This window comes from Acaryochloris marina MBIC11017 (assembly GCF_000018105.1).
Taxonomy (GTDB): Bacteria; Cyanobacteriota; Cyanobacteriia; order Thermosynechococcales; family Thermosynechococcaceae; genus Acaryochloris; species Acaryochloris marina.
In genome coordinates, this window is sequence record NC_009925.1 from 1,441,362 (window position 1) to 1,499,032 (window position 57,671).

The 57,671-nt window shown below is 47.0% G+C and carries 52 protein-coding genes, 2 tRNA genes and 1 pseudogene (2 of these 55 cut by a window edge); 31 read left to right on the forward strand and 24 right to left on the reverse strand.

The window, feature by feature from the left end:
- Positions 1-887, forward strand: partial view of a rod shape-determining protein RodA gene (gene rodA, locus AM1_RS06470; protein ID WP_012162008.1) — the 3' portion only. It extends 391 nt beyond the left edge of the window; 887 of the gene's 1,278 nt are visible here — the last part of the coding sequence; its start codon lies beyond the left edge, outside the window; its stop codon occupies positions 885-887.
- Positions 888-969: 82 nt separating this feature from the next.
- On the forward strand, positions 970-1,158 hold the full coding sequence (locus AM1_RS06475; RefSeq protein ID WP_010468488.1) for an NAD(P)H dehydrogenase subunit NdhS: 189 nt from the start codon (positions 970-972) through the stop codon (positions 1,156-1,158).
- A 12-nt stretch (positions 1,159-1,170) separates the two neighbouring features.
- On the opposite strand, the gene AM1_RS06480 is transcribed toward AM1_RS06475, so the two are convergent.
- The 3 genes from AM1_RS06480 to AM1_RS06490 all read right to left on the reverse strand — a co-directional run bounded on the left by AM1_RS06480 (position 1,171) and on the right by AM1_RS06490 (position 4,841).
- Complete coding sequence (locus tag AM1_RS06480; RefSeq protein ID WP_012162009.1) at positions 1,171-2,961, reverse strand: RDD family protein; 1,791 nt, start codon at positions 2,959-2,961, stop codon at positions 1,171-1,173.
- Positions 2,962-3,040: 79 nt separating this feature from the next.
- Entirely contained in the window at positions 3,041-3,910 is an 870-nt protein-coding gene (locus AM1_RS06485; protein WP_012162010.1) for a S1 RNA-binding domain-containing protein, read from the reverse strand.
- 256 nt (positions 3,911-4,166) lie between these two features.
- Positions 4,167-4,841 carry a fasciclin domain-containing protein gene (locus tag AM1_RS06490; RefSeq protein WP_012162011.1) on the reverse strand — a complete coding sequence of 225 codons (675 nt, stop codon included), beginning with the start codon at positions 4,839-4,841 and terminating at the stop codon, positions 4,167-4,169.
- A gap of 453 nt (positions 4,842-5,294) precedes the next feature.
- Here AM1_RS06490 and AM1_RS06495 point away from each other — a divergent pair, with 453 nt between their 5' ends.
- Positions 5,295-5,885 carry a hypothetical protein gene (locus tag AM1_RS06495; protein WP_012162012.1) on the forward strand — a complete coding sequence of 197 codons (591 nt, stop codon included), beginning with the start codon at positions 5,295-5,297 and terminating at the stop codon, positions 5,883-5,885.
- Positions 5,886-5,970: 85 nt separating this feature from the next.
- Positions 5,971-6,855: a hypothetical protein gene (locus AM1_RS06500; protein WP_012162013.1), complete on the forward strand. Its 885-nt coding sequence runs from the start codon at positions 5,971-5,973 to the stop codon at positions 6,853-6,855.
- A gap of 29 nt (positions 6,856-6,884) precedes the next feature.
- On the opposite strand, the gene AM1_RS06505 is transcribed toward AM1_RS06500, so the two are convergent.
- Together AM1_RS06505 and AM1_RS06510 are read right to left on the reverse strand one after the other, a co-directional pair.
- A complete protein-coding gene (locus AM1_RS06505; protein ID WP_041659281.1) occupies positions 6,885-7,163 on the reverse strand; it encodes a hypothetical protein in 279 nt (92 codons plus the stop codon).
- A complete protein-coding gene (locus AM1_RS06510; RefSeq protein WP_012162015.1) occupies positions 7,145-7,861 on the reverse strand; it encodes a sulfotransferase family protein in 717 nt (238 codons plus the stop codon). Before AM1_RS06510 ends, AM1_RS06505 begins: the two co-directional genes overlap by 19 nt.
- Positions 7,862-8,050: 189 nt before the next feature.
- On the opposite strand from AM1_RS06510, the gene AM1_RS06515 reads away from it, so the two are divergent.
- Genes AM1_RS06515 through AM1_RS06525 form a run of 3 tightly spaced genes read left to right on the forward strand, consistent with a single transcriptional unit; the run spans position 8,051 to position 10,508 of the window.
- On the forward strand, positions 8,051-8,755 hold the full coding sequence (locus tag AM1_RS06515; RefSeq protein WP_012162016.1) for a DUF1995 family protein: 705 nt from the start codon (positions 8,051-8,053) through the stop codon (positions 8,753-8,755).
- 8 nt (positions 8,756-8,763) lie between these two features.
- On the forward strand, positions 8,764-9,216 hold the full coding sequence (locus AM1_RS06520) for a hypothetical protein (RefSeq protein WP_012162017.1): 453 nt from the start codon (positions 8,764-8,766) through the stop codon (positions 9,214-9,216).
- Between the two features lie 29 nt (positions 9,217-9,245).
- Positions 9,246-10,508 (forward strand): acetylornithine transaminase, encoded by a 1,263-nt coding sequence (locus AM1_RS06525; protein ID WP_012162018.1) that lies wholly within the window; start codon positions 9,246-9,248, stop codon positions 10,506-10,508.
- 93 nt (positions 10,509-10,601) lie between these two features.
- Here AM1_RS06525 and AM1_RS06530 read toward each other — a convergent pair whose 3' ends face one another.
- From AM1_RS06530 to AM1_RS06545, 4 genes are all read right to left on the reverse strand, one after another.
- The gene (locus AM1_RS06530; RefSeq protein ID WP_012162019.1) at positions 10,602-11,432 is read right to left on the reverse strand and encodes a hypothetical protein; all 831 of its coding nucleotides are present in this window, start codon (positions 11,430-11,432) and stop codon (positions 10,602-10,604) included.
- A 142-nt stretch (positions 11,433-11,574) separates the two neighbouring features.
- Complete coding sequence (locus AM1_RS06535) at positions 11,575-12,528, reverse strand: thermonuclease family protein (protein WP_012162020.1); 954 nt, start codon at positions 12,526-12,528, stop codon at positions 11,575-11,577.
- A 213-nt stretch (positions 12,529-12,741) separates the two neighbouring features.
- Positions 12,742-13,209 carry an Hsp20/alpha crystallin family protein gene (locus tag AM1_RS06540; protein ID WP_041659284.1) on the reverse strand — a complete coding sequence of 156 codons (468 nt, stop codon included), beginning with the start codon at positions 13,207-13,209 and terminating at the stop codon, positions 12,742-12,744.
- Positions 13,210-13,553: 344 nt separating this feature from the next.
- Positions 13,554-14,261: a type 1 glutamine amidotransferase domain-containing protein gene (locus tag AM1_RS06545; RefSeq protein WP_148215686.1), complete on the reverse strand. Its 708-nt coding sequence runs from the start codon at positions 14,259-14,261 to the stop codon at positions 13,554-13,556.
- Between the two features lie 481 nt (positions 14,262-14,742).
- On the opposite strand from AM1_RS06545, the gene AM1_RS06550 reads away from it, so the two are divergent.
- The 6 genes from AM1_RS06550 (at position 14,743) to AM1_RS06575 (ending at position 19,794) form a co-directional block, all read left to right on the forward strand.
- Positions 14,743-16,233: an ATP-binding protein gene (locus AM1_RS06550; protein ID WP_012162025.1), complete on the forward strand. Its 1,491-nt coding sequence runs from the start codon at positions 14,743-14,745 to the stop codon at positions 16,231-16,233.
- A 15-nt stretch (positions 16,234-16,248) separates the two neighbouring features.
- Positions 16,249-16,917, forward strand: a complete 669-nt coding sequence (locus tag AM1_RS06555; RefSeq protein WP_012162026.1) for a response regulator — start codon at positions 16,249-16,251, stop codon at positions 16,915-16,917.
- A 152-nt stretch (positions 16,918-17,069) separates the two neighbouring features.
- A complete protein-coding gene (locus AM1_RS06560; RefSeq protein ID WP_012162027.1) occupies positions 17,070-17,645 on the forward strand; it encodes a hypothetical protein in 576 nt (191 codons plus the stop codon).
- A gap of 347 nt (positions 17,646-17,992) precedes the next feature.
- Positions 17,993-18,379 carry a hypothetical protein gene (locus AM1_RS06565; RefSeq protein ID WP_012162028.1) on the forward strand — a complete coding sequence of 129 codons (387 nt, stop codon included), beginning with the start codon at positions 17,993-17,995 and terminating at the stop codon, positions 18,377-18,379.
- A gap of 146 nt (positions 18,380-18,525) precedes the next feature.
- Positions 18,526-19,014, forward strand: coding sequence for a GNAT family N-acetyltransferase (locus AM1_RS06570; protein WP_012162029.1), 489 nt, complete (start codon positions 18,526-18,528; stop codon positions 19,012-19,014).
- A 63-nt stretch (positions 19,015-19,077) separates the two neighbouring features.
- Complete coding sequence (locus tag AM1_RS06575) at positions 19,078-19,794, forward strand: hypothetical protein (protein WP_012162030.1); 717 nt, start codon at positions 19,078-19,080, stop codon at positions 19,792-19,794.
- Between the two features lie 15 nt (positions 19,795-19,809).
- Here the strand turns inward: AM1_RS06575 and AM1_RS06580 are convergent, their stop codons facing one another.
- Together AM1_RS06580 and AM1_RS06585 are read right to left on the reverse strand one after the other, a co-directional pair.
- Positions 19,810-21,348 (reverse strand): phytoene desaturase family protein, encoded by a 1,539-nt coding sequence (locus AM1_RS06580; protein WP_012162031.1) that lies wholly within the window; start codon positions 21,346-21,348, stop codon positions 19,810-19,812.
- A gap of 52 nt (positions 21,349-21,400) precedes the next feature.
- Entirely contained in the window at positions 21,401-23,080 is a 1,680-nt protein-coding gene (locus tag AM1_RS06585; RefSeq protein ID WP_012162032.1) for an OmpA family protein, read from the reverse strand.
- A gap of 1,162 nt (positions 23,081-24,242) precedes the next feature.
- On the opposite strand from AM1_RS06585, the gene AM1_RS06590 reads away from it, so the two are divergent.
- A complete protein-coding gene (locus tag AM1_RS06590; RefSeq protein ID WP_041659288.1) occupies positions 24,243-25,511 on the forward strand; it encodes a hypothetical protein in 1,269 nt (422 codons plus the stop codon).
- Between the two features lie 216 nt (positions 25,512-25,727).
- A complete protein-coding gene (locus tag AM1_RS06595; RefSeq protein ID WP_012162034.1) occupies positions 25,728-26,735 on the forward strand; it encodes a lipase family protein in 1,008 nt (335 codons plus the stop codon).
- Positions 26,736-26,819: 84 nt separating this feature from the next.
- Here AM1_RS06595 and AM1_RS06600 read toward each other — a convergent pair whose 3' ends face one another.
- The 6 genes from AM1_RS06600 to AM1_RS42055 all read right to left on the reverse strand — a co-directional run bounded on the left by AM1_RS06600 (position 26,820) and on the right by AM1_RS42055 (position 31,564).
- Positions 26,820-27,884, reverse strand: coding sequence for an ABC transporter ATP-binding protein (locus AM1_RS06600; protein WP_012162035.1), 1,065 nt, complete (start codon positions 27,882-27,884; stop codon positions 26,820-26,822).
- A gap of 32 nt (positions 27,885-27,916) precedes the next feature.
- The gene (locus AM1_RS06605) at positions 27,917-28,432 is read right to left on the reverse strand and encodes a DUF937 domain-containing protein (protein WP_012162036.1); all 516 of its coding nucleotides are present in this window, start codon (positions 28,430-28,432) and stop codon (positions 27,917-27,919) included.
- Positions 28,433-28,588: 156 nt separating this feature from the next.
- Positions 28,589-29,263, reverse strand: coding sequence for a response regulator transcription factor (locus AM1_RS06610; RefSeq protein WP_010478060.1), 675 nt, complete (start codon positions 29,261-29,263; stop codon positions 28,589-28,591).
- On the reverse strand, positions 29,260-30,774 hold the full coding sequence (locus AM1_RS06615) for a sensor histidine kinase (RefSeq protein ID WP_012162037.1): 1,515 nt from the start codon (positions 30,772-30,774) through the stop codon (positions 29,260-29,262). Before AM1_RS06615 ends, AM1_RS06610 begins: the two co-directional genes overlap by 4 nt.
- 12 nt (positions 30,775-30,786) lie before the next feature.
- Positions 30,787-31,398, reverse strand: coding sequence for a cysteine dioxygenase family protein (locus tag AM1_RS06620; RefSeq protein ID WP_012162038.1), 612 nt, complete (start codon positions 31,396-31,398; stop codon positions 30,787-30,789).
- A 28-nt stretch (positions 31,399-31,426) separates the two neighbouring features.
- A complete protein-coding gene (locus tag AM1_RS42055; RefSeq protein ID WP_012162039.1) occupies positions 31,427-31,564 on the reverse strand; it encodes a hypothetical protein in 138 nt (45 codons plus the stop codon).
- Between the two features lie 634 nt (positions 31,565-32,198).
- Here AM1_RS42055 and AM1_RS06630 point away from each other — a divergent pair.
- From AM1_RS06630 to AM1_RS06640, 3 genes and pseudogenes are all read left to right on the forward strand, one after another.
- Positions 32,199-32,585 carry a hypothetical protein gene (locus AM1_RS06630; RefSeq protein WP_012162041.1) on the forward strand — a complete coding sequence of 129 codons (387 nt, stop codon included), beginning with the start codon at positions 32,199-32,201 and terminating at the stop codon, positions 32,583-32,585.
- A 191-nt stretch (positions 32,586-32,776) separates the two neighbouring features.
- Positions 32,777-33,238 carry a hypothetical protein gene (locus AM1_RS06635; RefSeq protein ID WP_012162042.1) on the forward strand — a complete coding sequence of 154 codons (462 nt, stop codon included), beginning with the start codon at positions 32,777-32,779 and terminating at the stop codon, positions 33,236-33,238.
- 162 nt (positions 33,239-33,400) lie between these two features.
- A pseudogene (locus tag AM1_RS06640) lies at positions 33,401-34,207 on the forward strand (IS5 family transposase).
- A gap of 85 nt (positions 34,208-34,292) precedes the next feature.
- Here AM1_RS06640 and AM1_RS06645 read toward each other — a convergent pair.
- Both AM1_RS06645 and upp read right to left on the reverse strand, forming a co-directional pair.
- Positions 34,293-34,568: a YggT family protein gene (locus AM1_RS06645; protein ID WP_012162044.1), complete on the reverse strand. Its 276-nt coding sequence runs from the start codon at positions 34,566-34,568 to the stop codon at positions 34,293-34,295.
- A 160-nt stretch (positions 34,569-34,728) separates the two neighbouring features.
- A complete protein-coding gene (gene upp, locus AM1_RS06650) occupies positions 34,729-35,382 on the reverse strand; it encodes a uracil phosphoribosyltransferase (protein WP_012162045.1) in 654 nt (217 codons plus the stop codon).
- A gap of 315 nt (positions 35,383-35,697) precedes the next feature.
- Between upp and crtH the strand changes: the two genes are divergently transcribed.
- The 4 genes from crtH (at position 35,698) to AM1_RS06670 (ending at position 38,748) form a co-directional block, all read left to right on the forward strand.
- Positions 35,698-37,218 carry a carotenoid isomerase gene (gene crtH / locus AM1_RS06655; protein ID WP_012162046.1) on the forward strand — a complete coding sequence of 507 codons (1,521 nt, stop codon included), beginning with the start codon at positions 35,698-35,700 and terminating at the stop codon, positions 37,216-37,218.
- A 98-nt stretch (positions 37,219-37,316) separates the two neighbouring features.
- Positions 37,317-37,400: transfer RNA gene (locus AM1_RS06660), tRNA-Leu, on the forward strand.
- Positions 37,401-37,413: 13 nt separating this feature from the next.
- Positions 37,414-38,199: a TrmH family RNA methyltransferase gene (locus AM1_RS06665; RefSeq protein WP_012162047.1), complete on the forward strand. Its 786-nt coding sequence runs from the start codon at positions 37,414-37,416 to the stop codon at positions 38,197-38,199.
- Positions 38,200-38,289: 90 nt separating this feature from the next.
- On the forward strand, positions 38,290-38,748 hold the full coding sequence (locus AM1_RS06670; RefSeq protein ID WP_010478080.1) for a hypothetical protein: 459 nt from the start codon (positions 38,290-38,292) through the stop codon (positions 38,746-38,748).
- Between the two features lie 231 nt (positions 38,749-38,979).
- Here the strand turns inward: AM1_RS06670 and AM1_RS06675 are convergent, their stop codons facing one another.
- Positions 38,980-40,191, reverse strand: coding sequence for a hypothetical protein (locus AM1_RS06675; protein ID WP_012162048.1), 1,212 nt, complete (start codon positions 40,189-40,191; stop codon positions 38,980-38,982).
- A gap of 662 nt (positions 40,192-40,853) precedes the next feature.
- Here AM1_RS06675 and glnA point away from each other — a divergent pair.
- The 7 genes from glnA to AM1_RS06710 all read left to right on the forward strand — a co-directional run bounded on the left by glnA (position 40,854) and on the right by AM1_RS06710 (position 50,719).
- Positions 40,854-42,275: a type I glutamate--ammonia ligase gene (gene glnA, locus AM1_RS06680; RefSeq protein WP_012162050.1), complete on the forward strand. Its 1,422-nt coding sequence runs from the start codon at positions 40,854-40,856 to the stop codon at positions 42,273-42,275.
- A gap of 520 nt (positions 42,276-42,795) precedes the next feature.
- Positions 42,796-43,674: a pentapeptide repeat-containing protein gene (locus AM1_RS06685; RefSeq protein ID WP_012162051.1), complete on the forward strand. Its 879-nt coding sequence runs from the start codon at positions 42,796-42,798 to the stop codon at positions 43,672-43,674.
- 273 nt (positions 43,675-43,947) lie between these two features.
- A complete protein-coding gene (locus AM1_RS06690) occupies positions 43,948-46,737 on the forward strand; it encodes a GAF domain-containing hybrid sensor histidine kinase/response regulator (protein ID WP_012162052.1) in 2,790 nt (929 codons plus the stop codon).
- 445 nt (positions 46,738-47,182) lie between these two features.
- A complete protein-coding gene (locus AM1_RS06695) occupies positions 47,183-48,823 on the forward strand; it encodes a response regulator (protein WP_012162053.1) in 1,641 nt (546 codons plus the stop codon).
- A gap of 20 nt (positions 48,824-48,843) precedes the next feature.
- Positions 48,844-49,521 carry a response regulator transcription factor gene (locus AM1_RS06700; protein WP_012162054.1) on the forward strand — a complete coding sequence of 226 codons (678 nt, stop codon included), beginning with the start codon at positions 48,844-48,846 and terminating at the stop codon, positions 49,519-49,521.
- A gap of 129 nt (positions 49,522-49,650) precedes the next feature.
- The gene (locus tag AM1_RS06705; protein WP_012162055.1) at positions 49,651-50,328 is read left to right on the forward strand and encodes a hypothetical protein; all 678 of its coding nucleotides are present in this window, start codon (positions 49,651-49,653) and stop codon (positions 50,326-50,328) included.
- A 22-nt stretch (positions 50,329-50,350) separates the two neighbouring features.
- The gene (locus AM1_RS06710; protein ID WP_012162056.1) at positions 50,351-50,719 is read left to right on the forward strand and encodes a hypothetical protein; all 369 of its coding nucleotides are present in this window, start codon (positions 50,351-50,353) and stop codon (positions 50,717-50,719) included.
- 16 nt (positions 50,720-50,735) lie between these two features.
- Here AM1_RS06710 and mgtE read toward each other — a convergent pair whose 3' ends face one another.
- Positions 50,736-52,178 (reverse strand): magnesium transporter, encoded by a 1,443-nt coding sequence (mgtE, locus tag AM1_RS06715; RefSeq protein WP_012162057.1) that lies wholly within the window; start codon positions 52,176-52,178, stop codon positions 50,736-50,738.
- Between the two features lie 280 nt (positions 52,179-52,458).
- Between mgtE and AM1_RS06720 the strand changes: the two genes are divergently transcribed.
- Positions 52,459-52,530, forward strand: a tRNA-Lys gene (locus AM1_RS06720).
- 140 nt (positions 52,531-52,670) lie between these two features.
- Positions 52,671-53,750, forward strand: coding sequence for a class II fructose-bisphosphate aldolase (fba, locus tag AM1_RS06725; RefSeq protein ID WP_010478097.1), 1,080 nt, complete (start codon positions 52,671-52,673; stop codon positions 53,748-53,750).
- Between the two features lie 206 nt (positions 53,751-53,956).
- On the opposite strand, the gene AM1_RS06730 is transcribed toward fba, so the two are convergent.
- The 3 genes from AM1_RS06730 to gshA all read right to left on the reverse strand — a co-directional run.
- A complete protein-coding gene (locus tag AM1_RS06730; protein WP_238549182.1) occupies positions 53,957-55,735 on the reverse strand; it encodes a LysM peptidoglycan-binding domain-containing M23 family metallopeptidase in 1,779 nt (592 codons plus the stop codon).
- Positions 55,736-56,383: 648 nt separating this feature from the next.
- A complete protein-coding gene (locus tag AM1_RS06735; RefSeq protein ID WP_012162060.1) occupies positions 56,384-56,845 on the reverse strand; it encodes a tRNA (cytidine(34)-2'-O)-methyltransferase in 462 nt (153 codons plus the stop codon).
- A 26-nt stretch (positions 56,846-56,871) separates the two neighbouring features.
- A protein-coding gene (gene gshA / locus AM1_RS06740) for a glutamate--cysteine ligase (protein ID WP_012162061.1) crosses the window boundary here: on the reverse strand, positions 56,872-57,671 show its 3' portion. 346 nt of this gene lie beyond the right edge of the window; only the last 800 of its 1,146 coding nucleotides appear in the window; its start codon lies beyond the right edge, outside the window; its stop codon occupies positions 56,872-56,874.

Sequence of the window (57,671 nt, forward strand, 5' to 3'; positions counted from 1 at the left end):
CCCTGGCAGCCCTACTTCACCATCGACCCGCCACTAAGCTATCGTCAGTACTTCAGATTCTAGCCATTACTTTTGTGCCTTGGGCGTTAGTGCTAGTACAGCCCGACTTAGGAACATCTCTAGTGTTTGCGGCCATTACCCTAGGCATGATGTATTGGGCCAATGCCAATTTGGGATGGATTGTGCTGCTCTTTTCTCCCTTAATTTCCGGCATTTTATTCAATATCCCCCCCACTTCCCATTGGTTATGGATTATTTGGGCGATTTGGTTGGTGACGATTGCGTTTATCGGTTGGCTCAGCATCCCTGTTCGGATGATCGGGGGACTTGGCGCTCTGTTGATTAATTTAGGCTCTGGTGTTTTGGGTAGAGTCGCTTGGGGATTTCTCCAGGATTATCAAAAAGCGCGGATTATCTTGTTTCTCGACCCTGAGCAAGATCCTTTGGGTGGCGGCTATCACCTCATTCAATCTCGGATTGCCATTGGCTCCGGGCAGTTGTGGGGTCGAGGGCTGGACCAAGGCACCCAAACTGGGTTGAGTTTTATCCCGGAACAGCATACGGATTTTATTTTTTCAGCTGCGGGTGAGCAATTTGGCTTTGTCGGCAGTTTGCTTTTGATTGTCGCCATTTGGCTATTATGCATGCGCCTAATCTTTGTGGCGTTGAATGCGGAAGACGATTTTGGCTCTTTAATCGCCATCGGTGTGCTGTCGATGGTTATTTTTCAGGTCTTTGTGAACATTAGTATGACCATCGGCCTGGCCCCTGTGACGGGAATTCCTTTGCCTTGGCTAAGCTATGGTCGTTCAGCCCTGTTGACGAACTTTATTGCCATAGGGCTGGTGGAATCCGTGGCCAACCATCGTAAAAAACGCAGATTTTAGCAGCTCCCCCGCGAAGGGGAATTAGTCCACTATGATAAAAAAGCTATTGTGATGCAGTTAAGGTCTAAAACGAATGAGCGCCATGATTTTGCCCGGTTCATCAGTTCGCGTTGTGAATACGGGTGATACCTATTTTGGATTTGAAGGCCAGGTCCAACGGGTTGCAGACGGTCAGGCCGCCGTTATTTTTGATGGGGGCAACTGGACCAAGATTGTCACGTTTCGCCTGCCCGAGTTAGAAATTGTCAAACGAGGCAAGGGCAAGAAGTAAGGCTAGCAAGGCCTAGGACTGGTTGGCTTGTTGACAGGCCAAGTAGGTTGCTTCGACTAATTCCAGATCATCTAAGCCTAATGCGAGGGGCTGGTTGTTTTGCCCCAGAAGGTTCCGAATTTGGTCGGCGAGTTTAGTGGTGATTTGCGATCGCATCCGTGATGCAAGCTGCGATCGATATCCAAGAAAATCTCGCAACGTCAGAAATTGATCTGGCGTAATCGTTCTGAGCTGAGGATTTGCCACCAACTCTGCAGCCAGATGAGATATGCCGGGCGAAACATCAAAAGGTTGTTGAGTCTCATCAGCCCCCTGTCGCTGATCCTGAACAACTAATGTGCCAGCCACCAAATCACCTAAACGTTTTTCTGATGAGGTGACCGCAATCCGGATGACACCGATAAAGAAGAAAAACACATCAATACTGCTGAGCAAACTGCGAATACTACTTTCCCTAAGCCCCACCGGCCGTCCTGTATCTCGAACCACTCGGATTTTAGCGATTCTTTTACCTGGCGTTTGACCTCGCCATAGTGTTTCAAAGGCGATGAAATAGCAGTTGGATAAGGCAAATGTCAAAAATGTGGCAATTGCTTCGATCCATTGATCGAGTTCACCTTGTTCGAAGGCCACACTAGCATTATTCAGAATGGGAACAAGGATAGTGAGATAAAGAATCGAACCAAAATACCAAAATAGAATGATACCAACCCACAGCAGTAGCTGATCAATGGCCCAGGCAAGGGCTCGACTCCCAATTCCACCGAGTGCTAGATCGAGTTCGATACTTTCTGGTGTTTGCAAAATAACCCGTCGTAAATGGTTTTGCGGATTGGTGGCCGTGATATCAAGATCAAACGTTAGCCCCTCGTTGCGACTGCGTAAATCGTAATAAATGACAGCTTTGATCGCTTGATAAATCGGGAAAGCTACAATCGCAATAAATAAAATTGCAAAAATACTAAAAATAGACAAAAACATACTCACCGAGAAGGGAGGGATTAATAGCAATCCACAAATCATGACAATGGCTAGAGATTGCCACCCCTGCCCTCGGGTCAGCTGCCAGCTCCGTCGAATCGCGTCTCGAGCCGAGACATCCTCAAAAGCAATAACAACATCAAATAACCACAATCGAGCAATAAAGTAGCTAAAGAATAAGAACAGTCCTAGATAGAACAATAAAACCAGAACAATAATCGTAATCAGAGTTAGCAGAGCAGAAGAAAAATCTTGCTCAGGCAACGAAAAGAAATCAACAAAATCTTGGTCGCGGATAGACAAGAAAAAGCCTCTCAGGATTAAACCCAGAATAAATGCCAAGCCAAAATATAGTCCGACCAGGGCCAACCAGAATAACACTTCTCCACGAAAGAACCGCCATACGCGTGGAAATAGTCGTTTTTGAATGTCTTCCTTCGTTTCACTGCGGCTGACAAGTTTATTGAAAATAAGCTGGGAGAGTACACCGCCAATGGCCGTCTTCCGCCCCCGGCCAAAGGCCAACATCGGTAGAGTAAATAGCAGCGCCAAGATCCCCAGTTCGGCCCAATTGGACAACCCAATCGTTTGGCCAATAACAGTCCCAACGCCTGCGCATAAAGATGCGCCCAACCCTGTTAAGAACAGCCAGAGATAGGACTGTAAGCTGGTTGTTATATAATCATCACTTTTTTCGCGAAAAAGCTGAATAGCGACGGTTACGATATTTCCAGCCGTCAGAGCAGAATGGATGCGATGACTGTTCGTGAAGCCCTGCCCATAGGCAGATCCTCCAGCATTATTCGGTATATTCTCAGCCATAGATATAGGCGGGCATCAATTGAAGACAATAGCTAGGATGCCCTAGTTTCAGCAAGACCGAGGAGAACAGACAGAAAATTTATTGCTGACGCATTTTTTCTAGATAGCGATTCGCTCGAATCTCGGCCTCTGCCATCACCTGCTCCATGCTATCTACAATTTCTCCTGGGCGATTCTCCAACACTTTGGTTGACAAAGACACTCGCCCCCGTCCAGGGTCTAGATCCAGCACAATCGCTTTGATGGGTTCTCCAATCTTCAGGACTGCACTGAGATTAGGGACAAAGTTTTGGCTCACTTCTTTAATATGCAGTAATCCAGTCAATCCATCTAATTTAATAAAAGCGCCAAAGGGCTTGAGGTCAGAGACGGTACCACTGACCAATTGCCCGATTTCCAATTCACCAATACGGCTGGATTGTTCAGCCATCCGGTTCGACAACACCAGCTTTTTGCGATCGGGATCGACTTCCAAAAAGGTGACCGTCAACTGACTGCCAATTTGTCCTTCTAAGTTATCTCGGTCTAACAGATGAGACCGAGGGATAAATCCCCGCAGGCCTTCAACATCAGCCGTTACACCACCTTTGTTAACCCCTGTTATGGTGACCTGAACACTTTGGCTTTGAGATTGCAACTCTAATAATTTTGTCCAAAGATGCTTCAATTCCAAACGGCGAATCGACAACGTTACTTGGCCATTAGCATCCTGACCTTTAATGATCAAAAACTCACGCTCTTCATCTAAAGGAACTATTTCTTCCAGAGAGAATTGTTTACGAAGAGAGGCTTCTTGGCTAGGGAGAAAAGCTGTGGCTTTACCCCCGATATCGATATAGGCACCATCACTGTCGTAATTAACAGTTTTTCCCTGCACTGTTTGTCCCACTTCAAAAGAATAATCATGTTGGGACAGTGCTTTAGCAAAATCGTCGGCTGAGAATGACAAGGTATCTTCCGGGCAGTCTAAAACATCTATGGCTACAATCTTATAGCAAGTACCAAAGATGCAAATACAAAATTATTGTGAGTTTTTGGAACTCAAATTTTAACCGCAAGAAATGTGAGAAATATTGTTGGGACGCTATTCACCCGTTCGACCTTGCAATCCAGAAAATTTCAACCAAAAAGGCCAGGATTAGATCCCAGCCTTTTTACAATTAACGATTTGATTCGAGGGTTAGATATTGAATCCAGGACTCACTTTAGAGATCGGGAGGGAGCAAAACCTTATCAATCACATGAATCACACCATTGCTTCCCATCACATCAGCCTGAACGACATTAGCATTGTTAACTGTGACTGCGCCGGATTCAACGGTCACTTTTACGGGTGCACCTGCAACGGTTGACACATCTCCAGACTCTAAATCGGTCGAGACAGCTTTTGCCGGTACAACATGATAAGTCAGAATTTTAACCAACTTATCTTTGTTCTCAGGCTTAAGCAGAGTATCCACTGTGCCAGCAGGTAGAGCAGCAAAGGCTTCTTCTGTAGGTGCAAAGACGGTAAAGGGTCCTTCGCCTGATAGGGTTTCTGCTAATTCTGCAGCTTTGATAGCTGCGACTAAGGTCTTAAAGGAGTCATTCGCACTGGCAACTTCAACAATGGTGCCTTCTGCACTAGCGTCAGAGGAGTCTTCCATTTCTGCACTAGGTGCTTCAGAATCCATTGCTTCAGCAGGGACAGTTTCCTCAGCGGCAGCGGAAGCAGCCTCACCGGTACACCGAGAGTTAAGGGGAAAGTGCTTACAGAGCACTTTCATGATTGCTGGGCTTAATTCAGCAGGAGCTTCAGAGCCACTGGTTTGAGCGGAAGCAATACTGGTAGTAGTAGCCAGGAGAAATAGGCTAATAATTGATAAACACTTGGTTTTCATTTGGACACACAAAACGCTACTGAACGAGAACAGCAATGATCATTAGAAGACCAAGCTGAAAAGTAAGGGATCACGATGATCCTCTACAAAACTTTATGAACTAACTTGTCTAAATATTAAAGCAAAATTAGCTTGAATAATTATTGTTGCATTTTTAGGGAGATTTGTTCCCCAAAAATGAGATTCAAAGGCAGGAAATAAGTAATAATTTTATTTCTACAAAACAATAATCACATCTACATCCTTAATGTGAAGCGCGAAGAACTAAAATCTCTATTTTTATCGCTTTTAAGCGAGAAATAGAGGAAAAAGATCGACTAAAAGCTGTCCAAAGCGAGGATTCGTAGCTGTTCACGGTATTAATTTTCGTAAGACCCCCTAGAAAGTTGTCGGCCTTCTCCTAGACAATGCAACAGATATCCTAACGACACTACTTTTTTATGGAGGTCTCTAATGCTCCCCACTCGGTGGTTGAGACGACTTGCTCCTATGCTTGTCGGCTTGATATTTCTAGTGACCGCTTGTTCATCTGCCCCCAATAAATATGACCAGGTACAAAAAGACACGACTGGTTTTGGAAAGCCTGCTGCTGTTAGTAAAGAGGCTCAAAAAGGTGGCACATTCAATCAATTTTTTCCCAAGAGTGAAGGAGACTTTGATGTTGTTCCATCCCAAGAAAAGAAGGGATTTGCTGCTTACAAACTCAATAAAGATGGGGCCACTTTAGCCACCCTCAGTATCAATGACACCATCAGCTTGCCAGCGGCAGTTACAAAATACAGCACTGCAACAGAGAACATTGCCGGTTATCCCAGTGTGAATCAGGGCACAACCGCTACTGGCTTACTCGTCAATGGTCGGTACCAAGTCAAAGTTTTATCGAAAAGCACCTCTTTTTCCCAAACCGATCGGGTGGACTGGTTACAGAAGTTTGATCTAAAAGGATTGGCTGAACTAGAAGTGGCAGACAACAAGAGTTCGGATGCAAAGCAGTCTCCGAACGCGCCCCCCGCACTTAACCCAGTTCTGCAGCCAGCGGCTTAAGTTGGCATTCAGAGTCATCTTGACTACATAAATGTAGGCCAAGTCCTTATCCAAAATAGTGTTGGCAGATATTGAGGAGCCAGTCATGAGTAAGAAAATTTATGAATTAGTGGATAAGCTGCCCAAAGGGGGCATCACAGTGATGGCCCTCAAGTCCTTAGATAAGTTTGTACCGGGGCAATGGGACAACCTAGTGGGCTTTGATCACACCATTAAAACTGTCACTGGGGAAACGGATCCGGCGATGGTTCAGGCCATTGGTGAACGGGCCATTACTTTGTTTAATGACAAGGGAGAGGGTTACCAGCGAGCCTTATGGTTGTACCAGTCGGTGGACTCCGCATCAGGCATGTTGGGAACGGCCGCCCTCGCCAATCGGTTGGGGCAAGATACGTTTTTAGGCTTTTTGAAGAATATTACCCCTAAGCCAGAAAAAGCCCAGACCATTGATTTGAGCGTCAAATTGGTCACTGAGGTTGTAGCGTTCTGCCATATCAACGGTATTCCTGGAGATAGTCTGGGGGATTTTCTCAAATCCTTGGGAGACTATAGTGGCGAATCGATTATGCGCATGGCTGCTTTAGTATCCTTCGATGGCGTCATTCCCTTGGGAGCGGAGTTTTCTTCAAAGGTGTTGTCCAGTATTAAAGGCATGAGCCCTTCAGACTTAGACAACAACCGCACCTTTAAGGGGGTCAAAGATGCCATTCCAGGGGATAACTCCAAGGGCAAGTTGGCTTTTATCACTGAGAGTTTTGAGTCTACCCAGGGATGGATGGATAAGTTTGTCGCTGAGAAAGGGATTACCCAGGGTGGAGTGGTAGATGGGCTATCCCGATTCATTGAGGGGTCCCAAAGCAAGCTCGATTACCTGGGAGCCTTTCTGGATATTTCCGCCAAGTACTACGAGCATACAGGCGTACAAACCCTAGCTCGAAGGTTAATTGAACGATCGTTCGCTGAGTTGTAGGTCCCAATGGCTGCAAGGTCAACTTCAACCTAGGGGGTCGACCTTGCAGCTGGATCTTTGCCAACAATGGTGAGAACTTTCTGGGGGGGAAAAATTCTTTTCCCCAGATTAGGTGACCCGTTCAGCCCGATGAGGGGGCCATGGCCTGGAATAATCTTGGTTTCGCTATTTGCGATCGCAAGGATGCACTCAATCGCCTCAATCAAACCGTACTGCCCTCGCGAAAAGACCCGCTTTAAATGAGTAGCCGGTTCCGCTAGCCCTAAGTTGAGAGGATTGAGCCGTTTGTTTAGGCAAAGGATCGGCAATGGGCAAGCAAGGTTCTATAGTCATCATCACACAGCTCAACAATGCTGGCAGCTTCTGCAGGATCGAGTTCTTGTTGCCAGCGATGTGCGCCTTTGATGGATAAATCGCTCTGATGCTTGTTTCGAGTCGGTCCTAATTGTTGCCTAGCAGCAGAGGCGATATCAGATGTACGGATCGGCAGACCCAGGTGTTGGCATAGCCCTTGCAAGGTTTGTTGAGGCGTTTGGTAGATCTCAACATAGTCAATTAGAGTCAGACGCTCTGGAACACCATTGATGGCCTGAAGTGCTTGTTGAGCATAGGTGCAAAAAGCTAAAGAGACCCCGTGCCAGAGAGACTCATGGGGACCAAAGCGTTGATTATCCGCCATCGTGGTCACTGTTGGATCGGAGGATTTTTGGGCTTCGGCTATAGAGCAATAGACATCCCTCGGATCGCGAACCAAATAGACAATTTGAGTTTGAGGGAAATCTTCAAGGATGCAATCTAAGCACTCCCCCATCCGGGGACATTTAACGATCTCGGCTTGTGCCAGTTCCTGATGATAGTCGCTAACCTGCCGATAGGCCTTCGCCATATTTGGATGAAAAATCGCCCATTGCGGATCGTCCAACAATTGAAGATGGGTCATGGTCGCTAGCAGCCTGGCCGTGGCGCTAGTGCCTGAACGATGAAGCCCCGTCACTAAAATTTGCACGAATAATTCGCCGATTCAGCCTGAACGATGATCACGATCTGAACATATCAAGAATCCGGCAATTGAACGAGACCTGAGCGTACCGATTTGGTTTGGGGGGACTTATAGGTCAAAATAGTGAGGGGCACCTTGTGGCCCTGAGGATTGACCTCAGTTCAACCTAGTCTATTGTTCCGGTGAGAAGTGCAGATGGTCTTTCCCGATTCTTTGGAAACGTCAATATCCCAAGCCGTTGAGGCAACGAAATCTGCGATCGCAGATCACAAAACCCTGCTACAGATTGAGATTGCCATCCCCGAACTTAAGCCCTTACCCGTCGCCCAGCAATATCTCAGCCAACTGCCCAATCTAGGTGAGAACGTTAAAGTCTTTTTCTCTGATACGGGGGCAGCCGCTTTAGCCCGTCATCAATGGAAAGATATTTCCTACGAGTTGCGAGGAATTGAAGAATTAATAGACCCAGTGCAGCCCGAAAATGATGCCTTTGTTTTTATTGCCCCCACCCCCGTAGAAGTGGGTAAGGTAGAGCAAATCTGTAGTCAGGCGGGTGATCGCGTCTGTATTTTGCTAAATCCCAAGCTAGAAGATGTTTCCATTGTCGGGATTGGCATGGCCGGACGGACCCTGCGAGAGCGATTCCTCAACAATATTGAATCTTGTTATTCTTTTCTGCCTTTAGAACGGGGAGCCGTGATTCGGTCCTACCCCAGCGAGTGGCAGATTTGGTGGGCCGAGGGGGAAGAAGATGAGCACCAGATTCTGGCCACAGAAGAAAGCCGTCCTTCAGGCGAACGGATCGGTCAGCTTTTGGCGTCATCGACGACAACGGAAGACAACCGTAAACCCGGTCTGTTGGACAATATGCAGCAATTTTGGAAAGCCCTTACTCAGTAATCCTCCCCATGATTTCTCCTCGACGACTCATGTACGAGCAGTCCGTGGTTTATCGCGGACATCTGATCATTCCCTATATCTATAGTGAGATTGCCCAAACCCCTATCTATGCCTATCGCTTGTTGTCTGAACTTAGTAGCCGCAGTGAATGGCATCGAGCCAATAACCCGGCAGGCCTGCACTCCAGTCGCATAGAAGGCATTTTGGATATTGCTCAGGAGCATTTAGAGGCGGAGGTGTCCGCTATTCCCACCATGGATTACTTTAAACAGCGCTATATCTACAAGCAGAACCTGGTGATTATTTCAGAGATTGCGGGCAAATTCTTTTACGATCACTATCCACCCACTCGGCTAAATAATATTGCCGCTCCCAAGATTTTTGCCAGTGAATTAGCCTGTATTAATTGGGTCAAAGCTGGATTGGATCGCAACTTACAAAAATCTGCCTCTACAATGTAAGTCAACCTTTCGTCCGTGCAGGAGTGCTTGTGAGCCCTACTGAACTTGCTCAAGATCCGTCTGCGGTATCCGCTCAATCCTTTAGTGCCACCAACTTTGATCAGGATGTAATGACCACTTACGGTCGTTTCCCCATCGCCCTAGAGCGAGGACAAGGTTGTCGCGTCTGGGACACAGATGGGCAAGAGTATCTAGATTTTGTCGCCGGGATTGCCACCTGCACCTTGGGCCATGCTCATCCTGCCCTAGTGGCAGCAGTTACGGCCCAAATTCAAACCCTCCACCATGTCTCTAATCTGTATTACATCCCCCCACAGGGTGATCTCGCCCATTGGCTGACCCAGCACTCCTGTGCCGATCGCGCCTTTTTCTGTAATTCAGGGGCGGAGGCCAACGAAGGGGCAATCAAACTAGCCCGGAAGTATGCCCATACAGTTTTGAATATTGAGCAGCCGATCATCTTGACGGCGGATGCTAGCTTTCATGGCCGGACCCTAGCCACTATTACCGCTACCGCACAGCCGAAGTATCAAAAGAATTTTGATCCGCTGGTGCCTGGATTTGTGTATGTGCCGTTTAACGATTTGGCCGCCCTCAAGGATAAAATCGCCACCTTAGATCACGACCAACGACGAGTTGCAGCTATCCTCCTAGAACCTTTGCAGGGAGAAGGAGGGGTGCGCCCCGGACAACTGGAATACTTCCAAGGCGTACGCCAGATTTGCGATCAGACTGGAATCTTGCTGATTCTGGATGAGGTTCAGGTCGGCATTGGCCGAACCGGAAAACTCTGGGGGTATCAGAATCTAGGTATTGAACCCGATGTGTTTACCCTAGCGAAAGGGTTGGCGGGGGGCATCCCAATTGGGGCCATGCTCAGCAAAGAATTTTGCAGTGTTTTACAACCGGGAGACCATGCCAGCACCTTTGGGGGAAATCCCTTTGTCTGTGCTGCGGCCCTAGCCGTCCTCGATACGCTGGAAACTGAAAATTTACTAGACAATTCCGCCCAGCGAGGAGAACAGTTACGGGCAGGACTGCATACGATTCAATCCCAATATCCAAACCTAATTGCTGAAGTTCGAGGATGGGGGCTGATTAATGGCTTGGTTTTGAAGGATGAGATTGAACTTACTTCGATTGAAGTGATTAAAGCAGCGATGGAAGCAGGTTTACTACTCGTTCCAGCTGGCCCCAAGGTTGTTCGCTTCGTGCCTCCCTTAGTCGTTAGTGAGGGAGAGGTGGATAAAGCTCTGCAAACCGTCCGAAAAGTGTTGGCTGAACTGGGTTAAAGCGGTCAGGGATATTGCACTATCCCTCTGTGCCTGGTTTGCTTTGGCAGAGGAAATGTTGGCGATCTAGCCATTCCCAAAGAGAAGCGAATATCACCTTTTTTGGAACTTCACGGCAATAACTGCATAGTGACGTGGACCAAAATTCCAATGCCAGGGGCCAACGGGTTCTAGGCTAGCCACCTGCTGGCTGAGAACCGGATCTTGACCAAAGAGATTGACGATTGCAGCGGGATTTACACCATGGAAGAAATTTCCCTGTCGAATCAGCTGCACCAGCACCTGACTTAGGTTTTGTGTGGGAACACTGGCCAATGGCGGATAGGAATCCGAAGAAACCACATCTGTAACCAGCACCCCCCAACCACCTGAGTTCAAAAGCTTTAGCAACAAGCGCAAATGCCCCAAACGAATAGCTTGAATTACCTCCACGAACTGAGGATGATCTTCACCTATCGTATCCACAATACTTTTAATCAACTGGCTCAAGAGACAGGTTGAGGCCACCACGTCAAAAGGACCTGGGAGTTGTCCAAGGCAGTGAGTTGGAGCATCAATACAGGCAGCAATATCCGTTTTTGAAAGGGGTGTATTGGGGGACCAGTGGGAAATCGGATCAATCATTCCGGTTAAATCAATCCCACTGTGCAAGTAGATATGACCCTGATCTGCGAGATTTTGCTTGGCTACTCCCTGGGCTAAGGCATCCCCATCAAGGTCTACTAGATGAATCTCTGGGTGGGAATGGATCAGAGTCGTCAAATCCAGATCATTACAATTGCCAGCACCCAAAATACATAGACGAGACGAGTCCGAGCCATACTTCAACAACGACGTGACTTGATTGCGATGTTCTGAAAAGGCATCCCAAGCATTATTGCTACTGCGATTAAAGGCAATTTGGCGCTGAATTAGTGAGTTCATGGATAGTGCTATCTCAGGCTAAAAATTCTCCCGCAGCAGGTTGGGATTGTTTGACGGAGTAACGTTTCACTCTCCCCATCACATTCCGTATGTCACACAACATCCATCTAGTATCTGCCTAGATGAGTTGGGCAAAGCGTCATTAGGCTGAAGCTAACTTATCCACTTTTCTCAGGGGTGTTATAGCAGACAACACGGGTTCATCCATAATCTGAGATGTTGATTTAATCGTGATTTGGGGATTTTTATTGAACATCCGTAATTGTCCGGCCACATAGGCATAACTCCGCTTAGGCGCATTATCCATACTGAAGTATCGATTATTCAACAGATTCACAATGGCTTTGCCTGTGGGAGATTCCGTGTTGGGAATATATAGACTAAAGGGCTGTTTGACCGAGCCAATCTCGATTCGGGCACTCGTGGCAGTGATACGGCGGAGCGATCGCAACTCCGTAAACACCACAACCTTCTGCTGATGCTGGGCTCTTGCCACAATCTCTTCAAAGTCTAATCGGGAGTTGAGCAAGTCTGGCTGGTGAGCTTTATATTGACGGAACCCATCGATAATTTCGGCTCTGAGACTCCACCAAATCCCTAAAGCGGCATAATTATGGATTTTTTCGCCATTGACCGCTAATTGGTCCCAAACTCCCAAATTTTCCTGCTGGGCATCTCGTTCTGCCTGTTGATACCGCTGATGATACTCAGGAAATGCAGCATTGCCATATTTATTGAAATAGGGGCTGTATCCTTCGCGAATCATCACTTCTTGATAATCTACCCCCTGTTTGTGAATCAGCAAGAGCGGACGACCATAATTGTCTTGATAACGGCGATGACAAATGTCTGCGGGTTCCGTGCCAGGATATTCCAAAGTCACCTGATCCTGAGGCTGAAAAAACCTCTCGGCTCGTTCTTTAGCCTGTTGGCCCCAGGGAGTAATGATCTTATTACTGCCCGAATTCGATTCTTCTGTTTCAAGGTTGAGTAGACGCAGGGACTTCTCTTGGTCTAAATAGGGCAGCAGAACTCGAATGGTATCGCCATCAACCACCCGGACAACGGTTGCTTCTATAGTAGTTCCCAGAAACATAACAAGGGCGTTCTGTTTGTAAGTCAGTCATAGCAGATATTGAGAATTTATACCTAGCTTCCAGGGGGCTTCCTCATGAATATTTACCTGACGGCCTATACCCCCATCAAAAATTCACGCAAAAAAAACCTCGAGGAGCATTTTACCCCTCGAGGCAGGTATTACTAGAACTCGGTCCAGTCAATCGTTAGACCCAAGAGAGAGAGCTGGCGGTTAGGCATCGTCAGCTGCATCAATCGCAGGTGACTCGCCAGTCAAGTTAACCTTCACCACTTTGTGTTGTTCGGCTTCAACCTTGGGCAGGGTGAGGGTGAGCAAACCTTGCTCAAAGGATGCATCTACTTTGGTGTTTTGCACTTCCACCGGCAGCTTGGTGGCCCGTTGGAACTGTCCATAACGGATGTCAGAGTAGAGGCGCTTGGCATCTTCTGGTAGGTCCTCGGCATGGCGCTGACCTGACAGGGAAACGGACTTTCGAGTCACCTGAATATCCAAATCGTCCGCCTTAACCCCTGGCAAGAAGGCTTTGAGGACCAGGGCATTGCCTTGGTCCCAGACTTCAATTGCAGGGGACCAATTGACGGTGGACGTGTCCGTATCCAACATACCGTCAAAGAGGCGATCGAGTTGATGACGGATCGCATCTGCTTCTTCAATCGGATTCCAGTAACGAATCATCATAGTTTTGTACCTCGCATTGGCTGTTATCAGTGAAGCGGTAACAACCGCTCTGTTTGTTTCGTTACATCCAATATGCAATACCCAAGGGGTGATCGAAAATCATGAGAACCCTATACAGGATGGAGAGAAATCCTCCCCTCATTCCTAGGTCTAGCTCAGAAAAATTGCGGAGAACCGCCCAAAGATATCGGTTCTCCGCAATTTTGAATCTTCTTGCCGCTTTCAACTTATATTGATCGTTTTACTTTGACCGCATGATCAAGTGAACAGTGCTGTCCAATCGCCATCACTCTCTTCCTACCCCATGAAAGGGAGGAGCCTGAACAATGGAAGGTGAATCGCCTTTAGTGTGAATCATCAAAGTCTAAATCCAACGCCTTTAAGACTAAACCCGCCGTTTGGAAACCAGAATTTCTTTGCTGGCCAGTAATCAAGTTTCCGTCCTGCATTGCAAATGGTGTGAAAGCAGAACTCGCCACAAATTTTGCACCGCGTTTTTTGGCCTCCTCTTCTAGAACGAAAGGAACCATCATCGGGCCAACGTTTTGATCCATCCACTGCTCTTCTTTCTTGGAGAATCCCGTGATCATTTTGCCTTGAATCAACGGTTCGCCATTATCCAAGGTGGCATTTAGGAGTAAGCAAGCACCTCGACAGAGGGTCGCGCTCGGTTTCTCGTCTTGGTAAAAGCTGACAAATAAATCGGTTAAAGCCTGGTCTTCCGGGAAAGTGTAGAGGGTTCCCTGACCGCCACAAACAAAGATGGCATCATAGTCGTGCGTATTGAGATCTGCGATCGCAGGGGTATTCGATAGCTGATCCGTAAACGTCGATTGCGTTAGGTATTTTGCTGAGAGGATATCTAACGATGAGAATCCCGATGAATCACGGGGGTCACTCAGGGCGTCAAGTTCAACAGGACCACCCTGGGAACTGGCGATGGTTACCTGACAGCCAGCAGCTTTGAACACATCGTAAGGATGGATCAGTTCAGCAGCCCAAATCCCCACAGGTTTGCCGGTGGTGCTGGTAGCTGAGTTAGAAACGATCATTAAGATGTGCTTTGACATTTTGAAAAGTAATGGGGATAGGGTTGATGGGTTAGTTCTGAACAGTGGTTCAAATAGTTATTTCAGCAATTCTTTTTGAGTTAGTTATGTTTTGACGAATCAAATCGAACATTTTTATTTGCTGATAGTATTAATATGGCTACTTTGCACTGACAGTCACAACTGTCTACTGGTTATTTCTTAGAGGGTAAAAGGCTAGTCTTCAGGTATCATCCACCTGGATATCCACCGGTATCATTGGCTGTTTTGGGCAGACTATTTCCCACGTATACAGGCTTGTTGAACGGTAACGGCTCTCGATGTCTAAGGAGCCATAAAGAAAGAACTGAGTAGAGCAATAGCTATAAGTGTGGTCTGGGCTTCTGGGGGGAAACCTAAGAGGATTAACCCCTGTTTCAGATCACAGCAAAGCCCTGTAAATTGTCTGTAAGTCACGGGTTGGGCAGTTGCTAAGACGATTGAAATGGTTTCCTTTTTAAAAAAGCGATTATTTGCACCGTTATACGTCAGTTTGACGGTGCTTATTTTGCTGTTACTAACCCAAGAAGGGTTAAGCTTAGTCGTCAATATTCAGAAGCAACGCAACGTCAACCGTATCACCCAAACCTTCAAAATTAAGCGAGAAAGTGAGCGTTTACTTAGAGCCGCTCTAGAAGAAAAAGTGGCCCTTCGTGGATACTTGCTCAACAAAGATAAAGAATTTCTCCAACAGTATCGAGATGGTCGAACTGCTTTTAGCACCAGCCTAGATCGCTTATCCAATCTCCTCCAAGATGATCCGTCTCTCAAGGATAATTTAGGCGACATTTACACCTTCCATTCCCAATGGGAAGATCAATTTGTGCAGCCCGTCTTGTCCGGCTCCTTTGAACTTGAGGACTTATCCCAGCTGGGGTCATTGGATACGTTACGAGGCACGATTGATGGCATTTTGCTGTACGAAAAGGGACTTTTAAACGCACAAAATAGGCGGCTAGCCCACTTGGAATGGCTCAATCAGCTGAGTTTCGTATTGAGTGGTCTCAGCATTGGCGTGATTACGATTGGCAGTGTTGGCAACTTTGGACTCCTGCGCCGTCGAATGGTTTCTCCGATTCAACACCTGATGAAAGTCGGTCAAGCCTGGAAAACAGGTCAACTCGAGGTCCAAATCACCCATACCTCAGAAGATGAAATGGGCCAACTCGCCATCATTCTCAATGATATGGCCCAAGATATTCGCAATCGACAAGAAAAGATTCAGCAACGAAACCAACAGCTTGAAGATTTAATCCGCACCTTCTCCCATGATTTACGTACCCCATTACTCGCCAATCGCAGTACCTTACATGCCATGGTCGGCGGGGCTTTTGGCGACGTTAGTGACTCCTTCAAAGAGATATTGGGGGAATCTCAAGACGCCAATGACAACCTGATTAAGCTGGTGGAAACCCTGCTCGATATTAGTCGCTACGAAGCCGAGGGAAGTCGTATCCTCAATCGAGAGCGGTTGAATTGGCATAAGATTTGCGATCGCGTCACCCTTTGGATTCAGCAAAGCACCCAAGACAGATGTCACTTAAAAACTGATATTAAATCCAACTTGCCTGATGCGATTGGGGATGCCATTGAAATTCAACGGGTTCTCCTTAATTTGGTCGAAAATGCCGTACGCTTAAGCGACCAGGGCAAAACCATTCGGATCGAGGTCCTGTCATCCCAACCTAGCCAGGTTCAAGTTGCCGTCCGTGATCACGGGCCGGGGCTGAAGGAGAAAGATGCGAAACACTTATTTCGACGATTTTCTCAAGGAACCGGTCGCCAAGGTCGAGCGGGGTTGGGACTGTACCTTTGTCGTCAAATTATTGAAGCTCATGGAGGGAAGATTTGGGTAGAAAGCACCATCGGTCAGGGCGCGACGTTCTGGTTCTCGCTGCCTATCGAGGCTTCACCATCACTCAACGGTACGGCCTAAACCCAAGAGGTTATCATGTCTGAGCAACCGATTCACTTACTCCTCGTAGAAGACCATGCCCTGATGCGGATGGGGCTAAAAGGGCAATTTAGTTTAGAGTCCGATTTTGAAGTGATCGGCGAGGCCGAAAATGGTCAACAGGCGATTGACTTAGCGGCACAGCTTCAACCCAATATCGTCCTGATGGATATTGAACTGCCTATTTTGGATGGCATCTCTGCCACCCAAAAAATTAAAGCGACCTGCCCAGATATCCGAGTTCTGGCCCTAAGCGCCTTTGGTAAAGACAATCAAGTGGTCGGCATGCTCGCCGCTGGGGCTGATGGGTACTGCTTAAAAAGTATTGATTGGCAGCAATTACTAGCCGTCATTCGCTTAATTCAAGGGGGAGGGACCTACTTAGATCCTCAAATCGCCCATAAGCTAGCCTCCATGCTAAAGTCTGCAAACACCCCCACAACCGCACCTGCCCATCGACAAACTGCTCCGGCAACCGTACTTAGTGATCGAGAGCGAGAAGTTCTGCAGTTAATCAGTGAAGGCTGCTCCAATCAAGAAATTGCCAACCAGCTGTATCTATCCCTCGGAACCATCAAGTCCTATGTACGGATGATTTTGAATAAGTTAAGCGTGGATGACCGGGTTCAAGCTGCAGCAAAAGCCGTTCGAGAAGGGTTGATCTAACTTCATCCAATTAGGCGGATATCCAGGTGGATACTACTGGTCTAGGTGCAAAACTAGTCAGTAGATAGTAGGCGAAAAAATCAGCGTTCGGCAAACTGTAAAACACGTCAAGCCGTGCTCAAAGATTAATCGTTCAAAGGAATACCCTCTTCATGCCCTTTCAATTCAACGCGTGGGTGGCGTTTGCCCTGGGAGGCGTGTTAGGTAGCTTACTCACCAGCTATACCCATCAAGTCAGCTTCACCCCGCCAACACCTGCTTCCCCGATTACCCAGGAGGAAATTCTTCAGGCTCAAAAAGAGTGGGGAGATGCCATTGTCAGGATCGGTAAAGCTCATGGCAACAACGCTGCCTATCAAATATTAGCGGAAAATATTGTCGACGCTCTTTATGCCTATGATGAGGGACCTATCCTGTTTAAGCCCACCAAAGCCGCCAAGAAGCAATTTCGGCCCACAGAAGCAGAAGCCATCTCGTACTTTGTGACGGGTATTGTCCCTGAAGATCAAGGATTTGCTCTTCAGCCCTGGAGCAAGGTCCGTTTCGAGAATTCAAAAATTGCCATCGATAGTGATTCGGCGGTTGCCATTGGCAACTACTACTTTACGAATGCTCGCACAGGCCAAGACTTAAAGGTTGAATACACCTTCGGGTATCAAAAAGCGAACAGTGGCAAGCTGTTAATCAACCTCCACCATTCTTCTTTGCCCTATAAGCCATCACCCTAAAAAGCCCCCACTATTCCATTTAAGCTTGAACCGTTGAGCTAGCGGGGACGAAACCTGCAATCTTGAGCGTAAGAATCATCCATTAACCCTACATGGGCTACGTTCATGTTCTATCTCCCTCTCAGGAACTGCGTCCCATCGCCCGTAGATTGATAAGCACGTTTGTCAGCGTTTTAGCAACGGCCCCCCGTATGATTCACATGAACGAACCCTGCTGGGCAGCATAACAGTACAAGGCCTATCCAGGTTATAGACAACACTGGAATCATGGCTGGAGAAAATAGACTTTTGTGACTGTATGGGGGCATCAATTGAAACACCGATGTTTATGTACAATGGCACTCTTGATGGCTTGCAGCCATGCAGGAAGTCAAAAGCCTCAAAGCCATAATGTATCGACTACTTCGCCACCTGGACAGGCTACCCCCCAGATTAAAATAGCGAATCCCCTGGCCGACGAAGAAGCCATTCGTGCCACTCTGCTACAGTCCCTTGCCCCTACAGCACAAGTGGAGCGTATCGTGATTTCGGATGCATATGCTTTAGCCAGATGGATTGATGGGCCTACAGGAGGGTTAGCCACCTTGAAACGTATCAACTCTGAATGGACCCTCCACTCGACTGGCACAAGGGGATGGCCACCCATAGAGATTTTTGCTAAAGAGCGAGGAATGACTATTCCTGAGGCCGAGAAGCTGCTGGATCAGTATTCTCCCAAGTGGCGTCAATGGTAGGCCGCTCTCCTCAAGATTAGGCAATTCGTATCTGCTGTTGACCTCTTCAGGCATCAACAACATCAAGCTGATCACGGTCTAAGCTGATTGGGTAGATCGATGGTAGCAATCGATTTAGAATATGGCTCTTGGTAACAGGAGTGACCATGCCCATCGATTCATCCCTAGATTCCGAGTTGAAGGTTACGCGAACCATCTATGCGGACCATGCCAACGATATTTTTTTAATTCGGCAGCAAGTGTTTCATATCGAGCAAAATATTGATCCGGAGCTGGATATGGATGGAGAAGATGAAACTGCTAATCACTTCGTGGCCTATTGGCAACAGCAGCCCGTCGGCATTGCCCGGATTAGAGCCTATGGAGATGGAACCCAAGCCAAAATTGAGCGGGTAGCCGTGTTGGAGGGCTTTCGTCAGCAGGGAATTGGTAAAGCGATTACCACCGCAGCCCTGCAATATGCCCAACAGCAGGGATTTGCGACAGCTATTCTGTATGCCCAATCTCAGTCAGCATCATTTTACGAGCAATTTGGATTCGAACGGCGGGGAGACCCCTTTCTCCAGGCAGATATGCTGCATATTGCGATGGTTAAAAATCTAGCTGAAACTCCTAGGCAGGATTCGACGTCATAAATCGTTGGTCTTGGAATGGGGGAACCAAGTCTTCAGCTCGGCTTAGGTTTGAAGTAGGTTTGCATGCTTAAAAAGATAGGACTGGTCGCCTTCTTGTTGGTCCTGGGCGGTGGAGGCTGGCTGGCCTATACCTGGCAGCAGGTTACCCATCTCCCGGATTGGTATACCCGGCCTTCAACACCGGAAACAGCTCCTTCCACATTACTGCCCGCCCAAGTCGATGAACCGGCTGAGATAGAGCGCTTAGCTTTTGACCTGCACCAAAAAGTTGATCGCGTCCTCGGTACCACTGCCTCCCAGACACCGGAAGTGCAATTAACGGCCCAAGAATTCAATCAGTTTGTGGTCACGTCTCTTCCAGTCCAAGCTCGCAGTCCTAAAGTGATTACTTCCATCAAAGCGATGAATACCAAGATTGAAGCCGGTCAACTCCAAACCGGGATTGTGGTGGATACGTCGGCATTGCCGTTAGATCAATTGCCGTCTGAGTATCAAGCAACGGTCAAGGGACTACTGCAAAGTTTCCCGGTTTTACAAGACAAGGAAATCTATGTGGGGGTGGAGGGCAAACCTCAGATCCAACAAGGGAAGGTCGTCCTCGGCAAAGATGCCAGGTTGGTTGTAGGCAATGTTCGATTCTCCTATGCAGATCTGCGCGATCGCATCAATCTTCCATCCGATCTTTTAGACAACCCTGTTAATCTTCAGTTGGGACAGCTCCAAATTAAAGATCTGAATTTTCAGGATCAAACGGTTATTGTCAAAGGCCAAGCACGGTAAAACAAGACTGATGCTTTACGGCACTAGTGTTTGTAGTAAATCCTGAATCTGCTGTGGGGAGACTAGGGTATTGGCGCAGAGGATACCGGAAGCAGCCACTGCGGGTACACCAATGCCAGGCATGGTTGAATCCCCCACTCGATACAGGCCCGATATAGGGGTATGGCAACTAGGGAAGGTTCCATTGCCAGCAGCAATAGCAGGACCATAGGTGCCTCGATGGCGGCGGAGATAATGACGATGGGTGAGGGGGGTGCCGATGAGTTCTAGAGTGATGCGCGATCGCACATCCGGTATCACGGTTTCTAAGGCTCGATAGAGTGACTGGGCCCGCTCCTGCTTCAACTGTTCATAATCCACCACCTGCTCCCAGGGGGCAAAGGGTTCCAGGGTATAGGTATGAATAACATGATGTCCTTCGGGGGCGAGGGACGCATCCCAAACTGAGGGAATCGACACCATGCAGGTATTACCAGGATGAATGATGGGCTGCTGGTTGCTATGGATGACCACATGATGTCCTGGGAGGTCCGACAGTCCATCAGAGCAGATGCCCACATGGAGGTGCATAAAGCTATCAACCGCAGGGGTAGCTAAGGATCGTCGTCGATAGGCCGGCGGTACATCCTCCGGTTTGAGAAGCTGATTGAAGGTGTCCCAGACCGTAGCATTGGAAATGACAATGGGGGCCGTTAAGCGTTCCCCATTCTTAAGCTGAATCCCCTGAACTTTTCCACCTTTCACGAGGATTTGGTCCACATGGGCCTTGAGGCGCAGGTCTCCCCCCCACTTCTTTAAACCTCGAATCAGGGCTTGGATTATGGCAGGACTGCCGCCGACGGGATAATCAATGGTGGAACCAGACCGTTCCCCAAACATAAACGCCATTTCCGGGGCAACGGTGTCTTGGGCTGTAAGCCCTGAGAGTAGAAAGCATTCCAAATCGAACAAGCGACGCACCCAAGGATCCCTCACGGTGCGATCGAGCATGGCTCCAGCAGAACTCTGAATATTGCGGAGCTGGGGCAATAGCTGGGCTAAAGCCATAGGCTGATGCCGGATCAGCCAGGGAATCAAGGTCCAATTGCTGCGGAGGGTGAGGAGAGGAATTTGTTTCAGCGGGGCAAATAGGGCCAGAAAATCTTGTTCCAGTTTCTGGAGCTGACGAGCACCGTCAGGGGTAATTTGAGCGACGGCGTCTCGGTACTTTTGGGCATCTCCATAGATGGGGAAGCCCCTTGCTAAATGCCCAGCCGGGTCGTCTGCGGGGAAGTGATAGTAGCCAAGAGGGTCATATGCGATCGCATCGACGGTTTCGCCTAAAACCTGCAAGACTTGGCGAACTGGATTCAGGCTGTGAGGGTCACTGAGACCACAATAAAAGGAGGGGCCAGTATCAAAATGAAAACCTTGGCGCTGAAACCCATGGGCTGCCCCACCTGGAATTGCATGGCTCTCACAGATGAGTACACGTTTACCGTATCGGGCCAACAAACTGCCAGCGATCAGTCCTCCGATGCCGCTACCAATCACGAGGACGTCATAATCTGCCATTGATGCTTTAGGGCCTTTTGCGTATCTAATGAAATGTTAACGCTAGGATCAGTTAAGGTGTGAATCCTTTGCCAATCGAGACTCTAATATTAGGGCTTTCTGAACCACCAGAATTCAAAGTCGTCTGAACACTGGCTGTAGGCAACTTATCTACAACATATTGCTCCACCGCCGTTGCTCGGCTTTTGAGGAGTGCTAAAGCCCTCGCACTACTGGCATCCGCAAAAGTGGCAGTAATCCGCACCGTATCGTCAGGATTAGCTGTGTCCAATACCTGATCCAATGACTTTTTGGCCTGGTCATTTAATTGCGCCGCCCCTACTTCAAACTGAATGGCAATCGTTGTTTGTGTTGTTGTCGTTGCCTTTGCCTCAGTCTGCTGTGGGGTTGAGGATGCAGGAGCCGGTTTAGGCGTAGGGGCAGGTTTGGCAGTTGATTGTAACGCAGGGCAGCTCGCAGCAGCATCTGACGTTGCCAGTTCAGCCACAAAGCGACCATCATAGAGTTGATCCACATTATTCGGCGTAGCGGTCAGACGGCCACTGCCATATAACACCTGTTTGGTGTAATTGAGACGCTGACGTAGTAGTTTGGTCGGGCCATTCATCCAGTGATTGGCACAATTGGCATCAAAAAAGTACACGCCTTGTAAAAAGTTCAAGGACTCTGATGCAGTCAATCCCCCTAAATTTTCAAACTGCTGTCGCCAAGCAGTTTTATCAATGGCACGTCGCGAAATATGCTCATAGTAGGCCTTGACAAACTCTTGAACCTTACCAGGATGCTCCTTCAGGACTTGGGGAGAGGCCACTACTACATCAACAATCGATCGTTGAACATGGGCAGAGGAAAGAGAAGGGATATACCCGGCTCGGTTGGCCTGAGTGACGTAAGGTTCCCAAAAAATTCCGGCAACGATATTTTCTCCGGGTTTGGGATTCTGAAACCGCTGCCAAGCCGTTGATGAATCATCCACCCGAATGATATTGAATTTCTCCAACGCAAAATCTGGCGACTTATCAGCCAACAGAATACTAAGATATTCGCTAGGGGTATTACCCGCAAAAATGATGGAGAGGAGTTCGCCCTGCTGGGCTGCTTGGGTGGCTGCACGATTCAACCCTTGAATCGTTGTGACTTGGGGAAATTGCTTATTGTTCAGAACCAAACGATCAGCACCCCGGGTCCAGTCCCACATGGCGACGATTTTGCCGGTATTGGGGGTCTCAAACAGTTGATTGATGGTCGTTACCATAAAATCAACTTCACCACTGGAAAGCTTCTGCGATCTCGTTTCCTGATCTAGCTCATCTGCATAGCCAATGGTAATTTCAGCATCTTTGAGCTTTTTCTGAAAGTCTTGATCCCAGAGGGTACTGTATCCCAAGAACGTATCGCCTAAAACCTCAATATTGGCAGGGCCAGGACTGGCAACTGGCTCAGTCGCTCGCTTCCAAGGACTGATTAATGCGATCGCAGCACTGACGGCCCCTGCAAAGAGTAAAAAACTCAGAAGCACCGTTGTTTTCTTATTCGGTCGCTTAGCTTTATCGTCAGATGGCAAGTTACTTTGGGGTTGAGTAATACGTTTATGCTTAGGCTTGTCGTACAGTGGAGCCCCACACACGATGCACTTGGTCATGTGCATTCGGGTTACAAAATCGCATTGCCAGCAGTATTTACGATCGCCTTCGTCGCCAGCTTTTCTTTCAATGTCTAGTTCAGTTGCCAATCGAATGTCCCCTCAGCATTCATGTTATTCATTATATAGACATAATAAGCTGTAAGTCCTCGTTCCAGGACTCTAAAGTTCAAACTCCCTGATAAATAAGGCGAGACTGGCTATTTAGCCCTATTATCATCCAGTGACTAAATAATAGTTGTTATGAGTGAACCTTTTTGCCATTCGGTGATTGGGCTGGCTAGAGCTTTATGAGAAGCCGTTCCGATCCCTCGTAATAGGTTGCACACATTTTGAGCGCAGGAAAATGTCCAAACGGCTCAAGAATAGATCCTGCTAAGCATTTTTCCAGGTGATGCATTACATTGACCCAAATTGGAACATGTAGCTTCAATTGACACTTAGGGCAGTTGCCCCCGTCAGTTCAAGCCCAGAACGGAAAGTCCTAAGTCTAATTGCCAGTACGGTGAGCCATCACTAAATTGCAGAGCTTCCTTGCTATGTTGGAGAGCGCTGTTAAAAATCATGTCACGAACCTATTCAGCCGTCTCAGTAGTTGCGAACTCAACAAAGGCAGCACTGCTTACCCATTCACTATTACAACAACAGTTCTCACAATATAATCGCTAAATCAAAAATAGTAGAGCAAAGAAGAATCTCAGACTATTTGAGCAGTAAAGATAGTGTAATTTTTAGCATGACATGGCCAGCAGACCAACACCTTACAAGCAAGACAGCGAGCTTAGTAGCAACAATAGCTAGATAGCTTATCAACTAGTTTTTCTAGGCAAATAAAAGCATCCGACTGACAAAACACAAGCATTAATCAGCGGCTCACAGGAAGAAAATAAAACTCATTAAAAAGCATTTTTTATACAATCAAAATCTTCCCTAAGCCAAATTATCAGGCTGTAAATTGTTAAGCATTTCTGCAGTCATAGCGTAAAAAAAATGTATCAAATAGCATAAAAATTCAATATCAATCTGACAGATTCATAGACAATCAATCATAAATATATTGCCCAATTTACAACCATTGTGGCAGCTAGATTCTAGTAGCAAAAAGCTAATAATAGCAGTCATATATCTTGCTAGAACCCAAGCATGCAAAAAGTGATATTTGGGCAAAGCTCATGGATTTAATAATGCAATGAAGACTATATCTAGATTTATAGGGCTATTCATAGCTTGCATCGGATTTACTTTGAGTCTGATGATGCCAATTTCTCCCTCTATAGCTGATACATTAACTCTGGACATCAATGATGTCTCCTTCCTGTGGCCTATCCCCACCACTCAACAAGACGTGGCAAGACTCATTTCCGTGGGAGAAGAAACTTTAACCGGCGGGAAAATATGGCCACAGCAAGTATTTGATTCTGTTATTAACCAAGCGCAAACGGTTAAAGTCTCAAACAATACGATTGACTTTGGTCGAACCTTCGCACCTCAGATCCAGCAGATAGACACCTGGAAAGTGGTAGGGGTCAGGGTAGATCCATGCGCACCCGGCACGGACAAAGCCATTAATCAGGTCTTTGGTTGTGCACCGCAAATCCGTGTGGTTGCTCAGCCCGTAACTGTCAGTGCTGCTGGGCCTAAGATCCATGATTTGACAGCGCATCTAGTGTTCAGATACCTCCAAGGGGTGGATACACCAGCTATCCCCAATGGACCACCCAAAGCCATACCAGATGAACGTAAATTTCGTGAAATCGTTAATGATTTAAAGATCTTAAAGGCAGACCTACAGTTAGCTGGAATTGAAACCAACGGGAATTTAAGTATTCATCCAGGTCTCAAAGCCAAACAAGCTAAGTTCGAAAGCAGTCTAAAGCAATTTCTACAAAAACACCTTTCAGAACAACAACTCGGAGGTGTTGCATTTATGGGGCTAGATGGAACCGAAGAACCCTGGATATTCTTTGCGATGTCTAGACAACCAGATGGAACCTTTGTACAACAGGCTTTCCCAACACTTGGGGGACAAAATGCTCAAATGATCACTGGGACAAGCTTTGGTCAACGCATTATTCCAACCCCCACGCCTACCAATATTGATCGGAACCAAGGGGTCAGTACAGCTATGTTGCTTGGCCCCACCACTACAGCTAGATTAGGGAACTCTGTTGTTCAAGGCAGTCCAACCCCGCAGTTACAGGATATTCCTGACATTATTGCTAATCCTCAAAAATCCCACTTTTTCAATACGGATTGCGTCAGTTGTCATACGGAAAGTGTTTTCCGTAGCCGACTAACTAAATCCAAAAATGGGGCCTTCAGTTACAAGCTACCCACTAATATTTCTAGTGTTGATCCATCACTCCTACCCAAAAGTGGATGGAATGTCAGGAGTTTTGGGTGGTTCCCTCCTGCTAGTCCAACTAGAAAAGCAATTCCAAGCATCTCAATGAGAACAGCTAACGAAGCTGCTGAATCCGTAGAGTTTATCAATCACAAATATCTGGGCGAATCCGATTGAAGTTTTTCATATCTCAAGCATTCTGATCTCCAAAGTTTAGGCCAAAGATGCGGACATATATCGCTTTCGCATCTGCATAAACTTTAAGATTTTACATCTTGATGACATGGCTAAGCAGGATTTTTAAGCCATCTATAAATCACTTGATTAGGTGCAATACTTCCACATGCCCAGAGATCCCCCTCCTTGTTAACACCACCTCATAAGGAACAGATTATGTCCATAAAGAGAAGAGATTTCTTATTTGGATTGACTGCATTTTTAGGTTCACTTGATTCACTGCAGAATTCATTGGGAGAATCGATTGCTATGGCTGATAAAAGTACGGCTAAACCTCTCGCAAATAGAAAAGGGACCGCATTTAATTTCAATTCATCTGCAACAGATTATGACGCCGAGAATGCTTATGCCTTTGCCCTTATTTCTCAATTAGTTTATGAACCATTCAATGAAAGTGAGACTCAAAAAGCTGAGGTCGTAAAGACTGCCAAAAATTGGGGCTATGACGACGTTTACTTTTTCCACAATGAGAATAATGAAATTAATGATTCGGAAGCTTTAGTGCTCGTCAACGCAGAAAGTGTAGTAGTTGCTTTTCAAGGAAGTGAGAAAGATTCGAGAGATTGGGGAAACAATGCCAGATTCAAAAAAGTGAACTATTTGGGAGGCAACGTTCATCGAGGGTTCCTAAAAGCATTTACCGATGTTTGGACGATCGAAGATGACGATACTCAGGTGCTGATGAAGGACAGAGTCCGAAAGGAAATGCAAGGCACACAACGCTCATTGTGGTTCACAGGCCACAGTTTGGGAGGAGCAATGGCAATTCTCGCTGCTGCCTCTTGGGCAATACAAGAAAGTAGTGCTGGCAAAGTCAGTGGGGTTTACACCTATGGACAGCCCAGAGTAGGCGATCAAACGTTTACAAACAAATTCAATCCCCCCTTAAGGTCTAACACCTTCCGCGTGATCAATAACAATGATGTTGTCGCGAGAATTCCCAACATTGGTTATACAGATGTAGGACAAGTTAAGTATTTTGATGAAGATGGTGATTTATATGATGAATCTGACCTGAATCGATTTACAAAATTCCTAACTCGCCTGGAAGGTCGACTGAAAGACCTAGGAAGACCTAGTTCCGATGGCATAAAAGATCACAATTTGGGCGAAGAATATATTCCACACCTAAAAGCTAAACGTCCCAATTCCATGACGGTATAGCTTCAAGAGCGTGTCGGTGTTATCTCAATCAGTGACAAGCTCTTCTTCTAGTCTGGCTTTCTTTCGTTCAGCCCATCTTCAAGGCTATTCCAACCGCATTTGCGATTGCACATCGAACCAGTGCAGCTGATTTGAAGGCAATGCCACCGAAATCGTCTCTCCTGACCAGGTTTGGTCAGTGGGCAATAGAGCCCGGATGGTCTCTTCACCGCCCTGAACTTTAATGCTCAAGAGATTACTCATCCCCAAGTTCTCCACCAGGTAGACTTGCCCCGTGATTGTGGTGGAATCGCCCGGAGTAGTCAGCCGGGTGTGTTCAGGCCGGATGCCTAAGACAATTTCCCGAGGACTCACGGCACTACTCGGTAGAGGAATCCGAGTCTCCCCGAGAATAGCTGATTGATTCTCACACCTGAGGGTTAACAGATTCATCTGAGGACTGCCGATAAATCCAGCTACAAACTGGTTGGCAGGCCGGGAATAAATTTGTTGGGGCGGATCGAGCTGCTGTAAATCCCCTTGGTAGAGCACTGCTACCTTAGATGAAAGCGTCATCGCCTCTGTCTGATCATGGGTGACGTAGACAACCGGGGCATTTTGCTTTTCAAATAGCTGCTTGAGTTCTGCTCGCACCTGCTCTCGCAGCAAGGCATCTAAATTGCTCAACGGCTCATCTAACAGGAATACTGCCGGGTTACGCACTAAGGCTCGTCCTAAGGCCACCCGCTGCCGTTGTCCCCCGGATAGCTGCCCTGGTTTACGACGCATCAAGTCATCGAGGTTGAGGACTCGGCTGGCTTCAGCCACCCGCTGCTGGATATCAGTGCTAGACATTTTGCGCAGCTTCAGTCCTGACGCAATATTGTCGTAGACATTCATATGGGGATAGAGGGCATAGCTTTGAAACACCATGGCAATATCTCGGTCCCCAGCACTTTTATGGGTAACCACGTCGGGTCCAATCACCACATCCCCTCGGGTGGGCTGTTCTAGCCCTGCAATCAGCCGCAGGGTCGTGGATTTGCCACAGCCGGAGGGCCCCAACAACGTCAAGAACTCACCATCCTCCACGGTTAAGCTGAGGTCTTTAACAGGCACAACCTTAGGGTTGTAGGTCTTATTCAGATGTTTGATCTCAAGTTTGGCCATAGTGCAGAGGGAAGTTGAAGTTGGTTAAAAGGCTAACGCTGGCCTAAAAAGTTTCCGGCTAAACGCAGGGCATCGGCAACATCGACATCACCATCCCCATCACTGTCTAAAAATTGATTTAACACAGGATTAGAACCCTGTTGCGGATTGGCTTGGGAAGAACCGCTATGGAGCAAATTCAACACAATGGGAACCAGAACGGGCAACAGTCCTTGAATCACGCTGCTATTTAAGCCGGTCCGTTGAGCAATTTCCTGGGCAATTTGCTGTTGTTGTCCGTCAGAAAACAGGGCATTGACTGCAGCCCCATTCGCACTCGTACCGCTGTATTGATTGACGAGGGCTTGGGCTTGGTCCGCTGACTGAGACTTTAATGCAGAACGGACATGGTTGCCCAGTAGAGACATCGCCGCTTCGGTAGAGCTATTGTTCATGCCTTGCTGTTGGCTAAGTTGCTGCACCGTATTCAGGATATTGCCTAATTGGCCGGTATTAGCCTGTAAGGCTGGGTTATCAATAGCGCTAACGATTTGATCAAAGAGTCCCATAGTTTTTTGTCGGCTTCAGGTGAGGATCGGACTGCAGCATCATGCTTCAGCCCAGAGATCGATAACTGAGCCTCATCCTAAGGGGTGAGCATTCATGGGATCAAGTTAAGGGCGCATCCCTTCATTGGACTTTACGTTTACCAAAGCAATAGCCGCTTACTCTCTCATGACATAACCCACGCCCCTGACCGTCTGAATTAACCGCTTTTCTTGGTTCTCTTCTAGCTTGAGACGAAGGTAGCGAATGTAAACTTCGATGATATTGGAGTCTCCCATAAAGTCGTAGCCCCAGACTTGTTCCAGGATGCGATCGCGGGTCAATACCTGGCGAGGATGCATCATCAAATACACCAGCAAATCAAACTCCTTGGCCGTTAGCTCAATCGAGCGTTCACCGCGGAAGATCTCACGGGTGCGCTGGTTAAGGGTCAAGTTGGAGAATTCTAGGACATCGGGATCTTCTTCCTGGGTGCGCCGCAAGTGGGCTCGCACCCTAGCTAACAGCTCTTCGATGCTAAAGGGCTTCACCATATAGTCATCCGCCCCGGCATCTAGCCCTTCGACCCGATCGCTAATTTCATCTTTGGCGGTCAATAAAATAACGGGAACTTTATCCCCGGTTGCCCGCAGACGTCGACAGACTTCAACGCCAGAGAATCCTGGCAGCATCCAGTCCAGGAGAATTAAATCCGGTTGAGACTCGCGAGCAGCGGTGAGTCCCCCGATGCCATCATTGGCCACGGTCACCTGATACCCCTCATGGGTCAGTTCCATTTCAACAAATTGAGCCAGTTTGGTTTCGTCTTCAACCAGGAGAATATGTGCTGTCATATTTTTGCTTCAGGAGATATGGGTAACGTCACGGTGAATGTACTGCCTTCACCCTCGGCAGACAGGACACTGACTTGTCCTCCCATGCCTTCGGTAAAGGTCTTGACTAGGGAGAGGCCCAGACCAACGCCACCGGTACAGCGGGCTCGGGCTTCATCTAATCGATAAAAACGTTCAAAAATGCGGGACTGTTGTTTGAGAGGGATACCATCGCCGCGATCGCACACATGAATCAAAGCTGAGTCCTCTCGTTGTTCTAGCTTCACTGTGACAGGTTCCGTCGTTGCAGAATATTTAATCGCATTTTCCACCAAGTTTACCAATACCTGTTGGAGACGCTTCGCATCAGCAAAAACGGGAATTAGAGGAGACTCAAACTCCAAATCAATCTGACGCTGATTAAACTTGTCTGCCATATTAACGACTTCTACCGCCACATCGTTCAGAATCAACGTCTCCAGATGATAAGGCATATACCCATCATCCGCTCGGGCTAAACACAGTAAATCTTGCAATAACTGAATCGTCAGGTTCGCCTCAGCCGTAGAGATTTCCAAGGCTTCCCGCTGCATTTCAGTCAGGTTATCGCCCCGCCGTTGAATACTTTGCAAATAGCCTCGGACAATCGTGAGAGGCGTTCGCAGTTCATGGGAGACATTGCCCACAAACTCTCGCTGTCGCTCCGTAGCATGCTGCTGCTCATGCCAAGCCTCAGATAGGCGCTCCAACATCCGATTGAAAGTCTCTGTCAATTCTTGGATTTCACTGGGCGCATTATCAATTTCTACCTTTGTCTTCCCTAAATCATCCGGCGAAATGGCTTTTGTCATTAAGTCCATTTGGCTTAAGGAGCGTAAGGAACGATGCACATACCAAGTTAAAGCCAAAGTGATCAAGACAACAGCAACTGAACTAGCCAAAGCCAGAGATTGCACACTAGCGATAAACTGGCGTTGATCCTCAGTAATATCTTGAGCCACAAATAACGTTCCCAAAGACTGGTTCCTCACCATTAAAGGGCTATGGCAGGCGACAAAATCTCGCCCTTGAATGTGATAGACCTTGGGGACAATGCTGTCTCGGAAAGCCGTTGCCAACGAACCAGGGCCTTCAAATCGTTGCCACGTTGGCCCCGACATATTGGCAGACATCGCCACCAAATTTTCTTGGGAATCGTTGACCCACAGCAGTAAATTACGTCCAGACCGATTGTTAATCGCTTTTTCAATACTCTTTTGCAGCGGGAACATCTCATCTTGTTGATAAAGCACCACATCATCCGCAATGCGATCGCTAATATCAACAATTTTTTGCTTATGACTAGAAATCAAAATCCGCTGCATCTTCCAGCTCGTCCATACAGCGACACTGGTTAACCCCACAGCAATCAGTCCTGCAATACTAGCCGTCAGCCGAAACTGGAGTGACTTAGGATTCACAGCTTGGCGCAACTGAGGAGAGACGTTTCGCCATCCCTTACCCAGGGAAGATTTGATCGGAAGTTCACCCACGCTAGCCGTCCCTCAAAATAACTTAGCGGTATGGGAAACTGAATCAAAGCTGTATCGGTTCTGATAATCCGTCAGTCCGTAAAGATTAAACGTCACCGTCGGTTCATCCCCTAATGCCTCTACACAGTGAATGGCTTCAGGCATTAGGCTAATCGTATCGCCAGGATTTAAAGTCAACTCACCTACGGACTCAATTTTGTGGGGATAGTCATCAGATGGGGTCCGCTGCCAAAACGTATTTTTCTCTTGGCCACTCACCAGCGCTACAACCCCCCACGTTGCATGATTATGAATCTGGGACGTTTGCCCCGGTGCCCAAACCACCGTTTGTACCGTTAGGGGAAAATTCGGTTCATCGTAGAGCATGGTGACCGACCAGCCTTTTTCAGGGTCAGGAGGCTGAATCTCAAACTGCAACCAGGCCGAGTCCGTTAACAGTTCTCTAACGAGGGGATGAATGGCCTGTAAACGCTCCTGATCTTGGTCAGTCGCGGCTAAAATATCTTCAACTTCTGTCAAAAACCGATACAGTCTATAGGTTTGCGCTCTCTTCTGTGGCAAAGACTGATGGGACCAAGGTTGCACTTGGCCATCATCCTTTACGAACCAATCTTGGTCTACCATCTTGACGTTCTACAAAGTGGACTCAAATCTATTGAACACTGACTGGATAGTCAGGGGTAAGGTTCAGGAGACAACTGAAGACGTAGTTCCCCAGCTTTAGCGTAATCGCATAGGATTGAGTTTGTCCTTGATTGAAGTCACCATCACTCACTTTAGGTAAAGTCACTGGGTTAATCTCTTCCCTCCACAAATAGAAACCCAGGCTTAAAACTGGATTTGCGTTTTTCCAAAGTTTCGCTGCTCAGTTTCTTACAATCATCTGCCTGTGTTGTTTTGAACCTGAAATTTTCAGATTCTGTCTCCAAAAATTGACAGCCAGTTTGAGTCAATTTAATCACTTCTACAGGTTGATCTACATCGCTGGTTTGAGTGTTTGAATCACAGCCTTCCACAAGGACAAATGCGAACAAACTTTCATACCGAATGAGTCTAGATTGCATAGAGTTTCAGCTCATCAAGGGGTCTCAAGCAAAGCCCTATCTCAAGTTTAAAGTTGTACAGATGATATCGCCCTGACCCCTAAATAAATTTTTCCTGAGAAGTATGTAGAATCAATCCAAACAGGCTTTAGGGTCACTGTTTAAAATCCTTCAATCCTGCCATAAATCACTTTCTTAACCAATCCCAATCTCCTTCTCAGCAAAATTTCAGATTGGTCAGTCTCAATCAAGAATGTCTGCCTGAACCTTCTGAAAAATTTGCCAAAAGAACTTCCTATTTCAGCCAAATTTCCATTTAATGCAACAATTAATTAGGCAATTTTAGTTGCACCAAAGATTAATCCGTCATGGAGAGTATCAATGAAAGTTAAATATATGGCAATGGTTGCCACCGTTTCTCTACTCAGTGTTGGTGGCCTGGTGATTGGTTGCACTAATCCCTGTGCTGCTCAAGATAAGAACGGAACCGAAACAACTGAAACAGCAGATCCTTGTGCTGCAAAGTCAGGCGATCCTTGCGCTGCAAAGTCAGGCGATCCTTGCGCTGCAAAAGATGACCCCTGTGCTGCCAAAGGAGATCCTTGCGCCGCTAAAGAAGATCCCTGTGCTGCCAAGGCAGATCCTTGCGCCGCTAAAGAAGATCCCTGTGCTGCCAAGGCAGATCCTTGCGCCGCTAAAGAAGATCCCTGTGCTGCCAAGGCAGATCCTTGCGCTGCCAAATCAGAAGACCCCTGTGCAGGATCCTAATCCTTTTCCCCATAGCCTTCGTTAAGGCTGTGCTCAATTACAACTACAGATAACGATAGAATGCTGGAGGTAGATACTATGGTGTCTACCTCTGTTCTATCTGCTGTTTTGCGAGAATTTGATCCATCACCATTGCCAACCAGAGATCCAAGCAAATGCACTGGGACAGATAGTTAGCAAAACCGTTTTCAATGATTAATCAGATGAATCCAACCACTATGTCTTTACGTGTCAAGTTTGCCTGTTTTTGTATGGCGTTTGCGTTGCTCGTCAGCAGTTTCCTCAGCCCACCTGCCCTTGCAGTAACCCAAATTGAACTTAAGGATCTCACCTATGAAGAATGCTCTGCTGAAGTTGGCAAGGGTACCGTTACCAGTGGAGGACCAATCATGCGATTGGCCAACTGTTTTATCATTTCGGGGACAACGGTCAACAAATCCGGCAAACCTGTGATGGATGCAGACGTATTTGGCCGTATCTTTGATGCAAACAACAATCCAGCCATGGAAAACCGGGGACGGTTGGGAGCCATTGATATCGTTGAGCCTGGAGAAGGCACTTTTGAGCTAAGGGTGAGTGTCCCCGATGCCCTAGAAACCCCCTTAAAACTTGAGCAGTTCAAGGCAAGCGGTTTTACAGCCAAAGTCCGTTAACGACTATTGATTTAACCCTTAAAAAACAACCTGAGTTCAACTTTAGAACTCAGGTTGTTTTTTATTGCAGAATAATAGACCTCTTGCATATTTGGATTTGCGATATGGTATTGAGCCTGATGTTCTTTCTCTTCAGTACCATATTACGAAACAGCCCAACAGCTGAGTGCAAAGGACTTTAAGCGACGAACTGGAGTCTACAAACAAACCTTTAAACGCATGCTCCACGCATGGCATACCCATCATCTAGGTCGCTCAAATGCAGGGCGTCCTCCAAAGTTGTGTCGCCCTGATCAACTATTGGTGGCTCTTCAATATTGGCGGGAATATCGGACTTATTTCCATATTGCTGGAGATTGGGAAGTCTCTGAATCAACTGTCTGCCGTATTGTCCACCAGGTCGAAACCGCTCTGATGAACTCAGGACTCTTTCGCTTACCTGGTCAGAAATCTCTGCTACAAGGGTTTGAGCGACCGGATGTCGTTGTGATGGATGTGACTGAAACGCCCATTGAACGTCCCCAGAAAAGACAAAAAGCGTATTATTCAGGGAAAAAAAGAGACATACCCTCAAATGCCAGATTATCGCTGACCGCAACACTTTAGAGATTATCTGTCTGAGCTTTGGCCCAGGCCGTCGGCATGATTTTCAGATCTTCAAGGTTTCAGGTATCCATATCCATCCAAATACCGAGAGTCTGCAAGATAGCGGATATCAAGGGATTGCAGCCTACCACGCCAACAGCTATGTTCCTTTCAAGAAGTCACAACACAGTGAACTGACTTCCCTGCAGCGAGAGTATAACCGTGCTCTGAGTCAAGAACGAATGGGCATTGAACACATTAAATCGCAGCCTGAAGATTTTCAGAATTCTGTCGGAGCGCTACCGTAATCGTCGTCGTCGCTACACGCTGCGGTGTAACTTGATTGCAGCTCTCTATAACCATGAACTATCTTTGGCTGCTTAAGGGATGGAAAACAGCAATACCACATCGTCAAATGAATATTGCAAGAGGTCTAATGAGAAGACTGACGAGCCTATAGCCGTTATTTCTAAACGGCGATTCCAGTCACAGCCTGCTGTAGGAACTGTAAAAGGAAAATAGCCAGAATCGGTGAAAAGTCGATGCCACCTAGAGGAGGAATGATGGAACGAAAAATATTGAGATAGGGATCAGTAAGCTGACTCAAAACCGAAAAGGGTGCACTACTCCAATCAATATTGGGGAACCAGCTTAGCAAAATCCGAATGATTAATAGAGCGAAGTAAATTTGTAAAAATGTTGCAAGACTGCTAGCAATTAATGCTGTGATTTCGGTTGCTGCCATGGTGATGTATATGGGATTAGTCGTACAAGTAGATCAATACTGATATCCATCAGTTTAGCGGATGTTTTGTAGTCAGGGTATACGGTGAGATTGTGAGATTGCCGTTCAAGAGGATCGGCAATCCACCACCATGGGGATAGCCGACATCATCTAAATTCACCTAAACAGTTTCAAAAGCGCGATCGCCCGCATCTCCTAACCCAGGAACAATGAACCCTTGTTCATTCAAGCCTTCATCAATCGTCGCAGTATAGATTTGTAAACTCGGGTAGTTTTCACCCAATTCCTTCAGCGCTGGGGGCGCTGCCACGACTGAGATAATCCGAACCAACTCTGGATTGGCTTGGCGTTGGGTAAGTTCCTGCATGGTGGTCATAATCGACCCGCCCGTGGCTAGCATCGGTTCTGTGATCAAGATGCGAGTTTGGGGCAGAAACTGATCTGGAAGTTTATTCAAATAACAGTGAGGTTGCAGGGTTTCTTCATCGCGCGCTAAACCCAAGTGGTAGGTGGCGGCTCTAGGGATGACACTTTGTGCGCCTTCTAGCAAGGTCAGTCCAGCTCTGAGAATCGGTACCACTGCAACGGGTAGTTCAGGATTGATCACAGCAGCGGCAGCAGGACCTAAAGGTGTCTCAACTGTTGTTTCTACTAAAGGGAACCATTCCCGCATGGCTTCGTAAGTCAGCCATCGACCTAGCTCCGTCATCGCCGTCCGAAACATTACCCCTGGTGTATTCCGATCGCGGGCCACCGCCAACCAATGCTTAATTAAAGGATGAGGAGGAACATATACCCGAAGTTGAAGCGCCATATGGTTACTGAAGCAGGTTAGGAGCAAAGCAGTTCGTTCTTGAACCTGACCTATCATACGCCGTTTAATCCCTTGCCATCGGTGTCGAAACACAGACACCCAAAATTTTATTGAGAATTAATTGCAATTAGTCGACAACTGATCTATATTTATTCATGTGTTCTCCTCTCAGAGGATTCGGCAGGTGGGGCCAAGGCGTTAGCGCAGCTTGGTTCCATTTTTTTTGAGGGGTTAGGTCTACAACAGCAGTAAAGGCTGATTCGTTTCTCTTTCAAGCAGGATAATAAAAGAGAAACGTCCTACTAGCCCTTGCCCATGCCATCCTCTTTAGACAGCGGTCCTGATCAGACAATTAATTATGATGCCATCGTCATTGGCTCAGGGATTGGAGGGTTGGTAACGGCGACTCAACTCGCAGCGAAAGGGGCCAACGTATTGGTTTTGGAACGTTATCTCATTCCAGGCGGAAGCGCAGGGTACTTTGAGCGCAGTGGCTATCGGTTTGATGTTGGGGCTTCCATGATTTTTGGGTTTGGTGATCGGGGTACGACCAATCTGTTAACCCGCGCTTTAGCAGCCGTTGACCAGCACCTTGAGACCTTTCCCGATCCCGTCCAAATTCACTACCATCTCCCTCAGAACTTAGACCTCAAGGTGCATAGAGACTATGAGAAGTTTTTGCAAGAACTGATTTCACTTTTTCCCTATGAGCGCCGTGGCATCCGCCAGTTTTACGACACCTGTTGGCAAATCTTTAATAGCCTTAACAGTATGGAGTTGCTGTCTCTAGAGGAATTGGGCTATTTAGCCCGGTCTTTTTGGCAGCATCCGGGCAGTTGTTTTCGGCTATTGCAGTATTTACCCCGCAATGTCGGGGACTATGCTCGGCGATATATCAAAGACCCTATTCTTCTCAAGTTTATTGATATGGAGTGCTATTGCTGGTCGGTGGTACCAGCCGCCCAAACGCCCATGATCAATGCTGGGATGGTCTTTTCCGATCGCCATTATGGCGGGGTGAATTATCCCAAAGGTGGGGTGGGTCAAATTGCCCTCAAGTTAGTGGAAGGACTAGAAGCTTCCGGGAGTCAGATTCGCTATCGGTCCCGGGTCAATAAAATTGTCTTGGAGCAGGGAACAGCCGTTGGAGTTCAGCTAGCAACGGGAGAAACCTATCGCGGCCAGCAGATTATTTCTAACGCCACTCGCTGGGACACGTTTGGCCATTTAGTCGATGAAGTTCCGCCAGCAGAAGCCAAATGGCGACAACGCTACACCAAGTCTCCTAGCTTTTTAAGTCTGCATTTGGGGGTGAAAGCAGAAGCACTCCCTACAAACCTAGATTGTCATCATATTTTGTTGAATAACTGGGATGAGATAGCTGAACCTGGCGCAACGGTGTTTGTGTCCATTCCCACACTGCTCGACCCCTCGTTAGCCCCACCTGGGCATCATATTGTCCATGCCTTTACACCAAGTTGGGTTAAGGATTGGCAGGTGCGATCGCAAACCCAATACAATGCCCAAAAACAAGCGGCAGCCCAAAAACTGATTAGCCGATTGCAGCAAATTATCCCCAACTTGGACCAGCATATTCACCATATGGAAGTGGGCACGCCCCGCACCCACCGCCGCTTTCTCGGGCGTCAGGATGGCACCTATGGTCCTATCCCTAGCCGCCAGCTTTGGGGTTTAGTGGGTATGCCTTTTAACCGCACTGCCATTCCTGGTCTGTATTGTGTCGGCGATAGTACCTTTCCTGGCCAAGGGCTAAATGCGGTCGCTTTTTCGGGGTTTGCCTGTGCTCACCGAGTCGCCAAAGATTTGAAGCTATGACTTGACCTGATCCGCTTTATCCAGGATTTCACACGATTAGAGTTGACGGATTGCCGTAATGTGTTGAATGATAGTGAATCGCAGTTAATGCACAGCCAGCGGAACTGGCGGAATTGGTAGACGCGCTAGGTTCAGGTCCTAGTGTCTGCAAAGACATCCGGGTTCAAGTCCCGGGTTCCGCATCTTTTACACCCTATGATTACCAGCTTGCAAAATCCGCTGATTAAACAAATGCGGAAGTTGCAGCAGGTCAAACATCGCCGTCAGCAAGGCAAGCTGCTGCTCGAAGGCACCCATTTACTCCAGTCTGCCTGGGAGCAAAATTGGTCCTTTGAGATTGTTTGCTATACAGATAGATGGCAAGCCAAATATCCCCAGATATGGCAGCAAATTCAAGACCGAACGACTCGGTTGGAGCGGGTCAGCCCAGAGGTCTTGCAAGCCACTGCGACAACCGTGCATCCTGATGGCGTGGTAGCAGTCATTAGTCGGCCAGCAACACCATCGTTACCGATTCAGACTTTAGGACTAGCCCTAGAAACCATTCAAGATCCGGGCAATCTTGGGACCTTAATTCGGACCTCTGTGGCGACTCAGGTGGAAGGGCTGCTGCTCAATCAACAGTGTGCAGATCTAGAAAGTCCCAAAGTCTTGAGGGCTTCGGCTGGAGCCTGGTTTCATCTTCCCCAGCGGGCAACGGATAAATTCGTCACCGTATTACAAACGTATAAACAGCAGGGCATGCAGCTTATTGCCACGGTTCCCGATGCATCCCACACCTTTTGGCAGGTTGATTATCGCCAACCCACCCTGATCTTGATTGGCAATGAAGGAGCAGGTTTATCCCAGCCTGTGTTGGATTTGGCCGATCACCAGGTCAATATTCCCATTGCCCCAGGGGTGGAGTCGTTGAATGCTGCGATCGCAGCCGCGCTTCTCCTCTACGAAGTCCGTCGGCAGCGTGATGGCAAACCCGCTTGATTACGTTCAATAACATCCAATGGATTCCGCCCCAGAAGCCCATAGAATAAAACTACCTAGTAAAGCTGCTGCAATTTTTAAAAATTTTCTATGACCACTGAAACGTCCTCTGCCAATGAAGTTGCTGCTGATGATTATGTTGTCATCGGTCTAGCGACCTGCTTTGTCAAAAAAGATAATAAGCTGCATCCAGTCAAAATCGTAGAGCCGATTCCTTCTGCCGCTCTAGAAGCGATTCTCAAAGGGATTCCCACCTCCTACGAAATGGCAGTTGCAACCACAGTGGGGGCAGTTTGGTCTAATGAAACACCTCAAGCTCCTTCAGGATTTCCGGCTGAAGCCCAATTCTGTGATGAGTTTTCTTTCCGCCTCCAAGCCACAGCCCGCAGTTATCGATCACGCCCCGTTGCCAAAGAGCACCTAGCGCCGGGAGCCCTAAAAACAGACTTCAACTTCTCGACAGAGCGGAAGCGCATGCTCAATGCAGATCGCACGGTCAGTACCGAAGACAATGTCAAACAGCATTCCCATACCCATAAGGTCCTCTAGTCCACATTAATACTCTAGGGTGGGGAGTCAGCCAAATCCCTTCATGGCTGGCTCCCCACTCGCGCAGCCGCTCACAAACAGGTTCAGTCCATGAACCTAGCCTTCAGTCAGGATAGTGCTGAGATGGATAAAGCCCTGTGGACTCAATATGCAGGGGTAAGTCATCATTCAATCTTTCCAGACGCTATTGGCTAAAAACTTGGCACCATAATCTTTAGAAACGTCACCAGCTTAGGGTAATTCTGTCTTTAAAACCTCAATAGGAAGCTTGTTTTGGCCGCATTGCAGAGCGGGTGGGTGAAAGTTAAACTGCTTAAATGCTTCATAGTAACTGAGAATATTTTGGATACTGGGCTCCCCAATCGTTGTGGGTAGCTCATTTTTCAGAGAGAGTAATAAACCTTCAGCAAGACAAGACCAAGCTGTACTAGATAGACCATGCTCATCCTGTTCAGCAAAATCAAATGGAAAGCGTGATAAGTACCCAATGCTATGGCAATCAATCAGGCCTGCCTCACATGGGGCAAGATCATGATAAGTCCGACATCTGTTCCATGCCTTTTCACGATCCCAACAGTAGGGCTGGCTATCATCGATCAAAATGGTTCCGGGGGCAACGTGATCTATCTCAATCACATGCCAAGAACTCACAGCCGTGACTAAGAATTTGCAGTCATAACAAGAACTATGGGGGGGTACTTCTCCCCTTGGTGTCGTTAATTCAAAAGATATCTTCGTCTTTTCTGCATTTTTTTGTAGAGACTTACAAAGGGTATTCAAGTGCTCTGCCCGAGAAGGCTTGTCTACCAGAATGAGTTCTCTCGGCACGAGGGGTTGCTGGAGTAAAAGTCGGGCAAATGCCCCGCCCACACTACCGGCACCAAGAACGACCATTTTCGAGGTTGAGACGTCTATCGCCAGATCATGAATCGATCTTAAGTAGGTTTCTAAGACAGAAATGGAAGTCACCGAGTGCCCCGTGGTTAACGTAATGCCCAGTTCCTGGGCCAGTGCTGCTAACTTTCTACCATAGAGGGAAAGAGACCCCGTGAGTCCACCTAAACAAACAAAACGTGCACCCGATTGAGCAGCAAGCCTAAGCCCATCTTGTAAGATTTTACGACTGCCTGAGCGAGTGGATGGATGAATAATATCTTGGGCATATACTGGCAAAAAGAGAATACCCACTCGCACTGATCTGGTTTCCAACACCTCACCAAATGCTGGCTTGAGATGCTTGGTTAAAGAGGCCCGTTCATGGTGCTCTAAGTTTTTGCTCCAAGGAAACATGCGAGGTAAATCATCTTCATCCCTAGGATGTGTAATCAGAACCACATCAAAATCGGCATCTTTCTGGTGGGACTTACAACTTTCTAACCAATCAAAGTAGGCATCGGGGCCTATCCATGAGCAAAGGCTGTGTGATTGAGTTTTGGCTTGCATCGTAGCTGATCGTGGTATGAATGACTAAATGATTTACCCTGCCTTCCAAAGTCAAAATGACGCTCTGGATAACCAAGGATTTCATCGGCAATTTTGCAATCGCCCACTATCGGCTATTGTTCTTGAGCTAGCTGATTGAGGCCTGATACCTACCTAATTTTTGCCTGAGTATGTCATGAATACAGGGATACAAAGGATTCATCATGTCACTCTAACCATGGGCTGCCGATGATACAAGTATTGGAGCCTTCTGAAATATCCCTGCACTTTAATGAGGAGAAACTCAGTGGTGTTAGCCTGCGATACTCTCCGACCGGCCTTTGGTCATCGCAAGCTACTAATCTGATTTCAGGTAAAGCGGGTTTAAAAGCTTTCCGGAGAACTTAAACAGGCTCAACAAGAAAATTAAAGCAAGACTTTAGAAACTCACAAGCGTTATCCAATAATAATTTCAGGACTTGATACTCCAGGAAATAGAGGGGGTAAAAAAAACTGTATTTTCTGATACAAAATCTCTGTGATCCAGTCTCTTAGGATATTAGGCTAAATCCTTAGCTTGACTCACCCTGAGCATTTTTGTTTGACCGCTGTTTATGAGCTTGGTAACGTTTCTACCCCAGGGAATGCACTTGAGCTTGCTATTTACTGTTAAGGAGTAATTCATGGCCCAATCCCCCCAGGACATTCTGAATTGGATTAAAAACGACAATATTCAAGTCGTTGATCTTAAATTCATTGATATGCCAGGTATTTGGCAGCATCTGACCCTTTATCAGGATCAAATTGACGAAAGTAGCTTCACCGATGGTGTTGCATTTGACGGTTCTAGTATCCGGGGTTGGAAAGCCATCAACGAATCGGATATGGCTATGGTGCCTGATCCCAATACGGCTTGGATCGATCCGTTTATGGAAGAGCCTACGCTCAGTATGATCTGTAGTATCCAAGAACCCCGTACGGGCCAGCCCTACGAGCGATGCCCTCGCTCCATTGCCCAAAAAGCCTTAGATTATCTCGCAAGCACAGGAATTGGCGATACCGCATTCTTTGGCCCTGAAGCTGAATTTTTTATTTTCGAAGATGTTCGCTTTGACCAAACTGAAAATTCTGCCTATTACTATGTAGATACCAAAGAAGGTCGTTGGAACTCTGGCGCAGTCGAAGAAGGCGGCAACTTGGGCTACAAGCCCCGCTATAAAGAAGGCTATTTCCCTGTTTCTCCCACCGATACGCTGCAAGACATGCGGACGGAGATGCTGTTGACCATGGCCAAATGTGGGGTACCCATCGAAAAGCATCACCATGAAGTTGCCACGGGTGGCCAATGCGAATTAGGCATCAAGTTTGCTCCCATTATTGAGTCTGGCGATAACTTGATGATCTATAAGTATTGCGTCAAGAACGTTGCCAAAAAATACGGCAAATCAGCGACCTTTATGCCCAAGCCCTTGTTCAACGACAATGGGTCGGGAATGCATACTCACCAGTCTATTTGGAAAGCTGGGCAGCCTCTATTCTGGGGAGATGGCTATGCCAATCTGAGCCAGACAGCGTTGCATTACATTGGCGGTATCCTTAAGCATGCCCCGGCATTATTGGCCCTCACCAACCCCACCACCAACTCTTATAAGCGTTTGGTTCCGGGCTTTGAGGCTCCCGTTAACCTGGCCTACTCTCAAGGTAACCGCTCTGCATCCATTCGGATTCCGCTTTCTGGTCCTAATCCCAAAGCAAAGCGTCTAGAATTTCGTTGTCCTGATGCTACTTGTAATCCATATCTCGCCTTTGCTGCGATGCTCTGTGCCGGGATTGACGGGATTAAAAATCAAATTGATCCAGGCAGCTCTTTGGATGTTGATATTTATGATCTCAGTCCTGAAGAACTCGCCAAGATTCCTTCTACCCCCGGTTCCTTACTAGAAGCCTTAGAAGCATTGCAAAATGATCACAACTTCTTAGTCGACTCAGGTGTCTTTACCAAGGACTTCGTTGAGAACTGGATTGAGTACAAACTCGACAATGAGGTTAACCCCATGCGGTTGCGCCCTCATCCCTATGAATTGTCCTTGTACTACGATGTCTAGGACAGGTGTTCTAGGCTAGAGTCAAAGCGATTTACAACAAAAGCTGCCTGTACAGGCAGCTTTTGTTGTAAAAAGCGATCAAAAATATAGATTCCTTTACACTTAACTTAATATAAATTTCATTATTGTAGACTTCGAAAGTGATTGATCTTGATTGGCAGGCTAGATAGCGGTCGCTGACCTACTTTTCTTTGTTCTCTAAATCACAATCTAGTTTGAAAACGATGACCTAATGGTAGGTTATCGTTTTTTAGTAAGGTGATTTGAGGTGGAAATCAATGTATTGAGGCACTACCAAAAACTTGGTAGACAATAAAACATGCTATCTTGTCCGAAATCATAATCAAGTTCAGCATGCCAAGAACTAGGGGAGTAGTTTAGCATCAGCAACTTGGTTTTATTCCTAGACATCCATTCAACACAGATGATGTCATTATTTTCTAGTGAAGTAAAAGCCTTCTCTATAGATAGACGGGGATGTTTCACGCGTTAGAAAAATGAGTGCAATTGTGCCAACCCTATGAATCTCAAATCCTTAAACCAAGTATCAGATGCTAGCCAGGCCCCTCAAGACGATGGGCCAACAACAAAAACTCCTCTCTCAGGTCATCAAGACCAATTATTACAGCTGGCTCAACAGCGTAACCTGGAAGCTCTGACAACACTCATCGATCAGAAGCTAGCAGATCAGGTCGTGAAGGTCGCTGAAATTGAGTTTAAAAATGATTTGCTACAGCTCAGTGTAGAGTCCTCTGAAGTTCCTGAACAGTCCGTGACTGTACCTCTGATACGAGATTTTTTGAGTCAATTACGATTGCCTGAAGTAACAGCAGTGACCATTTATGGCCAAAAATTGGGTCAAGAGCTGCCGTTTTGGATGGAAGAGGTAGCTTTGGATTTGCTGATTCTGGATACGCAAGCCTTAATGCCTCAAACTATGGCTGCAGGAAGTGCTGAAGTTACAGATGAAGAGCCCTCCCCTTTACCTGAGGCAGCACCATTACCCAGTGAAACTGCCCTGGATATAACAGCAAAGTATGAAGCAGGTGAACGCAATTTTGCCCGAATCAATCTCAAGGATGAGGCATTGCCGGGTATTAATCTGACCTTAGCGGACTTACAAGAAGCTAATTTTGTATGGTGCAATCTAAGGGAATCGAGTTTAAGCCATGCCAACCTTACGAGTGCCCAGTTGCGTCATGCAGATTTAACAAATGCCAATCTGCAGGGTGCAAAGTTACAGGGAACGGATTTGCAAGGGGCCAAGCTACAAGGGGCCAACTTAAGCTGGGCTGTTTTACGAGGCACCAACTTAACCGATGCAGATCTAACGGATGTTAATTTGCAAAATGCCACCCTAGAGCGTGTGATTATGCCCGATGGCACTATGCTTGATTAGATTATTTTGGGGCTTTACCCCCTTGTTTCTTAATAGCTATTACTCAATTTATAGGGATCTTGGATTTTCATTTATCAATGAAATTTCAGGTACCCGACAAGTGAATTATTTCTAGGGATAGTATAAATTCTTATCAATATACGATCTCAATAAAACTCAAGTCTGAAAATATTGTTTTCAAATAGAGATAAGTATCTCAAAAGTTTTTGGGCATTATTTTCTATAGAGATCTATTACCTGCCTAGCATTATCTTGCAGGTGGAGTCATTTTGCATGATTATTCCTGAAACTGAACCTCCTCACCTCCCTAGCTCTTCCCAACAACCGACGATAGAACCATTGAATGTAGAAGATAGTGACCTTACCCCACCAACTGCGGCCCAACTCAAAATGCAATTACAACAAGCCATTTTGTTGGGAGATGTCACCAATGAAATTCGCCAAAGCCTGGATACAACTACTATTTTCCAAATCGCGGTTGACAAAGTTCAAACTTTACTACAAGTTGATCGAGTCGCTATCTTTCAGTTCGATTCAGCCACAGACTATAAACAGGGCGTTTTTGTCGCCGAGAAGGTTATTCCTATCTATTACTCTGCCGTGGCTGCACGGGTTCAAGATGATAGTTTTGGTGAAAATTATGCGACCAAATATCAATTGGGGCGGGTATTTGCAGTAGCCGATGTCTACGATGCTGGACTCAGTGACTGTCATATCCAGATTTATGAACGCTTTCAGGTCCGAGCAACATTAGTAGTCCCACTGCTTCAAGGAGAAAAATTATGGGGGCTGTTATGTATTCATCAATGCTCACGACCCCGGGCATGGAAATCTGCAGAAATTGAGTTCATCAAAAAGTTAGCCGATCAGCTCAGTGTGGCCCTTAAACAAGCAGAGCTACATGAACAAGCTTTAGAAAAATCTCAGCAGCTACAAAGTGCTCTCAATCAAGTGAAAGCTCAAAAGGAGCGGGAGGCATGGCTCGCACAGTATGAGCGGAACTTCACCCAAATTATTCAAAATATTCACCAAAATCTAGATATTGAGGATATTTTTAAGGCTACGACTCGGGATATTCGACAGTTTCTAAAATGCGATCGCGTTGCGGTCTACACCTATTGCCCTGAGGGGACTGGGGAGCTGCTTTTAGAATCCTCAGAGTCACACCTGTCCCCCCTATCCGGAAGTCAGGGGGCTAGTATCTGGCAAGACATTTACTTCAACGCCACTCAAGGGAGAGCCAGAGACTACATCCCCCTAGTGACGGATATTGATCAGCAACACCACCCAGACGGACATTTAGTCTTACTAGAGCAATTCCAGATTCGTGCCTATCTACTCGTTCCCGTATTTATTGGTGACCGATTTTGGGGATTGCTCGTCACATGCCAGCAAAATCCACACCAATGGGACGATATTGAACAGAGTCTGCTACGGCGAGTTAGAGACCAATTAGGCGTTGCCTTACAACATGCAGAACTCATGCATCAACTCCAACGGTCCAAGGAAAAGGCAGAAGCAGCAAACCGAGCCAAAAGTGCTTTTTTAGCCAATATGAGCCATGAATTACGGACCCCTCTCAATGCCATCTTGGGATTTAGCCAGCTGCTCAATCGGGATAAAAATCTCACCCCAAAGCAAAAACAAACCCTTACTTCAATTAATCGCAGTGGTTCTCATTTATTGAATCTCATTAACGATGTCTTGGAAATGTCCAAAATTGAGGCTGGTCGGGTTTCACTCAATTTCAAGAACTGTGACTTGATGAGTTTATTGGATTCTATTCAAGAAATGTTTTTGCTCAAGGTGGAATCAAAGGGGCTGAAATTATTGGTTGATAAAGCCCTTGATTTACCACCCTACATTCGAACCGATGAAAGTCGGCTTAGACAAGTCTTGATCAATGTATTGACGAATGCCCTCAAGTTCACTGAACAGGGTAGCGTGGCCCTTAAGGTGTATACCCAACCTCTAAGATCACCTAATTTAGTCCCCACCCATGACGATGGCAACGCTGTGACAGAAGAACACCAACCCAATATCTACCTCTGCATTGATGTGGAAGATACGGGAGTAGGTATTTCTGCATCTGAAATGGGCAACCTGTTTGAAACCTTTACCCAAGCCTCAGCAGGGCGGAACTCTACAGAAGGAGCCGGGCTAGGCTTGGCCATCTGCCAGCATTGTATCGAGCTAATGGGCGGCAACATCCTGATTGATAGCAAGGAGGGACAAGGAACCACGGTCCAGATCAAGGTACCCGTTATGGCGACCCAGACAAAGTCGGTGGATCACCTCGATGTTCCCATGGTGCAGACCCTAGCGCCCGGACACCCCCACATTCGCATGCTAGTCGTCGAAGACAATCCAGAGAATGCTCAGATTGTCATTGATTTAATGACTTCTGTCGGGTTTGAAGTGCAGTCGGTGGTCAATGGACAACAAGCGGTTGCCTGCTGGCAAACCTGGCAGCCCCACGTCATTTTGATGGATTGGCAGATGCCCGTTATGAATGGCTATGAAGCAACGCAAACCATTCGCACCTTAGAAAGCCAGGCCGGATCTACTATCCATCTCCAGGGATCTCAAGATTCAAGTAACAGCCCATCGGTCCTCTTCCCCCTCAACAATACGATTATTATTGCCCTCACAGCTAGCGTTTTTGAAGATACAAAGCAAGAATGTTTTAAGGCAGGTTGTGATGATTTTTTGCGCAAGCCATACCAACAAAGTGTTCTTTTTGAGATGCTAGCTCAGCATCTCAATCTCCAATATGTATATGATGAGTGTCCTCAAAATATCAATTTTTTACATTCATCGAGTCCTCAGAATATGCACCAAGGAGGTATTGAATACCAATTATCCCAACTTCCTAAACCGTGGTTAGCTAAACTGCACCAAGCGGCGATTGAACTCGATGAAGAGCAGATGAGTCAGCAGTTTGTAGAGATTACGTCTGACTACCCTTATTTATCCACTCATTTAACGAAATTATTCCAAAATCTGCAGTTTGACCACATCGTAAACCTTACTCAAGCAGCCCTTCAAATCAAAAAACGGTAATGTCATTCGACCATAATTCTATGCAGATCAAGCTAGAAACTCTCAAACATTTTTTGTTTTTATTTTTTCTTCATGGATTTTATTCTTTTATCTACTCAACAAAAGCCATTCCATGCATAAAATAGCCTTATCTAAAGTATTTTTAATTACATAAATACATACAAAACTCTATTTCAAAAACTCCCTTGTATCCGCAATTTTGAATCAAAGAACACGCCTCATTTCTTTTTTTAGCCTCTATCCTAGCCCCAGAGAGGAATACTCTCCACGAAAGAAATCCTAGTAAAGATACGGAGGAATATCTACATAAACTTTTTTAAGATCAAGGCAGCATTAGCTAACCTTTGAAAGGATCGAAACTAGTTTGTCCCTTTAGCAGTGCAAGTATCCCTTTTATTGCCAACAATATGGGAGACCCAAACTTAAATAGATTAAATCACGAACAATGAAAAATAGCACTGCGAATATTTTGATTGTTGATGACAACGTGGACAACCTAAATGTCTTAGCTGGAATGTTAGCAGAACAAAACTATAAGGTCAGACGAGCCATTAATGGATCAATTGCACTCAGAGCAATCAAAGCGTCGATTCCTGATCTAATTTTGCTAGATATTGTGTTACCAGATATGACTGGATATGATATTTGCACCCAATTAAAACAGCATCCAAGCACCCAGGACATCCCGGTGATTTTCATTAGTTCCCTCAATGACACCGAGGACAAAGTGAAGGCCTTTGCGGTAGGCGGCGTGGATTATGTGTCTAAACCCTTCGAAATGGCTGAAGTTTGCGCTCGGATCCGCAATCAGCTAGAAATTCAGTTCGCAAAGGCAGAAATCGAATCCCTCAATGCCGAGTTGGAGCAGCGCGTTCAAGAACGAACCGCTGAACTAACTGCCGTTACTGTAACCCTAGAGAAACAGATCCAGGAACGCCAAAAAGCCGAACAGGCCTTGCGACACAGTGAAAGTCGCTTCCGGGCAATGATTGAAAATGCGTCTGATCTCATCCTTTTACTCGATCCACAAGGGATAGTTCATTACTCTAGCCCCTCTGTGGAAAGGAATTTGGGATATCTCCCCACCGATCTGCAGGGGCAGTCCTTAGTCCATTTACTCCATCCCCAGGATCAGTCTAGTATTACCCAATTATTAGCCGAGGTACTGGCAACGCCAAGCAAAGTTGCCGTTCCCCTAGAAATTCGGTGGCAGCATCAAGCGGGACACTGGTGCACACTAGAAGCGATGGCCCAACAGTTTTCTGATACCACCGGATTTTCCGGCATTGTGGTCAATGCTAGAGATATTACCGAACGACAAAAAATGGAGGCGATGCAACGAGCCTTAGAACAGGAACAAGAGTTAAGTGAGCTGAAACTCCGCTTTTTCTCCATGGCATCCCATGAGTTTCGGACGCCCCTAAGTGTCATTCTGATGGCAGCTCAGATTCTTGGAAGCTCGGAGTCCCAGAGCCTAGACAACAAACAACAGCGGAATATTGAGCGTATCCATACGAGCGCGCAATATTTGAAAAAGATGCTAGCAGATATCTTAGATATTGCTCGGTTAGAAGCACAAAAAAGGGAGTTCAATCCGCGACCTGTTTGCGTGAAAACGATGTGCGATCGCATCCTGGATACTCAGCAAACCTCCCATGGGGGAATTCCCAGAATTCGCTGTGCCTATACGGGGTTATCTGCGGAAATAGCCCTAGATCCGGATCTGTTCCAGTCTATTCTGAACAATCTGCTTGCCAATGCCCTTAAGTATTCAGCCCCAGAACAGTTGGTGCAGGTCAAATTAACGCAAGAGTTAGACCAAATTGAATTAATGATCATCGATCAAGGCATTGGGATTCCCAAGGCTAGTCAATCCCAATTATTTGAAGCCTTTCATCGGGGGGATAATGTGGGTGAGATCGAAGGATCAGGTTTGGGATTGGCCATCGTCAAAAAATGTGTTGATCTCCATGGTGGCCATCTGTCATTTGTGAGTGAGGCTTCTGGTACCACCTTTACGGTACGATTGCCGATCCAGACCAATCGACACCAGGCTGATCCACTCATTAGACAGACCGTAGCTTAGGCAGTAATGGTAGGGGGGACATGAGACTTTTACTGGTAGAAGATGACTACCCACTGGCAGCCGTTTTTGCGGAAGCCCTGGAAGATTCTGGCTATATCGTCGATGTCGTCCATGATGGAGAAGCCGGTTGGTATCAAGCAACGGAATCAGAATATGGCATTATTCTGCTAGATTGCATGCTGCCAAAGCTTGATGGTTTGGGGCTATGCCAGCGATTACGTGCCCATGGCTACACCATTCCCATCTTGATGATGACGGCCCGAGATGCCAGTACAGATAAAGTTCTGGGTTTAGATGCAGGGGCTGACGACTATCTGGTTAAGCCCGTCGATTTACCAGAGTTGTTAGCTCGGATACGTGCCGTCCTCAGGCGAGGCACAGCAACCCCTTCCCCCTTGTTATATTGGGGCGATCTCTGTCTCCATCCCTTAAACCACGAAGTGACCTATGCCAGTCACCCCGTTAAGTTAACCCCCACTGAATTTTCACTCCTAGAACTGTTCCTGCGCAGTGGATTACGGGTACTTAGCCGCAAAATTATTATTAGCCATCTTTGGGATTTAGAAGATCCGCCTGGGGAAGAAACCGTTAAAGCCCACATCAAAGGGTTGCGGCAAAAACTGACAGAAGCCGGCGCACCTAAGACGTTCATCGAAACAATTCGGGGGGTTGGCTACCGGATGCAGCCGATTCCGTAAATCTTCCCGCTTTCTTCCCGCTTTCTCCCTTTTCTCTTTACTCTCTCCAAATATATTGAGACTAGGTCACACCAAAGTGGCTTTTCGTTTCACCACGCACAGAAATCTGCTGGCCTTATAGGGGGAATTATGACATCAACTACTTTTCAAGTATCGGACTCAACGAATGTCTCGATTGCACAACCGGATTTATATGTATCACTTTTAAATAAAAGTTTCCTATTTTCCTCAGCTGGAACCCAGGAAGATTATGCCCATCAATTATTAGAGCTTAATGGCCTTGCTTGTCAGCTCAATCAGCTGCTCCAGCAAGCTCCCGAGCATCATTGTGCTCAAAGTGCCGTGGGAGTCGTTATTCCCAGTGGCTTAACGGCCAAAGAAGCCTATCAATTGGGTAAAGAACTCGGCCAACAGGAATATCAACATTTTGTCGCCTTAGCCTCTACACCCCAGCGATACCTGTTACCCGAGCAATTACTCGTGCTGATTGACTGGTGGTCCCAATCTTACTTATCCCATTATGGTCAATTACTGATTGACGCAACCCGCTCATCCGATACCTATATTTATTTAGAGGTGTTGAGCACCTCCCATATCAGCCTCAAGCAGGACGAGCATCATCCCGATTGCGCCTTCTATGGGGGGCTAATTGCAGGCTTCTTTAGTGGCTTAGTGGACCGTGATTTTGAGGTCATTGAGCCAGATTGGTGGCAAGCAAAAGGCAAACGCTGTCATTTTCTAATGGCCCCTCAATCAGAGCTGGATGCCCAATTCTTTTGGCAAACCGTTGATACATTATCAGCCTAGGGTTGCGGAAAGGAGGATGACCATGATGACAACCTATTCTAAACCCGCTACGCCAGAGCGCATCAGCAATGAAGTCACCACCACAACCTGTTATTACATTCGCAAGCTGCTCGCGACCTATTCAGGTGAACTACAGTCTTTTATTGCTGAAGGAGCAGGCCTGATTGCCGATGCGAAATCCGATCTCAATCATGTTTTGGAAAGCTTATATTTAGACGAACCTGACATCAGCGTGATGGCTCGGGAGCTGGAGGTTTTGGCCCAACTACATCGGAGTTTAAGTGGCCAGGTTAAAGATAGTATCAGTATCCCAGGGCAACTAGCAGAAGTAGAACGGCGGATTTTCTGGATTCTAGGTCTCAAGAGAATCGATCCTTCTGGGAAGGGTTAAGCCATCCCTTGACAGCTTAAATTCTCGTCAATATAAATCGAGCGACTGCAAAGTAGATAAACACCCCTAACACATCGACTGCAGTGGTAATAAACGGTGCTGACATCAGTGCCGGGTCAAACCCAATCGCCCTAAACACAAAGGGAAGGGCTGATCCGGCCACAGAAGCCAAAATGGAGATAGCGATTAAACTGATACCAACTGCGATCGCAACCGCTAAACTGCCCTGGAGAAAATACGCCCAAATCACCACAATCACCCCCAGCATCACGCCCAATATGGCACCAGCAAAAGCTTCTCGCTGAATCACCCATAAGGGATGATTGGCCTGGGGCTGATCGACATTTAGACTGCGAATAACCACCGTTGAGGACTGGGCACCGACATTACCTCCCGTCCCAATTAATAGTGGAATAAAACTAGACAAAGCCACAACCTTCTTGAGCATATCTTCCTGGCTATGAATCACGGCGGTTGTACCCGTATTGGTCAACAGCAAGACCAACAGCCACACCACCCTTCTACGGGCAACCGTGAGTAAATTCGTCTGAAAATAGTCATCTCCTCCGGATTGCACCCCGCCCATGCGGTAGATATCTTCGGTGGTTTCTTCCTCGAAAATATCGATTACATCATCAACGGTGACAATACCCACTAGGCGTTCTTCTCGATCCACGACCGGCATTGCCAGAAAATCGTACCGTTGAATCGTCCGAGCCACCTCTTCCTGGTCCGTATCCGTACTGACAGACACCACATCTCGGGTCATAATTTCGCCAATGGTCTGCTCTGGCTGGGCCGTCACCAAATCTCGCAAGGAGATAATACCTGTCAAGTGGCGGGCAATATCGACCACATACAGGTAATAAACCGTTTCGGTGAAACGCGCCAAACTCCGAATTCGTTCCAATGCCTGAAAGACATTTAAGTTCTCTTTTAAGGACACATATTCCGGCGTCATAATCCGCCCCGCCGTGCCTGCCTCGTATCCCAACAACAAGGCAGTGGCCTGCCGCTCAATCAGGCTAAGCTGTCCCAGTAGGCGGCTCACGACCTTCGCCGGCAGTTCATCAAACAAGCGAGCCCGATCATCCGGGGACATCTTATCGACAATATCTAAGACCTCTTGCCGTTTAAACTCTTCAATTAAAGATTGCTGAACATTGGAATTCAAATTCTCATAGACTTCAATCGCTTCATCTTTGGATAACAAGCGAAAGGCAATAGCCTGCTTAGCCTCCGGGAGTTCTTCAATCGCTTCCGCAATATCTGCCGGCTGCACCGGAACCAGCAAGGCTTTTGCACCTTGTAAATTCCCCTGCTCTAACAGCATCAGCAGTTGAGATCGCACCAGCTCCCGCAATTCCTTGCGGGAAATTACTTGTAATCTGGAATCAGCATTTTCAGTCAAGCCAGATCCTCTTAGATATACGCCTTGTAGTGCTGGCAATCCAATCATTAGGCAGCCACGGCGAAAGTGACCCCCTACTTCACAGGTTCTAAAATATAGGTCTACTCAAACACTGCCAGCCCTTAGTTTACGCTATTGTGAGAGCGACTGTGGGAAATGCTGATGCGGGAGTCACTACCGCGATCCTTTCTTCACTTTTACAGGCCCACTCAGACTTAAATCGTTATCTGCAGGTGATAGATAAAGACTGCAATCTGTCTCCCGCTGCGCAACTCATCCAAAGTTATGTTAGGGTGGGTTCCTATGTTAGAATACATGGGCCTCAGAGGGGTCGCTAACTCAACGGTAGAGTACTCGGCTTTTAACCGATTAGTTCCGGGTTCGAATCCCGGGCGACCCATTTTTTTGGATTCAACACCCCATACTTGAGATTAAGCTACCGGAGAACCCGCTAGACAGGGTAGGATATCTAAAGATTAGCGTAAGAATTCGGCGCAGTTTTCGCTTTTTATCGACGACAAACATTTAGGAGGATCAACTATGGCGCTTGTACCAATGCGGCTTTTGCTCGATCATGCCGCCGAAAACGGCTACGGCATTCCGGCATACAACGTGAACAATATGGAGCAAATCATCTCCATTATGCAAGCTGCAGATGAGGCAGATAGCCCCGTCATTTTGCAAGCTTCTCGTGGTGCCCGTAGCTATGCGGGTGAGCATTTTCTCCGCCACCTAATTACAGCTGCGGTTGAGTCCTACCCTCATATCCCCATCGCGATGCACCAAGACCATGGCAATAGCCCTTCCACATGCTATTCCGCCATGAAGAATGGGTTTACCAGCGTCATGATGGATGGTTCCTTGGAAGCAGATGCTAAGACCCCTGCAAGCTTTGAGTACAACGTTGATGTGACTCGTAAAGTTGTACAAGTCGCTCATGCCATTGGCGTCAGCGTTGAAGGTGAGCTAGGTTGCTTAGGTTCCTTGGAAACGGGTCAAGGTGACAAGGAAGATGGTCATGGTTTTGAAGGGACCCTCAGCCGCGACCAGCTCCTGACTGACCCTGACGAAGCTGTTGAGTTTGTTGAGCAGACTCAAGTGGATGCCCTAGCCGTTGCCATTGGCACTAGCCACGGTGCTTATAAGTTTTCTCGTAAGCCCACTGGTGAGATTCTAGCCATTAGCCGCATTGAAGAGATTCATAGCCGCTTACCCAACACTCACTTGGTCATGCACGGGTCCTCTTCTGTACCCCAAGAGTGGATCGACATGATCAACGCTCATGGCGGCAAAATTCCTGAAACCTATGGTGTTCCTGTAGAGGAAATCCAAAAGGGAATCAAGAGCGGTGTTCGCAAGGTCAATATTGATACTGACAATCGTTTAGCGATTACAGCCGCTATTCGGGAAGCAGCATCTAAAGATCCTAGCAACTTTGACCCCCGTCATTTCTTGAAGCCTTCTATCAAGTACATGAAGCAAGTTTGCCTAGCTCGTTATGAGTCTTTTGGCACTTCTGGAAATGCCAGCAAGATTAAGCAACAGCCCCTAGACATTTTTGCCATTAAATATGCCAAGGGTGAGTTGGATGCAACGACTAAGAAAACCGTAACTGCCTAAATCAGTAGTGCAAATTTAGGTGGTGCGATCACACCACCTAAATTTGTCGTTAACGGCATTCCCACTCTCAGCATTGCTAGTCTGCTTAAGGGGAAATGTTTTAGGTAGAAGTGAAGACTGACTTAATCCAATTCCAAAGAACAACGAAAAGGCCATGAATATATTCATGGCCTTTTCGTTGTTCTTTGAGTATTCTATGAATGCCTTTAGAGCTTTCTAAGGAAGGGAACCGGGTTAATCGCACCTTTACCCGCAGGATGGAGTTCGAAGTGGGTGTGAGGCCCAGTACTGAGTCCAGTGCTCCCCATCTCAGCAATCTGTTGGCCTTGGTAAACAGATTGTCCGACGCGGGTTTTAATACGGTGGTTATGGGCATATAAGGTCAAGCTACCATCTGGGTGACGGATCTCAACTAAATTGCCATATCCCCAGCGATTCCAGCCCGCAGTGGTCACAATGCCAGGGGCAGATGCTATAACCGGTGTACCCACAGGGGCAGCAATATCGATACCCCGATGGGGTCGTCCCCAACGCCAGCCGAACCCAGAAGTCAGAATGCCTTTAGCAGGCCACAAATACTTTTGGGGGCCCGGCAGCATTTGGCTAGGGAGGTAACGATCAACGGAAGAGAGAGGTGGTAACTCTAAACTCGGAACCTGAGGCAACAGATTACGAGTGGCGATCTTCGTCGCATCACTATTTAACTTCGTACTGGGGGCGGACTGAATCGGTAGAATGGCGACCGGCGGAGAAGTTTTAGTTGAGAGAGACTTGGTATCATCCTGGGTTGCTTTAGGCTCCTTGGATGTTTCAACCGGTGTCTTTTCCCCTTCCCCTAACACATCACTAGGCTTCGTCTTTGTCTCAGAATCGTTAAGAGCAACAATGTCCTCAACTGTTGTTAACGACAAGGCAAGGGATTGATGGGCAGGAATGCGAAGCTTCGTTGTGGGGCCAATAGAAGCTGGATCACTAATGCGATTCGCCTTCGTAATTTCCTTCGCCGAAACCTGGTAAAGGCGAGAGATATCGTCTAGCGTCTCCCCCGGTTTGACCTGATGAACTATCGCTCCAGAGTCGATGAGGGCTGAATTTTGCTCGTTCGGAATGATCGTTTGAGACAAATCGATATCGGGGAGGACAGCCAGGGAGGTAGAGTCCACTGATTTGACAGCAGTCGTTTCCTCAGGGCTATCTTTCTCAGACGTTGAGACATCCAGAGATTCAATCCCTTGGGGGTTGCCCTCAAGGGTGGCAGACAAGTCTAAGGGATTGTTAATAGAGGCTGAACTCAACTCAACATCAGACTGTTGGGATTGAGGCAGAAGCTCATCTAAATCAAGTAGGGGTTGGCTAGGTAACTCAGCCAACAGGATAGGCTCCACCTCTAGGATGGCTGATGTGCTGAGTTCTAAACTCTCTTCAATATTGTCAAGGTCGAGAATATCGATGGCTTCTAGCAGATTTTTAGAGGTCAAGGGAGTCATCAGCTCGTCAGCCAACTCTTGAGACACTCCAACCAAGGTACTTTGCGTGAAAGAAACGCCTGCCTTAGACACTAGTGATTTAGAAGATCTTTCAGACTCCAGAGGTGCAGATTTAAGGGCCAGAGAACCAACCGGTTTAGTAGTCAGCAATGTAGTGGGCTTAGACCCTAGAGTCGGCTCAGAGGCAATGAGTGCAGATGAGCGCTGCACAATCCGCTGTTGAAATAGCCTAGAGGACTGGGTGAGGTTCTGGTTTGAATAGGTCGATAATTTATATCGAGGAGAACCGATCAGATCTGGCAACTGCACAGATGTAGAGGTGGATAGCTTTTGATGAGCCGGAGAAACGGCAGCTACAGCCGTCTGCCCAGTTGTTAGTCCGCCGATGGCACTGACCGTGATCATGAAACCTAGAACACTGACAGAACGAGTTCGACGAAGGAGAGTTGATACCCCTGACGAAGTGATATCAATCTTCTGCGGAATTTCTCGTTTCAATGAGGACCTCCTAGATGCGTAATGTGTCTCTGAATGATTCAGAAATGGAACTGTGTGTATAACTGCGTTTGAGAGCTGGAATATAAGCTTTTAATTATCTCATAACATTGTTCTTAATGTTTGAGTGATCGACTCGTATAGAGAATCATATTAGGTAAAAATACCTTGCTTCTCTAAAATAAACAAGTTCCAAGCCGGCGCAGGCTAAACATGCTTGAATTAGAACCCTGGTCACGGATAGCAAACAGTATTCACAAATACCTTTACCCAGAGTGTTCTGAAGAAGCCTCTCACATGATTCACAATGACGAAGTGAATCAGAGCAGCGGTATAGCTCTGGATGGAGTGGCTTTCATTAATCTGCCCAGGAGCTTACTCGTATATCCTGCGTGATCCTACTGAATTCTTAAATAAAACCATCTAGGGATAGGTTATGCCTCCGTAAAAACACATAGAAGCGCCAGCAGACTGCCGGAAATCAGTGGAGTTTGAAGTCTAGATATAGATATTTATTTAAACTAAACTGATGCATTAAAAATACTTATTTGTCTATGGAGAAAAATATTCCATCTATCCTAATCTATCTATTTGAATCTGCCAAAATTAGGGGCGGTACTGTGCAGATTCACCTCATTTCAAGCCTGAGGGTTAAGTCATTAATGCAAGCTGTCTACGAGCTTCAAATAGTCCAACAGCAGCACTGACAGACAGGTTCAAACTTCTAACCTGCTCATGGGCCATCGGGATACGAAGCACCGCAGAGCTATCTTGCAGAATATCTGGGGGTAAACCACTGGATTCACTCCCAAAGATCAGCCAATCATCCTCGCAGAATTGGAATTGCAAGTAGCTATGGGTTCCAGATTTGCTGAAGCTAACGGAACGTCCACCTTGTTGCTGACGCACCTGCTCAAAGGCAGCCCAAGAAGCATGGGTTTGGAGTTTTACAAAGGGCCAGTAGTCTAGTCCTGCCCGCTTTAAATACCGATTGGATATTTCAAACCCTAAAGGCTCAACCAAATGCAGCTCGGTTTGCGTTGCCGCACAGGTCCGAGCAATATTACCTGTGTTGGGAGGGATCTCAGGATAAACAAGGACAACCCGGAGCATGGCTTAGACGTTGGCTGGTGGACTTTTTATACCGCTACAGGCTCACATAATTTGTTGCGCAGATCAATCTCTGTTTGGGCCATGTTTGCGATCGCATCCTGCATCACAGACCGAATCGACTGCCCCTGTTGATGTTGTCTCAACCACTGTTGAGCCTCATTCCCTTGGTCCAAAATCTGGTGAATTGGCGACAGAAAACAGCTAAATCCTGATTGTTTCGCCGTCGGCCATACTTCGGTATACAGCTCTTCAATCCAGTCTCGGGCCAGAATTTTGCGGCCATCTTGCCAATGGGTCAATTCCGCATCCAAACTATGGGTAGCAGCAGCGATCTCATTGGCATCTGCTAGAGCAACCAGGTGTTCAGAATCAGTCTTGAAGTTGCTACCCACCAAAGGATCAAGCTGGGGATCATCGAGCAGCTGGAGGATTCGGGCTTCTAGCAACGCCGTAATCGCTAATAAATGGATGGGATGAGTGACGAGATCGCAAATTCTCAACTCCAAGCGATTCAAATCATAGGGACGACGATTGCCGTTGGGGCGAACCGAACTCCACAAGTGGCGCACATTTTGCATCGTGCCCTGTAAGAGCTGTGACTCGGTCCAATCAATAAAATGCTGATGACTGGTAAACAGGGGCACCTGGGCTGGGGTTTTGGGGAAGACTGCCCAACGAGACGAATGATGGCCCGTCACCTGCTCCCCTAAAAAGGGAGAAGAGGCACTTAAGGCCAAAAATAGTGGGGCTTCCATCCGAACTAGGCGACATGCCTGGAAGAGCTGCTCAATGTCAGGAATACCAATATTGATATGAATACTGGCCG

Coding starts and splice junctions, on each gene's coding strand:
- AM1_RS06595 (WP_012162034.1), top strand. CDS start 25,728: ATGTCCATAAAGAGAAGAGATTTCTTATTTGGATTGACTGCATTTTTA.
- AM1_RS06630 (WP_012162041.1), top strand. CDS start 32,199: ATGAAAGTTAAATATATGGCAATGGTTGCCACCGTTTCTCTACTCAGT.
- crtH (WP_012162046.1), top strand. CDS start 35,698: ATGCCATCCTCTTTAGACAGCGGTCCTGATCAGACAATTAATTATGAT.
- AM1_RS06700 (WP_012162054.1), top strand. CDS start 48,844: ATGAGACTTTTACTGGTAGAAGATGACTACCCACTGGCAGCCGTTTTT.
- AM1_RS06500 (WP_012162013.1), top strand. CDS start 5,971: ATGAGTAAGAAAATTTATGAATTAGTGGATAAGCTGCCCAAAGGGGGC.
- AM1_RS06545 (WP_148215686.1), bottom strand. CDS start 14,261: ATGATCGTTTCTAACTCAGCTACCAGCACCACCGGCAAACCTGTGGGG.
- AM1_RS06495 (WP_012162012.1), top strand. CDS start 5,295: ATGCTCCCCACTCGGTGGTTGAGACGACTTGCTCCTATGCTTGTCGGC.
- AM1_RS06475 (WP_010468488.1), top strand. CDS start 970: ATGATTTTGCCCGGTTCATCAGTTCGCGTTGTGAATACGGGTGATACC.
- AM1_RS06575 (WP_012162030.1), top strand. CDS start 19,078: ATGCTTAAAAAGATAGGACTGGTCGCCTTCTTGTTGGTCCTGGGCGGT.
- AM1_RS06685 (WP_012162051.1), top strand. CDS start 42,796: ATGAATCTCAAATCCTTAAACCAAGTATCAGATGCTAGCCAGGCCCCT.
- fba (WP_010478097.1), top strand. CDS start 52,671: ATGGCGCTTGTACCAATGCGGCTTTTGCTCGATCATGCCGCCGAAAAC.
- AM1_RS06535 (WP_012162020.1), bottom strand. CDS start 12,528: ATGTTTCTGGGAACTACTATAGAAGCAACCGTTGTCCGGGTGGTTGAT.
- AM1_RS06480 (WP_012162009.1), bottom strand. CDS start 2,961: ATGGCTGAGAATATACCGAATAATGCTGGAGGATCTGCCTATGGGCAG.
- upp (WP_012162045.1), bottom strand. CDS start 35,382: ATGGCGCTTCAACTTCGGGTATATGTTCCTCCTCATCCTTTAATTAAG.
- AM1_RS06620 (WP_012162038.1), bottom strand. CDS start 31,398: ATGGTAGACCAAGATTGGTTCGTAAAGGATGATGGCCAAGTGCAACCT.
- AM1_RS06670 (WP_010478080.1), top strand. CDS start 38,290: ATGACCACTGAAACGTCCTCTGCCAATGAAGTTGCTGCTGATGATTAT.
- AM1_RS06690 (WP_012162052.1), top strand. CDS start 43,948: ATGATTATTCCTGAAACTGAACCTCCTCACCTCCCTAGCTCTTCCCAA.
- AM1_RS06695 (WP_012162053.1), top strand. CDS start 47,183: ATGAAAAATAGCACTGCGAATATTTTGATTGTTGATGACAACGTGGAC.
- AM1_RS06520 (WP_012162017.1), top strand. CDS start 8,764: ATGATTTCTCCTCGACGACTCATGTACGAGCAGTCCGTGGTTTATCGC.
- AM1_RS06540 (WP_041659284.1), bottom strand. CDS start 13,209: ATGATGATTCGTTACTGGAATCCGATTGAAGAAGCAGATGCGATCCGT.
- mgtE (WP_012162057.1), bottom strand. CDS start 52,178: ATGATTGGATTGCCAGCACTACAAGGCGTATATCTAAGAGGATCTGGC.
- AM1_RS06565 (WP_012162028.1), top strand. CDS start 17,993: ATGGCTTGCAGCCATGCAGGAAGTCAAAAGCCTCAAAGCCATAATGTA.
- AM1_RS06560 (WP_012162027.1), top strand. CDS start 17,070: ATGCCCTTTCAATTCAACGCGTGGGTGGCGTTTGCCCTGGGAGGCGTG.
- AM1_RS06735 (WP_012162060.1), bottom strand. CDS start 56,845: ATGCTCCGGGTTGTCCTTGTTTATCCTGAGATCCCTCCCAACACAGGT.
- AM1_RS06580 (WP_012162031.1), bottom strand. CDS start 21,348: ATGGCAGATTATGACGTCCTCGTGATTGGTAGCGGCATCGGAGGACTG.
- AM1_RS06705 (WP_012162055.1), top strand. CDS start 49,651: ATGACATCAACTACTTTTCAAGTATCGGACTCAACGAATGTCTCGATT.
- AM1_RS06710 (WP_012162056.1), top strand. CDS start 50,351: ATGATGACAACCTATTCTAAACCCGCTACGCCAGAGCGCATCAGCAAT.
- AM1_RS06490 (WP_012162011.1), bottom strand. CDS start 4,841: ATGAAAACCAAGTGTTTATCAATTATTAGCCTATTTCTCCTGGCTACT.
- AM1_RS06570 (WP_012162029.1), top strand. CDS start 18,526: ATGCCCATCGATTCATCCCTAGATTCCGAGTTGAAGGTTACGCGAACC.
- AM1_RS06590 (WP_041659288.1), top strand. CDS start 24,243: ATGATGCCAATTTCTCCCTCTATAGCTGATACATTAACTCTGGACATC.
- AM1_RS06605 (WP_012162036.1), bottom strand. CDS start 28,432: ATGGGACTCTTTGATCAAATCGTTAGCGCTATTGATAACCCAGCCTTA.
- AM1_RS06530 (WP_012162019.1), bottom strand. CDS start 11,432: ATGAACTCACTAATTCAGCGCCAAATTGCCTTTAATCGCAGTAGCAAT.
- AM1_RS06635 (WP_012162042.1), top strand. CDS start 32,777: ATGATTAATCAGATGAATCCAACCACTATGTCTTTACGTGTCAAGTTT.
- AM1_RS06600 (WP_012162035.1), bottom strand. CDS start 27,884: ATGGCCAAACTTGAGATCAAACATCTGAATAAGACCTACAACCCTAAG.
- AM1_RS06515 (WP_012162016.1), top strand. CDS start 8,051: ATGGTCTTTCCCGATTCTTTGGAAACGTCAATATCCCAAGCCGTTGAG.
- AM1_RS06550 (WP_012162025.1), top strand. CDS start 14,743: ATGGTTTCCTTTTTAAAAAAGCGATTATTTGCACCGTTATACGTCAGT.
- AM1_RS06675 (WP_012162048.1), bottom strand. CDS start 40,191: ATGCAAGCCAAAACTCAATCACACAGCCTTTGCTCATGGATAGGCCCC.
- AM1_RS06645 (WP_012162044.1), bottom strand. CDS start 34,568: ATGGCAGCAACCGAAATCACAGCATTAATTGCTAGCAGTCTTGCAACA.
- AM1_RS06665 (WP_012162047.1), top strand. CDS start 37,414: ATGATTACCAGCTTGCAAAATCCGCTGATTAAACAAATGCGGAAGTTG.
- glnA (WP_012162050.1), top strand. CDS start 40,854: ATGGCCCAATCCCCCCAGGACATTCTGAATTGGATTAAAAACGACAAT.
- AM1_RS06555 (WP_012162026.1), top strand. CDS start 16,249: ATGTCTGAGCAACCGATTCACTTACTCCTCGTAGAAGACCATGCCCTG.
- AM1_RS06610 (WP_010478060.1), bottom strand. CDS start 29,263: ATGACAGCACATATTCTCCTGGTTGAAGACGAAACCAAACTGGCTCAA.